Here is a 53,491-nt window from a genome sequence, read left to right as displayed (position 1 = left end):
CTGCAGTTCCACCGCCAGCATGGTGAGCCGGGCGTCAGCCATCTGGCTGGCCACCGTGCGCTTCCAGATCAGCTCGTAGAGGGCCAGATCGCGGCCATCGAGGCCGGTGGTGGCGGGATCGCGGAAACTCTCACCGGCGGGGCGGATCGCTTCGTGGGCCTCCTGGGCGTTGCGGGCTTTGGTGGAAAACTGGCGGGGAGACGGGCTCAGATAGTCCTTGCCGTATTTGGCGCCCACGCAGCTGCGGGCGGCGTTGATCGCCTGGTCGCTGAGGTGCACCGAATCGGTGCGCATGTAGGTGATGAAGCCGCGCTCGTACAGCCCTTGGGCGGTGCGCATGGTTTCGCGGGCCGAGAGCCGCAGCTTGCGGTTGGCCTCCTGCTGCAGGGTGCTGGTGGTGAAGGGGGGCACGGGCTTGCGCACCGTGGGCTTCTCCTCCACCTCCGCCACGGTCCAGGCGGCGCCCTGCACCTGGGCCTGAAGGGCTTTGGCCTCGGCCTCGCTCAGCAGTCGCACCTTGCTGCCGGCCTTGAGGGCTCCGGTGCTCTCATCGAAATCGGAGCCACCGGCGATCTTCACGCCGCCCAGCTGGCTCAGCTTGGCCTCAAAGCCAGCGCCGGCCTGCTCCAGCCGGGCCTTGAGGTCCCAGTAGCTGCCGCTCCTGAAGGCCCGGCGGGCCCGCTCGCGCTGCACGAGCAGGCGCACCGCCACCGACTGGACGCGGCCGGCGCTCAGCCCCCACGCCACCTTTTTCCACAGCAGCGGCGAGAGGGTGTAGCCCACCAACCGATCGAGAATGCGGCGGGTTTCCTGGGCGTGCACCAGCTCCATGTCGAGCTCGCGGGTCTGCTCCAGGGCCCGACCGATGGCTTCTTTGGTGATCTCGTGGAACACCATGCGCTTCACCGGCACCTTGGGGCTGAGCAGCTGCAGCAGGTGCCAGCTGATCGATTCGCCTTCCCGGTCTTCGTCGGTGGCTAGCAGCAGCTGGTCGGCGCCCTTGAGGGCATCCTTGAGCTCCTTCACCACTATCTTCTTGTCCTTCGGCACCACGTAGAGGGGCTCGAAGTTGTTGGCGGTGTTCACGCCGAGGTTGGCCCACTTCTCACCCTTGTGGGCCGCCGGGATCTCACTGGCGTTGTTGGGCAGGTCGCGCACGTGCCCCATCGAGGCTTCCACCTTGAAGTCCTTGGGAAGGAAGCCGCGAATGGTGCGGGCCTTCGTGGGACTTTCGACAATGACCAGGGTGTGACCCACAGACCAGCGCATAACCGCTCCCCTCTTTATCGCATCCAGGGACCGGGTTGGCTGCGAAGCGCGGCTACAGTCCCCGAGATCACAGATCCCACCTCGCCGCCGTCTCCCTGATGTTTCTGCTTGGCGCCCTCTCCACCGTGGCCGATGCCATCGGCAGTGGTGCCGGAACCGGGGCGCTGAATCTGCAGCTCAACGCCGGCGCAATCGCCCCGGAAGCAGCGGTGCTGATCGCCCTGCTCACCTGCCTGCTGGTGGACTTGGCCGGTGAAAAGGCCGCCAGCCGCTGGGTGCCACCGATCTGCTACGCCGGCCTGGGAAGTGCCCTGGTGCTGCTGGCGCTGCAGTGGAACACGCCGGATCTGCAGCCCTCCTTCGTGGGCTCCTTCCTGGCCGACAAACTCGCCATCGCCTTCCGGGCGGTGGTGGCGGCCTCCACCTTGATCTCCCTGATGCTGAGCTGGCGCTACGTGGAGCGCAGCGGCACCCCGGTGGGCGAATTCGCCGGCATCCTGCTGGCCGCCACCCTCGGGGCGATGTTCCTGTGCGGCGCCACCGACCTGGTGAGTATCTTCGTGTCGCTCGAAACCCTGTCGGTGTCGAGCTACCTGCTGGCGGGCTACATGAAGCGAGACGCCCGCAGCTCCGAGGCGGCGTTGAAATATCTCCTGGTGGGCTCGGCGGCGGCGGCGGTGTTTCTCTACGGCGCCTCCCTGCTCTACGGCCTCACCGGTGGCGCCACGGGCCTCGATGCGGTGGCGGTGGCCCTGCGCACCAGTGCCTCGCCCGTGACCGCCCTGGCCTTGGTGTTTGTGCTCGCCACGGTGGCCTTCAAGATCGCGGCGGTGCCCTTCCACCAGTGGACCCCCGACGTCTACGAGGGCTCGCCCACCCCGGTGGTGGCGTTTCTGTCGGTAGGATCCAAGGCGGCCGGCTTCGCCCTGGCCCTGCGCATCCTGGTGGGCTGCTTCGAGAGCTTCGATGCCCAGTGGAAGCTGCTGTTCACCGTGTTAGCGGTGCTGAGCATGGTGCTGGGCAACGTGGTGGCCCTGGCCCAAACCTCGATGAAGCGGATGCTGGCTTACAGCTCCATCGGCCAGGCCGGCTTCGTGATGATCGGCCTGGTGTGCGGCACCGAGGACGGCTTCGCCGCGATGGTGCTCTACATGGCGGCCTACCTGTTCATGAACCTGGGCGCCTTTGCCTGCATCATCCTGTTTTCGCTGCGCACCGGCAGCGACCGGATCGCCGACTACGCCGGCCTTTACCAGAAGGATCCACTGATCACCCTGGGGCTGAGCCTCTGCCTGCTGTCGCTCGGTGGGATTCCGCCGATGCTGGGCTTCTTCGGCAAGATCTACCTCTTCTTCGCCGGCTGGGCCGACCACCAATACCTGCTGGTGGTGGTGGGCTTGGTCACCTCGGTGGTGTCGATCTACTACTACATCTCGGTGATCAAGATGATGGTGGTGAAGGAGCCCCAGGACGCCTCCGAGGTGGTGAAGGCCTATCCGGAGATCAGCTGGAGCGTCGCCGGCCTGCCCGCCCTGCGCACCGCCCTGGTGGGCTGCGTGATCGTCACCGCCGTGGGCGGCATCCTGTCCAACCCGCTGTTCGTCTGGGCCAGCGAAGCCGTCACCGGCACGCCAATGCTGGTGCAGGCGATTGGCTGACCGGCCAAACGAAGCGGTCAAGGCTCAGTACAATGTCATTACAACCACTGGGGCGCGATGGGCAGGGATCAGGTGCTGCAGCTTCGGGCCAGCAGTGAACAGCGGCAGCTGATTGATCAGGCCGCTGCTGCCGAAGGCGTCAGTCGCACCGAGTTCATGCTGCGCTGCTGCCAGGAGCGTGCCCGTGACGTGCTGCTCGAGCGCACGGTGTTCTCTTTGGGTGATGAACAAAGCACCGCGCTGCTCAACGACCTCAACGATCCGGCCTTGAAGGCACAAGACCAGGCCGCCATCCAACAACTGCTCGCTGCCCCACGCCCCTGGCATGCAGGCTCCTGAATCCCTGGGGGATCAACATCAACTCGGAGACTTTGATTGCGGCGATGCCCCGCTCAACCGCTGGCTGACTCACCGCGCCCGCCAAAACGAGCGGGAGGGGGTGTCTCGAACGGTGGTGGTTTGCCTGGAGGACAGCAAGGTCGTGATTGCTTACAGCTGCCTTTCGGCTGGCGCGATCCTGCTCTCTGACGTACCGAACCGGCTGAGGCGCAACACGCCCAATCCTTTACCCGTGCTGGTGATGGGCAGGCTGGCGGTGGACCAGCGTTATCAAGGGAAAGGCCTGGGCAGGGCCCTGGTGGCGGATGCGCTGAGCCGAAGTCTGAAGGCGCGCCAACTGATCGGTGCCAAAGCACTGCTGGTGCACGCTCTGGATGATCGGGCTGCAGGGTTCTACCGATCGCTGGGGTTTCGCCCTTCTCCCATCGACGTCCTAACCCTGATGATCCAATTGGATCCGGTGTGAGTCTCAAGCTCACGCCATGCTGGTGTCATTGAGCCAGGCAAGGCAATGGCGCCGATAGCCTTCTCCAACTCGTTGTTTAGCCCTTGCCCAAACCGGTCGCCGAACTGATCAGCGTGGACAAGATCTATGGCAGCGGCGAGATGGCCGTCAGAGCCCTCGACCACGTGGACCTCACCGTGAACCGGGGCGACTACCTGGCCGTGATGGGAGCCTCCGGCTCGGGCAAAAGCACCGCCATGAACATCCTCGGCTGCCTCGACCGACCCACCGCTGGCAGCTACCGCCTCAATGACACCCCGGTGGATGGGCTCAGCGACGACCAGCTGGCCGACCTGCGCAACCGAGATCTGGGCTTTGTGTTTCAGCAGTTCCACCTGCTGCCCCAGCTGAGCGCCCTCGACAACGTGATGCTGCCGATGGTGTACGCAGGGGTGCCCGCCGCCGAACGGCTGCGACGGGCCCAGGCAGCGCTCGAGCGGGTGGGGCTGGCCCAACGGCTGCACAACAAACCCAACCAGCTCTCCGGGGGCCAACAGCAACGGGTGGCCATCGCCCGGGCGATCATCAACCAGCCGGCGCTGCTGCTGGCCGACGAGCCCACCGGCGCCCTCGATTCCCAGACCACCGCCGAAGTGCTGGACATCTTCGATGCCCTGCATCGCGGCGGCATGACCGTGGTGATCGTGACCCACGAAGACGACGTGGCAGCCCGGGCAGAAAAGATCGTGCGCTTCCGCGACGGGCGGATCCTCAGCTGAAGGGGCGGCCAGCAGGTGGAAGCCAACTCCAAAACCGATCTTGGGTTTGTTGCACAACGTGTTCAACAAACCTGATCCGCCCAACTGGCAGGCCGCAGCCGTCCGCCCGCCAGCCAGCCGTTGTGATCAACCCTGATTCGCCGGGTTGGCGGCGGGCCGCTCCAGGCTCTGGAGCAGCTGGCCCATCAACAGGGCGATGGCATCACTGCCGGCGGCGCCTTGGCCGGGGTCGAGATCGCCGGGATCCACGGCCATCCAGCCGCCATCGCTAGGCAGCCGCAATTCGAAGTGCAGATGCGGACCGGTGCTCAGGCCCGTGCTGCCCACCCGGCCGATCACCTCGCCCTGGCGCACCCGATCGCCCTCCTTCACGTAGAGCTCGCTGAGGTGGCCATACAACGTGCGCCGCCGCGGCCGGTCGTGCTCCACCTCAATGGCGAGGCCGTAGCCGCCGGCCAAGCCACTGCTCACCACCCGGCCGCTCAGGGCCGCCACCACCGGCGTACCTTCCGGGGCCGCCAAATCCCGGCCGGCATGCATCAGCCAGCTGCCGAGGATGGGGTGCAGCCGGTAGCCGAAATTGCTGCTGGTTACGGCCGAGCCGATCAGGGGGAACAGCAATTTCCGGTTGCCATTGCCGCCGATCGGTGCCGGCCGGGGCGTCACGCCGAACACGTCGGCTAGCCGGAAGCTGCCGCCGGACCCCGCCAGCAGGGCCGACACCGGCACGGTGAGCGGCGGCAGGGGGCGTCCATCCAGGCCGAGGCGGACTGACTCCCCAGCCCCGGCTTCGTTGTTGAGGCGCCCGCGCCAGCGCACCACCACACCACTGCTGCACTCCTGCTGGGACAGGGCACCGCTGCGGCAGGCCTGCTGGTGGGCCGGCACGTTGAAGGGGGTCATCCCGCCACCGGAGCGGATCCGAGCCCGCTCCGCCGGACTCACCACCCCATCGCGCACCAGGGCGTCGAGGGAGGCATCAAAGCGGGCAGGGGGGCGAGCAGGCGCCAACTGGCTGGCATCGGGCCGCAGCGGCAGGGCCACGGGCACCGGCGGCGGCAGCTCCGGACTGACCGGCGCCGGGGTGAGCTGGTCCTGACCCCAGGCCAACCCCACCCCCAGTAAGGGTGCCGTCACCACAGGCAGCAGCGCCAACATCGCCTTGGCGCGGGAGGATTGGCGCTGGCTGATCGGATCACTCATGGGGCCCAGTGTAAAAATCTCCGCCGATCGGCCAGATCCGGCGGCAACAGCCCCCTGAGGAATGGCGCCTCAGAAGTGGCGCTGCAGGGTCAGCTCCTGGCTGCCGCGGGCCAGGCGCAGGCGCCCATCGGTGGTCAAGCCAAGCACCTGCCAGAGCTGGCCGTCGTGCCACCAGCCCGCTGCCGGCCGCCACAGCCGGGCCTCGGCGGCACGCCGCACGGACTCGGGTTGGTGGGCGTGGGCGACGGCCCAATCGAGGCCGGCGAGCACCAGGCCCAGCAGGCGCTGCGGCCGGGCCCAAGGATGGTGGCGTCGAGAGCCGAGGGCCTGGGCCACCGAGATGGCCCCAGCTGGCACCCGGTTGCAGCCGTTGAGTCCCACCCCCACCTGGGCCCAGCGGATCTGCTGGCCCCGCAACCGCAGCCGCGGCAACAGGCCGGCGAGCTTGCGCTCCTGCACCAGCAGGTCGTTGGGCCACTTGAGCTGCACCGGCAGCCCCAGGGCCTCCAACTGCTGGGCCAGCCCCACCGCCACCGCCAGCCCCAGGGCCGCCGAGCCCGGCAGCGCCTCGGCCCAGGGGAAGGACGCACTGAGCCAGAGCCCACCAGCCGGAGACAGCCAGGGGCGGCCCTGCTGGCCATGGCCAAAACGCTGACGCCGGGCTTGCACCGCCAAGCGGGCGCCCTGGGCCTGCCGCTGCGCCAACCAACGATCCAGCTCGATCTCGGTGCTGGCACACACCGGCAGGCGCCGGAGCTGCCAGCCCAGGCCTGGCGGCACGGTCAAAGGCTGGCCAGCCAGGCGCCGATGCGGGCCGCACCGGCTTCCAGCTCCTCCACCGGGTGCACCAGCGCCAAGCGCAGCCAGCCCTCGCCACCGGGGCCAAAACCATTGCCGGGCGTGAGGGCCACACCGGTGGCCTCCAGAAGGGCCGCCGCGACAGCTTCGCTGTCCCAGCCGCGGGCCTGGGCCTGAGGCGGCAACGCCAACCACAGGTAGAGCGCCATCGACGGCCGCCGCACCGACCAGCCCACCGCCTCCAAGGCCGCAGCCATGCGATCGCGCCGCTCGCGGTACACCGCTTGGAGCTGGTGGGGCCAGTCGGGCGCCTGCTCCAGGGCGGCGATGGCACCGGCCTGCAGGGCCAGCGACTGGTTGAAATCCACCACGCCCTTGAGCTGGCGCAGGGCCGTGATCAACCACTCCGCGCCGATGGCAAAAGCCAGGCGGTAACCGCCGAGGCACCAGCTCTTCGAGAGGGAGAAAAATTCGATGCCGCACTCTCGCCAGTGGGGCGAGCGCAGCAGGGCCGGGGCTTCGCCATCGAGGGCCAGATCCACGTAGGGGTTGTCGTGGGCGAACACCAGCCCATGGCGCACAGCCCGCTCGGCAGCTTCATCGACCCAGGCCTGCTCACCGGTGGTGGCCGTGGGGTTGTGGGGAAACCCGAGCACCATCAGCTTGAGGGCATCCCACTGCTCGGTGCTGAGGGCCTCGAAATCGGGCCGCCAACTTGCCGCCGAATCCAGCGGCAGCAGCACAGGCTCGGCCGAGGCCAGGTGCAGCCCACCCATGTGGGAGGGGTAGTAGGGATCGAGCAACAGGGCCCGATCACCGGGATTGAGCACCGCCAGGGGCAGATGGGCCGTGCCCTCCTGGGATCCCACCAGCAGCAGCACCTCGGTGCCTGGATCCACGGCCACCCCGAAGCGCCGCAGGGCCCAGGCCGCTACAGCCTGACGAAACGGCAGGGTGGCTCCGTGCAGGCAATAGGCAGCGCTGGCGGGCTGGCCGAGCTGGGCGGCGATGGCCTGGATCGCCGCCGCAGGAGGTTGGAGGTCGGTGGACCCCAGCGAGAGATCGAGCAGGGGCGGCAGGCCCTGGGTGGCAGCCCGGGCCGAGTAGGCTGATTTGCGCTGGTCGTTGCGGGCGAAAACGCCGCTGCCGAGCCGCGACAGCCGCTCAGAGATGGGCATCCACAAAGGCCTTCAGCTGTGGTTTCGCCATGGCGCCCTCATGGCGAGCCAGCTCTTGACCATCCCGAAGCAGGATCAGGGCGGGCAGGCCCTGGATCTGCAGCCCATCGCGGCTGATGGGGTTGCCGTCAGCTTCCAGCTTGCCAACGGTCAAACGGCCGGCGTATTCCGCCGCCATTGCGTCCATCATCGGGGCCATCAGCCGGCAGGGGCCGCACCATTCGGCCCACACATCCACCAGCACCGGGGTGGCCGACTCATGCACTTCGGCTTGGAAGTTGGCATCGGTGAGATGAACAACAGTCACGGCAGGGCCTGAATCGACGAGTGCATAGGGCGATTGTATGGAAGGGATCCTCTGGGCGGAGCGCCCAGCCTGGACGGAACCTCCCAGACGAACCTCAGAGTTTGTCGATCGAGCGCTTGAGCTCCTCGAGCTCCGGATCCAGCTCACTCACCTTGACGGGCTCCAGTTGCGGCGCGGTCACGCCACCAGCCAGGCGGTTCTTCATCGCCGCCAGCTCGTCATCCACCTCGGGCGCCCCTTCCAGGGCCGCAAACTGGCTTTCGAGATCGGCGCCGGCCAGCTCGGCAGCCGCCTGGCTGCGGGCCTCCAGGGTCTGCACCTTTTCCTCCATGCGCTCGAAGGCGGCCATGGAGCTGTTGGTGCCGAGGTTGCCCACGGCGCTCTGCAGCTGCTCCTGGGCCTGGGCTGCCTGGGCCCGGGCCTTGAGCATGTCCTTTTTGGTTTTGGCCTCGGCGATCTTGCTTTCCAGAGCCACCAGGCTCTTCTTGAGCTGCTCCACCTGACCCGCCTGGCTCTGCAGCTGGGTGTTCAGGGCCGTGGCGGTGTCCTGGCAGGTTTTGCGACGCCCGAGGGCCTCGCGGGCCAGGTCTTCCTCGCCCTTCTGGAGAGCCAGCTCGGCCCGTTCGTACCAGGTTTTGGCCTGGGCTTCAGCCTGCTCGGCCTGATTTTGAATGCGCTTCTGGCTGGCAATGGCCGTGGCCACCGCCTGGCGCAGCTTCACCAGGTCCGACTGCATGTCGGCCACCGACTGGTCGAGGATCTTGGCGGGATCCTCCATGGCTCCGACAACCGCGTTGGCGTTGGAACGGATCAGGCGGCTGAGGCGATCGAAAAAGCCCATCGGAGTCGGCGGGGGCGAGGCTTGAGGGTAGCCAGGCCCGGCTGCAGTTCACCAGCGGGATTGCCGCACCCCGAATAACCTCGGCCCATGGCCAAGGCCTCCCGTCAGCAAACCCGCCAGATCGGCAACCTCAGCCTGCTGGTGCCGGCGCCGCGGCCGCCCGCCAGCGGCCTGGGCAGTTGCCTGCGGGAGCTGGAGCAGCGCTGGCAGCAGGGTGGCCATCTGGCGGCCCTGTGGCAGGCCTGGCCGCGCATCGCCGGCGCCCAGCTGGCGCCCCACTGCCGGCCCCTGCGGCTGCACAGCGGCCTGCTCACCGTGGGGGCAGCCCCCGGCCCCTGGCTGCAGGCCCTGCAATACAACCGCCACCAGCTGCTGGGAGCCCTGCGCGCCCAGGGCTTCACGGTGCGCGACCTGCGCCTGGAGCAGCACCACGCCAGTGCCGCCGTTGCGCCGGGCGGCCTGCAGGAAGCGGAGGTGTGGGCCGCCCACCCCAGCCGGGTGGACGTGCATGGCATGGCCACCTGCCCAAACTGCGCCAGCCCGGCACCTGCCGGCGAGATGGCCCGCTGGGGCCACTGCAGCTTCTGCCGCCAACGGGACCTGGGCCCAACCCCAACCACCTGACACCCACAAACGCCAGCTCCACAAAGAGCAGATCAGGATCAGTAGCGCTCCGGCCTGGGCTCCTCCCAGGTGGCGACCACACCCAGACGACGCAGGGCTGCGGCGCGCCGCTCCAGGCTGGAGCGCTCCAGCCGCCAGAGGGCGTAGGGGCCGCGGGCATCGAGGCGCTGGGGGTTGAGCTGCTGCCAGTAGGGCAGCTCAGCGGTGCCGTGATCGATGACCAGCAGCAGGCTGCGGCCGGCGGCGGGTGGCTGGGGATTGAGGCCGGGGCGGTGCTCGCGGGCCAGGCGATCGGCCAGGTTCACGAGATCGGCGGGCTCGGCACCCTCGTAGAGCACAACCTGGCGGCTGTAGTAGTGCAGCGAGGGCTTGAGCAAGCCCACCATCGCCAGGGGTTCGCCTGGCCTGCTGGCCGCGCGGGCCGCCGTGGCCGCTGCCGCCAGCTCGCGCACGGGCTGGGCCCGCAGCCGATCGCCCAGCCCCACCAGCGGCAACAGCACCACCGGCACAAACGCCACCAGCGGCAACTGCAACGCCAGCAGACCCACCAGAGCGCCCCGGCGCCAGCCGGCCCAGGCCCCCAGCAGCAGCGCCAGGGCCCAAAACGCAGCCCCCAACGGCACCCAGGGGGCAGCCAGCAGCTCAGCCACCAGGGAGGGCATCTCTGGAGCATCAATCAGCGGCAGCCACAGCGGCCCGGCCGCCAATCCCCCCGCCACCACTCCCGTGAGCACAAGGCTCAACCCCCAGGCCCAGCGACCGCCCCGCTGGGCGGCCAGCGCCACCAGCAGGCCCGCCGCCGGGGTGGCCGGCAGCCAGTAGCTGGGCAACTTGGTGGCCGCAGCGCTGAAAAACAGCAGCACCGCCAGCAGCCAGCAGGCGGCGAAGCGCTGCAGGGATTGCTCGGGCGCCAGGGGCTCAGCCGGCCGCCTGCGCCAGCGCAGGCGGCCGATGCCCTGGGCCAGCCCCAGCAGCAGCACGGGGGTGAGCGGCAGGCTGGCGATCACCAGCACCGGGCCAAAAAACCACCAAGGCGCCTGGTGGTTGTTCACCACCGCCGTGAAGCGCTGCAGGTTGTGGTAGCCGAAAAAGCTGCGCCAGAAGGGCTCCCCCTCCACCAGCAGCGCCGCGCCATACCAAGGCAACGCCACCAGTGCCGTGAGCGCCAGCCCCGGCAGGGGCCGCAGCCGCCGCCAGAGCCCGGCCAGATCCGCCTGCAACCAGCCAAACAAAAGGAGCGTGAGCCCCAGCAGCACCACCGCCACCGGCCCCTTGGCCAGCACCGCCAGCCCCAGCACCAGCCAGGGCTGCCACCAATGGCGCCCTCCTGTGCTCTCGCCAGCGGCGTAGCAGCGCCAGCTGAGCAGCAGGCTGAAGCCCAGGCAGCCCGCCAGCAGGGCATCGCTCACCGCGATCCGGCCCCAAACCAAGGCCAGCGGCGAGAGACCGTAGGCCAGGGCCGCCGCCAGGGCTGTGGCCGCTTGGCCTGCGGAGCGCTGGGGCCAGCGCAGCAGGGTGTGAGCCAGGCCGAGCATCAGCGCCATGCTGGCGAGGGCCGAGGGCAGCCGCGCCGCCCAGGTGCCCAGCGGGTTCCATGCCTCCTGGCCGGGCAGGGCGTAGAGGGCCCCCATCAGCCAGTACACCAGCGGCGGCTTGTCGTAGCGGGGCAGACCGTTGACGCGGGGGATCAGCCAATCGCCGGTGTCGGCCATCGCCCGGGCAGAAGCGGCAAACAGGGGCGGCGTTTCATCCACCAGGCCGGTGCTGCCCAGCTGCCACACAAACAGCACCAGGCCGATCGCCAGGGTGAGCAGCAACACCCAGCGCCGTTTAGTTGACGTTGCGCGCTGTGGCAGAGGGCGTTTCGCCGAAGTGCTCAAAGTACTGAAGGGCGGTGCGCCCGGTGGTGGGGGGGCAGGCCGGAGCTGATCCTGCATGCTGCTCAGACGGACCTGACAGCCTCGGGAACATTCAGCCCATCAGCCGCACCGGCCCCGGATAGGCCGCCAGTTGCTGATCGGCCGTAATCAACAGCAGGCCATCGGCGCTGGCCTGAGACAGCAACAGCCGATCAAAGGGATCGCGATGCAGGGGCGGCAGTGCGGCCACTGCCAGGGTGTGATGGGCCTGGATCGGCAGTTCCTGCCAGCCGCCATCAAGCAGGGCACGGCGCAGCACGGCCGGCTCCACGTGGAAATCGGGCCGCCCGAGCGCCTGTTTGATCACCAGCTCCCACAGGCTGGCCACACTGAACACCGGCGTGTTGGCAGGATCCTGCAGCATCGCCGACAGGGCCGCTGGCAGCCGTTCGGGCGAGCCCATCGCCCACACCAACAGATGCGTATCGAGCAGCAAGCGCATCTGCTGGCCTCAGGCCCCTTCAAACAGATCGGCGATCTCGGCAGCGCCCAGCTGATCAAAGTCGTCGGGCACCTGGCACTGACCGGCCAGCAAGCCCAGGCGCCGCAGCGGTGCCGCAGCAGCGCCCGCTTCGCTGAGGGGGGTGACGCGGACCATTGGACGGCCGGCCTTGCAGATCACAAACGGCTCGCCTGCTGCTGCCTCATCCACCAGCCGCGAGAGGTGCGTTTTGGCCTCGTGCATGTTCACCTGCCGCATGGCTGCGATCAACTTCACTCAGTCAACCAACTTAGTCGACCAAGCATCCAGACCGGCGTTTGAGGCTTGCACGGCCAGGGCAAGGAGGCATCAACATTTCGGCCCCAGCGTGCGTTGAACAAACCGTTTCACAAATCCAAACCCGCCAGCAACCACGCCTCCACCCGCTCAGCCAGCACCGCCCGCGAGGCATGGGCCTCCACCCACTGCCGGCAGGCGCGCCGATCGATCGCGCCCACCTCAGCCGCCGCCGCTGCCAAGGCCACCACGTTGTCGGGCTCCACCAACAGCCCATTCACCCTCGGCTGCACCAGCTCGCCGGGCCCGCCGCGTCGGTAGGCCACCACCGGCACCCCGCAGGCCATCGCCTCCACCACCACGTTGCCGTAGGCCTCGTTCCACTTGGGCGTGTTGAGCAGGGCCCGGCAGCGGCCCAGCTGCTGCTGCAACTGCACGGTGGGCAGGAAGCCCCGCCATTGCAGCGTGCCGGCCGGCACCGAGGCCTCCACCGCCGCCGCATAGGCCTGGTCTTCCACCAGGCCCCACACCGCCAGGGGCAAGCCCAGCTGCGCCGCCGCCGCCGCCGCATCCTCCAAGCCCTTCTCCGGCGCCACGCGCCCAGCCCAGCCCAGCAGCGGCTCGGGCTCGGCGCAAAACCCATAGGCACTGAGATCGAAACCATTGCCCACCAGCACCGGCGGGGCAGGCAGGGCGAAATCGGCGGCCTGTGCAGCGGTGTGGAAGGCCAGGCGGCGCTGATCCCAGGCGGCGATCTCGGCGATCACCGCATCCATCGCGTCGTTCACCGAGCCCATGCTCACCAGGTGAAAGATCGGCAGCTCCGCCAGCGGCGTCAGCCAGAAGGGCAACCAGTCGTAGGCCAGGTTGAGCACCGCATCGAATCCCGCCGCCGGCGCCTCGGCCAGAACCCGGCGCCAGAAGCGGGGCAGCAGGCCGTCGGCCGGCATCGTGATCGGCGCGGCCCGTTCTTGATGCTGGGCACTGGGCTGGGAGCTGCCGCTGCAGGTCCACAGCGCGGCGGCGGCACAGGCAGGGGGCAACACCGAGCCCTCCGCCGCCAGCACCGTGAGCCGGTGGCCCAGCTCCAGCAGCCCTGCCACCAGGCTGGCCAGGGTGAGCTCCACGCCGCCACCACGGCCACTGCCCAGGGCCCCCACCGGGGTGCTCACCACCAGGAGCCGCATCAGGACTGCTCCAAAAGGGGCGTGCCCTGCCAGAGCTGCTGGCGCCGGTTGATCAACAGCACCGAGGCCAGGGCCAGCACCGCCCCCAGCCACTGCAGCGGCCGCAACTGCTCATCCAGCAGCAGCACGCCACAGAGCAGGGCAAACACCGGCGTTAAAAAGGTGAGGGCCGTGAAGCCGGTGAGATCGCCGCTGCTGGCAAACCAGAAAAACAACCCGTATGCCAAAGCACTGCCCAACACGGTGGCGTAGGCCATCAGAGCCCAGTCAGTCGGGCTCCAGGCCGGCAGCAGCGGCCCCTGCAGGGCAACCCCGCCTAGCAGCGGCAGGCCGCCCAGCAGCAAATGCCAACCGGTGATCGCCACCGGATCACTCTCGCGGCTGGCATAGCGGCTCAGCACCGTGCCGAGGGCCATGGCCGCCGCCGCCGCCAGCATCCACAACTCCCCATGGCTCCAGGCCCGCTCCCCCAGGGCGGCTGGGCCATCCAGCCACCAGTGGCGCAGCACCGGCGCTGGCAGGCCAAGGCAACAAATCCCCAGCAGGCCCACCAGCAGGCCCACCCAGCCCACCGGGTTGATCGCCTCGCCAAACAGGCTGCGGGCCAGCAGAGCCACCAGCAGGGGCTGGGAATCGATCAGCACCGACCCCAAACCCGCTCCGGTCTGACCGAGCCCCTGAGCCAACAAGGCCTGAAACAAGCTGCCGTCCACCAGGGCGAAGGCGAGCAGCCAGGGCCAGTCGGCGGCGGCAATGCGCAGGGGCCGCCCCAGCAGCACCGCGGCCAGCAGCACCAGGGCACCGGCGGGCAGCAGGCGCAAGCTGGCCACCTGCAGGGGAGTGCCGCCCTCCAGCAGGGGCCGCATCGCTGCCATGGCCGTGCCCCAGAGCGCAAAGGGCAGCAGCATCAGGGGCCAACGCAGGGCCTGGGGCATGGTGCTTCCGGGCCGGTGAAGGCTTTCTTTTTAAGATCCAACCACTTCACACCGCCGAAATGCCCTGGCCCTGGCGCCGTAAGACCCGTCGCACCCTGGCGCGCATCGCCATCGAAGGCCCGATTGCCGGCCCCACCCGCCAGCGGGTGCTCAAGGCCCTGCGTCAGGTGGAGCAGCGGGAGTGCCCCGCCCTGCTGCTGCGCATCGACAGCCCCGGTGGCACCGTGGGCGACAGCCAGGAAATCCACAGCGCCCTGTTGCGCCTGCGGGAGAAGGGCTGCCGGGTGGTGGCCAGCTTCGGCAACATCTCCGCCTCGGGCGGGGTGTACATCGGCGTGGCCGCCGAACAAATCGTGGCCAACCCCGGCACGATCACCGGCTCCATCGGCGTGATCCTGCGGGGCAACAACCTCTCCAAGCTGCTGGAGCGGGTGGGGGTGAGCTTCGAAACCGTCAAGAGCGGCCTCTACAAAGACATCCTCTCCCCCGATCGCGCCCTCACCGACGGCGAACGGGAGCTGCTGCAAAGCCTGATTGATTCCAGCTACGACCAGTTTGTGGATGCGGTGGCCACCGGACGGGGGCTCAGCCAGGAGGCGGTGCGCGGCTTTGCCGATGGCCGTGTGTTCAGTGGTGTCCAGGGCAAGGAGCTGGGCCTGGTGGATGTGCTTGGCGACGAGGAGGCAGCACGGCGGCTGGCCGCTGAGCTGGCGGAGCTCGACCCGGAGAAAACCCGCCCGATCACCTTCGGCAGCCCGCCGAAGCGCTTCGGCGGCCTGATTCCCGGGCGCAGCCAGCTGCGGGGCCTGCTGGCGGCCCTCAGCCTGGAGCTGGCCTGGAGCGGCCAACCCCTGTGGCTCTACCGGCCATGAGTCAGGGGTTTGTCCTACGGGCCCTGCGCGGGGCCACCACTGCCGACGCCAACTCCGCCGAGGCGATCGAGGTGGCGGTGGCCGAACTGGTGGATGCGCTGGTGGCACGCAACGGCCTGGCAGGAGCGCAGGTGGTGTCGGTCACCTTTTCGGTGACCCGCGACCTCGATGCCTGCTTCCCGGCCGCCATCGCCCGACGCCAGGCCGGCTGGGAGCAGGTGGCCCTGCTCGATTGCCAGCAGATGGTGGTGGCGGGCGATCTGCCCCGCTGCATCCGGCTGCTGGCCCATGCCTGGCTGCACCCGGAGCGGACGCCCGTGCACCCCTACCTGCGGGAGGCCGCCCGCCTGCGCCCCGACCGGGTCCAACACTGACCCCGCCACCTGTGGGTCCGGCCACCACGGCCACCTGGGTCGCTGCCAGCTGACGAGAATTGTGGTCTTGATCGGTATCGCCCTGATGGGTTTCCCTTCCCTGCGCCCCCTGCTGAGCCTTGCCGCCCTGGCCGGAGCCGGCGCCGTCGCCCTCAGCACCCAGCCCGCAGGAGTGCTGGCCCAGGGCACACCGAGCTTGATGGAGTTCCGCTGGGACAACACCAAGGACTACCGCAAGCTCTACTACTTCATGACCGATACCCAGCGCCTCAAGCGCTCGGAGTACTACCTGATCCTCAAACCGAAGGATCGCAAAACCGCCATCCTCAAGCTGAGCATCACCATCCCCAGCTACTTCGACGCCAAAATCGATCCCAAGCGGGTCAAGCTTTGCAAGATGAGTGAAGGCGGCATGATGTCGCGCACCAGGTGCCAGGAAACGATCCCGGCCACCATTGAGATCGCCGAGAACGGCAGGGCTATCGAGATCTTCCCCGACACCCCCGTGCCCGACACCGGCACGATCGGGGTGTACATGAACATCTTCAACCCGTTCAACATCGGCATGTATCAGTTCAATGCCCTGGCCCAGGCCCCTGGCGACGTGCCGATGGCCGGCTACCTGGGCAGCTGGCTGATCCAGATCGATCCGCCCAACAACTGAGCCTGCCTCCCGCTTAGTCCGCCAACCCCGCCTGATAGGTTGGCCCCAACGCCCACTACCGACGCGACGAGCGCAGCGAGCAGCCAGTCATGACCAAGCGCACCCTGGAAGGAACAAGCCGTAAGCGCAAGCGTGTGTCTGGCTTCCGCGTGCGCATGCGCACCCACACCGGCCGTCGCGTGATCCGCACCCGCCGTCGCCGCGGCCGGGCCCGCCTCGCCGTTTAAGGCCCTTGGCCCTGCCCCAGTGCCACCGGTTGAAGGGGCAAAGGGTGTTTGACCGGATGTATCAAAAGGGCCGTCGCTTCCACGGCCCTTTTGTGCTGCTCCGGATTCTGGAGGCCCAGCCCCAGTTGCTTCCCGTCGAGCAGCAAACCTGCCCGCCCAGTCCCTGGCGTTGTGGTGTGGTGGTCAGCAGCAAGGTGCACAAGCGGGCCGTGCGCCGCAACCGCCTGCGCCGTCTGCTCCACGCCCACCTGCTGGCCCAGCCACCCGCTGTCTCCGAACGCTGCCTGTGGCTGCTGCTGAGCCTCAAACCGGGCAGCGCCGATCTCACCCCAGAGGCCCTGCTGGGAGAATGCAGCCAACTCCTCCAGCAAGCAGGTCTGACGCCATGAGCACAGGCACCGGCGCCACCATCCAGGAAACCGTGTTCTACGAGGGCGGGCCCGCCAAGGGAGATCTGGTGTTCAACCTGCTCCTGGGGCTCACGCTGATCGGCATCCCCTTCGCCGTGGGCGCGATTGTGCGGGCCCTGTGGCTGCGTTTCCGGATCACCAGCCGCCGCATCGAAGTGAATGGCGGCTGGCTGGGCCGCGACCGCACCCAGGTGGTGTACAGCCAGATCCGCGAGGTGCGCAGTGTGCCGCGGGGCTTCGGCCTCTGGGGCGACATGGTGCTGGTGCTCACCGACGGCTCCAAGCTGGAGATGCGGGCGGTGCCGCGGTTCCGCGAGCTGGAGACCTACATCGAGGAGCGCCGCCAGGCCAAGGCCTCCACACCCAAGGGCATGGCCGCCTAGACCATCAGTCAAACTGAGCCCATGCTCCCTCCCCCTACCCCCAGAGCCCCTCTGCCGTGATCGGCTACATCTCCGACAACCTGCTGCTCCCGATCCTCGATTTCTTCTATGGATTGGTGCCCAGCTACGGGCTGGCGATCATTGCGCTCACGGTGGTGATCCGCCTGGCGCTGTTTCCCTTGAGCGCCGGTTCAATCCGCAACGCCCGTCGGATGCGGATTGCCCAGCCCGCCATGCAGAAGCGGCAAGCCGAGATCAAGGCCAAATACGCCAACAACCCCCAGAAGCAGCAGGAGGAACTGGGGCAGTTGATGAAGGAGTTCGGCAGCCCCCTGGCGGGCTGCCTGCCCCTGCTGGTGCAGATGCCGATCCTGTTCGCCCTGTTCGCCACCCTGCGGGGCTCACCGTTTGCCGATGTGCCTTACACCCTCAACCTCAAGGTGCTGCCGGCCGAGCAGATCGCGGCGGTGGAACCCAAGCCGTTCAACAGCGCCAGCCATTCCATCTTCATCACCGAAACCAGCCATGTGCCGGTGATCGCCAGCCTTGAGGGCGGCACCAAGCTCGGCGTGGGTGATGCGGCCCAGGTGAAGCTGCACACCAAAGACGGTGAGAGCTTCGCTGCGGTGTTGGGCGACGTCGACAACGGCGATGCCTTCACCCCCACCTGGAGCGTCACCAAGGGTGAGGGCGTGGTGAGCGTGGCCGCCGATGGCACCATCACCGCCCTGACCACCGGCGACGCCACTGTGGAGGCCAAGATCCCCGGCCTGGCGGCCCGCAGCGGCTTCCTGTTCATCAAGGCCCTGGGCCAGGTGGGCTTCTACACCGACGGCGCGGTCAACTGGGACATCGCCATCCTGGTGGCGGGCTTCGGCGCCAGCCTGTTCGCCTCCCAGATCCTCTCGGGCATGGGCATGCCGGCCAACCCCCAGCAGTCCACGGCCAACAAGATCACCCCGGTGATGATCACCGGCATGTTCCTGTTCTTCCCCCTGCCGGCCGGGGTGCTGCTCTACATGGTGGTGGCCAACATCTTCCAGGCCTTGCAGACCTTCCTGCTCAGCCGTGAGGCCCTGCCCGACAACCTGCAGGCCATCCTTGATCAACAGATGGCCCAACAGACGGTCACCGTCAGTGCCAGTGGCGGCCGCCTGCCCTTCGAACCGAAGGGCAAGAAGTAACCCGCAGCACCCCGATTGCCGTGTCCAGCGTGCCCGACCTGCCCCTGCATCCCGTTCCCCTGCAGGAGCTCAAGCACCTCGACGCCGGACGCCACTGGTTGGTCAACCAGCCGATTGCCGGCCTGGACAGCCTCACCCCGGTGCGCGGCCAGCTGCACGCCACCCATCGCGGCACCGTGCTGGAGGTGGAAGGCGAAGTGGACACGATCGTGACCCTCTGCTGCGACCGCTGCCTGCAGCACTTCAACCGGCCGCTGCGGGCCTCCGGTAAGGAGCTGCTCTGGATCGGCGAACCTGCCACCAGCGATCCGGTGGCCTTGGAGGGCGAGGGCGATGACGGCGGCCTGATGGAGCAGCTCGATCCCCGTGGCAGCTTCGATCCAGAGCACTGGATCTTTGAGCAGCTCAACCTGCAGCTGCCGATCGTCAACCACTGCGGCAGCGACTGCCCCGGGCCGGCCACCTGGACCAGCGACAGCTCCGGCATCGATCCCCGCTGGCAGGCCCTGCAGGGCCTGCGCTCCTAGGCCTGCCGCCGTGAACGAAAGCTGGGCCGACCAACTCGATCTGCTGATCCGCGCCCGCACGCCGATCCTGTGGATCCGCAGCCTTGAAGAGGAACGGGTCGACAGCCTGCTGGAGCAGGCCGCCCAGAGGCTGGGGGGCCGCACCCTGCTGCGCTGGGACTTCATCGACGGCCTCAGCGGCGCCCCCAACCGCAGCGGGGAAGGGGCCCGCAACCCGATGGCGGCGCTGGCCTGCCTCGATCCCCTGCCTCCAGAGCAGGGCGCCCTGCTGGTGCTACGCGATTTCCATCGCTACTGCGACGACGCTGGCGTCTGCCGCCGGCTGCGCAACCTCGCCTCCAGCCTGCGCCAGGCCCCCCGCACCCTGGTGATCACGGCCCCCGACTGGGCGGTGCCGCGGGAGCTGGAAGACAGCATCACCCTGCTGGATCTGCCCTTGCCGGATGCCGAGGAGATCCGCCAACTGCTGAGCACGATCGCCCGCGCCAGTGGCCTGCCCCTCGATCCGGTTGTGGCGGCCCAACTCACCGCCGCCTGCCATGGCCTCAGCGAACAGCGGGTGCGGCAGCTGGCCGCCCGGGCCCTGGCGCGCCGTGGCCAGCTCGGGGAGGAGGATCTGGCGGAGGTGCTGGAGGAAAAGCGTCAGGCGATCGCCAAGAGCGAACTGCTGGAGTACTGCCCCAGCGAGGCCACCCCTGCCGACATCGGCGGCCTTGATGCCCTCAAGCACTGGTTGGAGCAGCGTCACATGGCCTTCAGCGAGGAGGCGATGCGCTACGGCCTGCCGTTACCCCGAGGCGTGCTGCTGGTGGGGCCCCAGGGCACGGGCAAATCGCTCACGGCCAAGGCGATCGCCCACAGCTGGAGCATGCCGCTGTTGCGCCTCGATGTGGGCCGCCTGTTCGCCGGCCTGGTGGGGGCGTCGGAGGCCCGCACCCGCGACATGATCCAGCGCGCTGAGGCGATGGCCCCCTGCGTGCTCTGGATCGATGAGATCGACAAGGGCTTTGGCGGCGATTCGCGCAGCGACGGCGGCACCAGCCAACGGGTGCTGGGCACAGTGCTCACCTGGATGGCGGAGAAAACCAGCGCCGTGTTCGTGGTGGCCACCGCCAACGGCGTCGACAAACTGCCGGCCGAGCTGCTGCGCAAGGGCCGCTTTGACGAGATCTTTCTGCTGGATCTGCCCAGCCCCGCCGAGCGCCGCGCCATCCTGGATCTGCAGTTGCGCCGGCGCCGGCCCGCCCACGCCATTCCCTTGGATGTGCTGGTGGACCGCACTGTGGGCTTCTCGGGCGCCGAACTGGAGCAGACGGTGATCGAGGCCATGCACCTGGCCTTCGCGCAGCAGCGGGAGTTTGGCGAAGCCGACCTGATCGCCGCCGCCAGCCAGGTGGTGCCCCTCTCGCGCACCGCGCGGGAGCAACTCGAGGCCCTGCAGATCTGGGCCAGCAGCGGCCGTGCCCGTCCGGCGAGCCTGGCTCAAGCCGCTGCAGATTGCGGCCCGTAACGAACTCCGACGCCAGGTAACAAGGCGTGGGCCCAACCGGGTCGAGCCGAAACGATCGGCCTACGGTCGCCAACAGCCGAGATCCCTGCCGTGCTGCCCAATCCCGCCCCCCGCGATCGCGGCGAACTCACCAGCCAGCTGGCCGTGGCCTGCATCGGTGCTGGCCTGATCACCAGCCTGGCGGTAGCCCAGGGCCAGAACCCCCTCACCGCCCTCGGCATCACCCTGTTTTCGGCCGTGGCGGCCGTGATGGTGGGCCAGGTGCTCTGATCCATTGATAACCCAACCGGATTGACGGCCCAACCGATCGGCCTGGCCTTGCGGGCGCTCATGCCTGCCCTGGCCAACAAGACCTACTTCAATTACGGCGGCCAGGGCCCCCTGCCAACCCCATCGCTGCAGGCGATCACCGCCAGTTGGCAGACGATTCAGGAGTTGGGCCCCTTCACCACGGCCGTGTGGCCTGCGATCGAAGCCACCACTGCCGGCTTGCGCCAGCGGCTCGCCCAGTGGCTAAGGGTACCGGCCCAGCGGCTGGCCTTCACCGAAAACGTCACCTCCGGGTGCGTGCTGCCGCTCTGGGGCCTGCCCTGGCAGGCGGGCGAAAGCCTGCTGATCAGTGACTGCGAGCATCCCGGGGTGGTGGCCGCCTGCCGGGAGCTGGCCCGGCGGCACCAGCTGACGATCGAGTCGTTGCCGGTGAGCGATCTCACCGGCAGCCCCGAGCAAGCGGCTATCGCCGTGCAGGAACGCCTGGCGGCGGCCCTCACGCCCCGCACCCGGCTGGTGGTGCTGTCGCACCTGCTCTGGAACACCGGCCAGCGGATGCCGATTGCGGCAGTCGCCGCCCAGCTCAACCGCCACACCAACCAGCCCTGGCTGCTCGTTGACGCTGCGCAGAGCCTGGGGGCGATCCCGGTGGCGGAAGCGGCGGCCGCCGCCGACATCTACGCCTGCACCGGCCACAAGTGGTGTTGCGGCCCCGAGGGTCTCGGCGTCACGGCCCTCTCGGCGCGGCTACTGGCGCAGAGCCAGCCCACCCTGATCGGCTGGCGCAGCCTCAGCCACGAAGGCGATGGCTCCAGCGGCTTCCACGCCGATGCCCGCCGCTTTGAGGTGGCCACCTCCTGCATCCCCCTGTTTGCAGGGTTGGATCAGTCCCTTCAACTGCTGGAAGCCGAAGGCACGGAGGGGCAACGCCTTGAGCGGATTCGCGAGCTGGCTGGCCTGCTCTGGCGAGGATTGCAGCAGCTGCCAGAGGTGGAAACCCTGCTGCAGGAGCCCCCGCCAGCCGGCCTGGTGAGCTTCCGGCTGCGCCGAGGGGGTGGTGCTGGCCGCACCGTGCAGCACCTGGGTGAGCAGGGGCTGTGGATTCGCAGCCTCGACGCTCCACCTTGCCTGCGGGCGTGCACCCACATCACCACCACCGCAGCCGAGATCGATCAGTTGCTGGCCGCCTTGGCCCTGGTGTAGCCGATCAAGCCCCGCGCCAGACAAGCGCACAAAAAAAGGGGCTTACGCCCCTTCTGATCTTGCCTTAATGCTCCACCCATCAAAGTGGAGCCCGCGGCTTAGGAAACCTCCTCGCTGAAGACGTTGCGGTAGACCCAGCCGGCCAGAAGCGCGCCCACAATCGGGGCCAACCAGAACAGCCACAGCTGACCAACCGCCTCACCGCCAACCCACAGGGCCACTCCGGTGCTGCGGGCGGGGTTCACTGAGGTATTGGTAACAGGGATGCTGATCATGTGGATCAGGGCCAGGGTGAGGCCGATGGCGGCACCCGCGAAACCGACAGGAGCCAGTCGATCGGTGGCCCCAATAATCACCAGCAGGAAGAAGAAGGTAAGCACCAGCTCCACAATCAGGGCAGCCCAGAAGCCGTAGCCACCGGGGGAGTGGGCGCCCCAGCCGTTGGTGGCCAGCGGGTTGCTGCCCGCCATCACCAGATCAAAGGCCGGGCCACCGGCCACCACCAACTTGATGAACCCGCCAGCCAGGACACCGCCGATCACCTGGGCCACGATGTAAGGCAGCAGTTCAGCGCCCTTCATGCGACCACTGGCCCAGAGGCCGAAGCTCACCGCGGGATTCAAATGGCATCCGGAGATGTGGCCGATCGCGTAGGCCATCGTCACCACCGTGAGGCCGAAGGCCAGCGACACACCCAGAAAGCCCAGGCCAAAGGGGTTTCCTGGAGCGATATCCGCACCGGTCAAATAGGGAAAATTGGCAGCGATTGCAGCGCTACCGCAACCACCAAGCACCAGCCAAAACGTACCAAAAGCTTCCGCGAGAAGCTTTTTACCCATGGGGACTGAAGACGCCACAGAGTCTCAATAAACAGCCCTCGAAAGCTATCTCCATCTGCCAGACAAGCCAGGATTCGCAACGGTTTCGACGCACTGTTCAACACAGGATGTCCGATCTACGCAGAGGTGTGCAATAAGCGCTGCAGCCTGCGGCGGATCGAGCGGATCTAACCGTTTCGCCGCGCCCTCAGGGCCTTTTCGGCCTCCTCCCGGTCGTCAAAGTGCACCTTGGTGGTGCCGAGGATCTGGTAGTCCTCGTGGCCCTTGCCGGCGATCAGCACCAGGTCTCCCGCTGTAGCGCCGGCAATGGCGGCCGCGATCGCGGTGGCCCGATCCCCTTCGACGTCGTGGGGGCTGCCGGCAGGAATGCCGGCCACCACATCGGCCAGGATCTGCGAGGGGTCTTCGGTGCGGGGGTTGTCGGAGGTGACCACCACCTGATCGGCCAGCCGCGCCGCGATCGCGCCCATCTGGGGGCGCTTGCTGCGGTCGCGGTCGCCGCCGCAGCCAAACACGCAGATCAACCGGCCGCGGGTGAAGGGGCGGCAGGCCGCCAGGGCATTGTCCAGGCCGTCGGGGGTGTGGGCGTAATCCACCAGCACCGCCGGGGAGCCATCACCATCACCCACCACCACCCGCTCCATGCGACCGGGCACGCCGCGGAAGCTGGCCAGGCCCTGGAGCAGCAACTCCAGCGGCAGCTGCTGCTGGAGTAACACCCCCACGGCCTGCAACAGGTTCATCAGGTTGAAGCGGCCCACCAGGGGCGAGTGAAAGGCCCCTTCCCCGGCCGGGCTCACCAGCAGCCCGCGCACGCCATCGGCCCCCAGCTCCAGATCCCGAATCGTGAGCTCGGCGCCGCTGTCTTGCAGGGAACTGCGCCAGCAACGCTCACCCAGCCGGCCGCGAAGGCGCTGGGCCAGCTGGACGCCCCAGGGATCATCGCCATTCACCACCGCCCCGCCCGCCAGCAGCGGCTCGGCAAACAGCTGCGCCTTGGCCTCGAAGTAGGCCTGCATCGAGGGGTGGTAATCGAGGTGGTCCTGGGTGAGGTTGGTGAACACCGCCCCGGCGAAGCGGCAGCCCGCCACCCGCTGCTGGTCGAGGGCATGGGAACTCACCTCCATCGCCCCGATCTGGGCACCGGCCTCCACCGCCTGGGCCAGCTGGGCCTGTAGCAGATCGGCAAAGGCGGTGGTGTGCTGGGCGGTCACGCTCTGACCGGGCCAGCGGTTCACCAGGGTGCCGAACAGGGCCGCCGGCCGGCCGGCATGGGCGGCCAGATGCTCGATCAGGTGGGTGGTGGTGGTTTTGCCGTTGGTGCCGGTGACTCCGATCAAGGCCAGGCGCCGACTCGGTTGAGCCCAGAACGCCGCCGCCAGCAAGCCAGCCCAGCGCGCCAACGGCTCCGGGGCGATCAGCACCGCGTCGTCGGGCCCCGGGGGCTGGGCCGCCGCCGCCGCTGCGCTGATCACAGCCGCCGCCGCCCCCGCCTGCAGCGCCTGGGGCCAAAAACAGCCCCCATCCACCTGGGTGCCCGGCAGCCCCACAAACAGGGTGCCCCGGCCCACGCGGCGGGAATCACAACTGATGCCGCTCACCTCCCGATTGGGCACCCCCGCTGGCAGCTCCAAACCCACCTCCCGCAGGACCGGATGGAGCAGCTGGGTCATGGCACCGGATCAGCGAATGGCGCCTTTCTAAGCGTCCTGATCCGAAAAGCCGTGCTTCTGCAACCAAACCCGCAGGCTGGTGCCGGCCAGCCGTGGTGGCACCCGCGGCAGCACCTGCTCCCCGTCGGGCAAGCGCAGCAGCAACAGCGGCACCTCCAGGCCAAAGCGGGCCTGCAAAGCGGGATCGCCATCGACATCGATCAGCTCGATCGCCAGGGGCGGCTCGAGGGCCCGCAACTTCTCGGCCAGGCCCTCACACAGGCAGCAGCCCTGACGGGTCATCAACACCAGAGCGGGCATCAGTCGGGAACGGGATCGCAGCCGCAGGGGGTGAAGGGGTGGCAGCGCAGCAACCTGCGCAGGGTAAGCCAGCTGCCCCGCCAGGGGCCATGGCGGCTGATGGCCTCGAGGCCATAGGCGCTGCAGCTGGGGATGAAGCGGCAGCGGGGGCCCAGCAGCGGCGAGATCCACTGGCGATACACGCCGATCAGAGCCAGCAACAGCATCGCCAGCCATCGCTCCAACGGCCCAGCCGCGCCGGCACCAACCGAGGCGAGACCCGGCTCGGGCTGCAAGCCGAGCTGGTGCGGCCCAACCGATAAGATCGACCGTTGGCGCGGCAAAGCTCAGGCCTGCGGGACTCTCCCAGCATGCTCGATGCCGCAGCACCATGGGGCCATCCCGGCTCCCTCCGTCCTTCGAACTCGTTTCATGTCTCGCTACCGCGGCCCTCGCCTGAGGATTACGCGGCGCTTGGGAGACCTTCCCGGTCTCACCCGTAAGTCCGCCAAGCGGTCTTATCCCCCCGGTCAGCACGGCCAAGCCCGTCGCAAGCGCTCCGAATACGCCATCCGCCTCGAAGAGAAGCAGAAGCTTCGCTTCAACTACGGCATCTCCGAGCGACAGCTCGTGCGCTACGTGAAGAAAGCGCGCGCCCAGGAGGGTTCCACCGGAACCAACCTGCTGAAACTGCTCGAGAACCGCCTCGACAACATTTGCTTCCGCCTGGGTTTCGGCCCCACCGTGCCCGGCGCCCGCCAGCTGGTGAACCATGGCCACGTGACCGTGAACGGCCGCGTTGTGGACATCCCCAGCTTCCAGTGCAAGGCCGGCGACGTCGTCGCCATCCGCGAGCGCAAGCAGAGCAAGAAATTGGCTGAAGGCAACCTGGAATTCCCAGGTTTGGCCAACATCCCGCCCCACCTCGAGCTCGACAAGAACAAGCAGGTGGCCAAGGTGATCAGCAAGTGCGAACGCGAGTGGGTCGCCCTCGAGATCAACGAACTGCTGGTGGTGGAATTTTACTCCCGCAAGGTCTGATCGCGCCGGCCATCGCGCCACGTCCATCAACCGATTCAGCCCGGCCCCAAAAGCCGGGCTTTTTCATGGGGTGCTGCGGGTCCAGACCCAGCGGCAATCCCGCTGCAGAGCCGAGGCCATGGCGGCCTTCGCTGAATCTTCGCAAGCAGAAGAGGCCAGCAACTGCTCCAGCTCCGCAGTGGTGAGCACCAGGGCATCGCAGCTCAGGGGCAACTGCTCAAAGGGCCACTGGCGGTAGCGCAGCGTCTGCGGGCCCGTAGCCGCTTGATCCACCAGCAGCAGATCCAGGTCGCTGCCCACGCCGGCATCACCCCGCCCATAGCTGCCGTACACGCCCACCTTCTGCTGGGTCGGATTGCTGCAGGCCTGCTGAGCTGCCCAACGCTCCACTGCCTCGAGCACAACCCGGGGCTCAGGCCATCTGAGCAGCGATTGCGTCAACGAGCGCACGGGCATGGCTGAGGGCATCGCGACTTTGCAGGTGGCCGAAGTGATCACTCGGGGCCCCATCGGGAAGACTATCGGGATAGCGCGTGGGGATGTAGAGCGCATCGAGAATGCGCAGCCGCTCCACCAACTCGGGTAGACCCGCTACCGGCCCAGGCCATGGCCCCAGGCCTGCTGACCATGCGAGAGATGCAGACCCTTCAGGGCTTTCTCAACAGCCTGATGGGCGGCAAAACAGGCCCACTCATGGTGCCCATGACCGGCACTCACCAGCGCCATGGCCAGGTCCTGGTTCGCCTGGCTCAGCCAGTCAGCAGCGCGATTAGCCACCGTCCTACCCCCCAATCAGTGCCTCAAGAGCAGCCGTCACATCGGCCTGGCGCATCAGGGATTCGCCCACCAGCACCGCATCGGCGCCGGCGCCCTGCACCCGATCGAGGTCGTCACGCGTGACCAGCCCCGACTCGCTCACCAGCAGGCAGCCCTTGGCACAGATCTGCTCGCCGTAGGTGGCGGTGAGCCGCTCGGTGGTGGCCAGATCGGTGTGGAAGGTGGCCAGATCGCGGTTGTTGATGCCAATCAGCTGCACCCCATCGAGGGCTAGCACCCGCTCCAGCTCCTCGGCATCGTGCACCTCCACCAGCACCGTCAGACCCAGGGCCTTGGCCACCTTGAGCAGGTAGGCCATGTCCACATCGGTGAGGATCGCCGCGATCAGCAGGGCGGCATCGGCGCCGGCGGCCCGGGCCTGATACAGCTGATAGGGGCTGAGGATGAAGTCCTTGCAGAGCAGGGGCAACTCCACCACCTGGCGCACCTGCACCAGCACCTCAAAGCCCCCCTGAAAAAACTGTTTATCGGTGAGCACCGACAGGCAGCTGGCACCACCGGCGGCATAGCCCCTGGCGATGGCCTCCGGATCAAAATCCTCGCGGATCACCCCCTTGCTGGGGCTGGCCTTCTTCACCTCGGCGATCACCGCCGGCTTGCGGCAGCTGGCCCGCAGGGCCGCCAGAAAATCGCGGGGCGCTGGCAGCTCGGCCACCTGCTGCTTGAGCTTCTCCAGGGGCACCCGCTCGCGGGCGGAGGCCACTTCCCGGTCCTTCTCCCAAACGATCTTCTCAAGAATGTGGCGCGGTTCACCCTCCTCATGGCGGATGGCGTATTCGAGGAAGGCCACCTTCACCTTGGGATTCGGGGGCCGGCGACGGAACTCCATCTCAGCCACCCACCGCGACGGGAGCCAGTGCAGCAGCGGCCTGCTTGTAGGCCACTTCCACCACCTCACTGAGGGTGGGGTGGGTGTGCACTTCATTGGCGAGCTGGGTGACGCTCTGGCGGCGCGCCACGGCGTTGGCGATCTCCTGGATCAGATCCGCCGCATGCAGGCCGTAGATGTGGGCGCCGAGCACCTCACCGGTGCTCTTGTTGAACAGCAGCTTCATCAGGCCATCGCTCTCCAGCTCGGCCAGGGCCTTGGAATTGGCCTTGAAGTAGCTGCGCACCACCCCCAGCTCAAAGCCGTCCTTGGCCGCCAGCGCTTTGGCATCGGCCTCGCTCAGGCCCACCGAGCTGATCTCCGGATGGGTGAAGGTGGCCGCCGGAATCGAGCGGTAGTCGATCGGGCGGGGGTGACCCAGGATGTTGTCGATCGCCACGGTGCCCTGGGCCGCAGCGGTGTGGGCCAGCATCATCTTGCCGGTCACATCACCCACGGCCCACAGGTGCGGCACGGGCTCGCCGCCCGCCAGCACCCGCATGTGATCGTCCACCGGGATGAAGCCGCGCTCGGTGTCCACCCCCACCGCCGCCAGGTTGAGCGCGGCGCTGCTCGGCACCCGGCCGGTGGCCACCAGCACCGCATCCACCTCCAGGGTTTCCACCAGCTCCTTGGTGGCCATGTCGGCCAGCTCGATTTTCACCGGGCAGCCCGGCGTCACCTTGCGGGCCAGCAGGCCAGCGCGGGCATCGATGTCGCGGCCATCGATCAGCTTGCGGGCGGCCAATTTGGCGATGTCGGGATCGAAGGTGGGCATCACCCGATCCAGGGCCTCGATCATCGTCACTTCACAGCCCAGGGCCGTGTACACATCGGCAAATTCCAGGCCGATGTAGCCGCTGCCGATGATCGCCAGCCAACGGGGCAGCCACTCCAGGCTCACGGCCTCGTCGCTGGTGAACACGGTGCGGCCGTCGGTTTCAATGCCGCGGGGCACGAAGGGCTCCGAGCCGGTGGCGAGGATCACGTCGCGGGCGCTGTAGGTGCGCTCCACGCCACTGCCACTCTCACGCACGGTCACCTGCTGGTGGCCCGCCAGCCGGCCGCTGCCCCGCAGGATCGTGGCGCCGGCGCGCTCGAGAGTTTTGGTGAGGTTGGTGCGGATCGTGGCCACCAGCTGGTTGGCATGGTCAGCGATCTTCTGGCGCTCAAAGCGCACCGGGGCGGCGTGGATGCCGAAGCCGGCCAGGTGCTCGGCGTCGGCCAGCTCCCGCACCCGGCCGCTGGCGGCCAGCAGGGCCTTGGAGGGCACGCAGCCGCGGTTCACGCAGGTGCCGCCCATATCGCGCGATTCCACGATCGCCACCTTCAGCCCGTGCTCCGCGGCGTGCTTGGCCGCGTCAAAGCCGCCGTAACCGGCGCCGACAACAATTACGTCGTAATCGAAGCTCGAGCCATCAAAACGCGATCCGTGGAGGGGGGCGTCGCTCACCGGGCAGCCGTGCAGTTGTTGGCAGGCATTCTCCCCCGTCAGGCTCCGACGCGCTGCCGCAGGCGCTCGAGCAGCAGGGGGGCCGCCGCCACCGCCACATTCAGCGACTCCACCACCGCGCTGTGGGGGATCGTGACCCGCTGGTTGGCCAGGGCTTCCAGCTGGGGCGACACGCCGCCCCCCTCGCTGCCGAGCAACAACACCGTGGGGCGAGTCCAGTCGAGCTGCCAGTAGGGCAGCGGCGCCACCGGCCCGGCCCCCGGCCGAACGGCCACCACCACCTGGGATCCCGCCGCCGCGGCCGCCGCCAGCCGCCCCGCCAGATCCGCCCGGCTCTCGCGCCACAGCGGCAGGGCCAGGGCTGCACCGGCCGAGGCACGCAGCACCTTGGGCTGGAAAGGGTCGGCCCCATCGGCCATCCACAAGCTCTCCACCCCAGCCGCCAGGGCGGTGCGCATCAACGTGCCGAGGTTGCCCGGATCCTGCAAGCCATCGAGGGCCAGCACGAAGGGAGCTGGAGCCGCAGCCGCCGGCGCGGGAGCGGGCGGAGCCACGGTCAACACAACGCCATCGGGATGCTGGGTGGTGGCCACCGCCTCCAGCACCTCCTGGCTCACCTCGCGGCAGATGCAGCCGGGCGGCAGGGCCGCCACCTGGGCACCGTGGTCGGCGAGCCAGGCAGCCGTGGCCAGCAGATCGCACGGCTGGAGCTGCAACCGCAGCACCTCCTGCAGCAGGTGGGTGCCCTCCAGCAGCAACAACCCCTCCTGACGCCGACCGCGGGCGTCGTGGAGCAACCGCAGCCGCTTGACCAGTGGATTGCGGCGGCTGGTGATCGTCTCAGCGAGGCACAGCCCAGGGCTGGGAACCACGTCAGAAGGTGTGGTGGCGCCGGACGCGCAGGCCATCGTGCATCACCAGCTCCTTCTCCTCCATCTCGAGACCTCGCACCGAAGCCACCTCGCCTTTGAGACCTTCGGCCTGGAGGTTTTCAACCAGCTTTTTCAAAACAATGTCCTCGATGGTCGACTGATCGAGAGCATCGGGAGTGAGACTCTCAAGAAACTTGCCGAGCTTCGAGGCCATCACCTCAGAGGCATTGGTGATCTTGAGGACAATCATAAAAAAGTGCGGATGGGGAGACTTGAACTCCCACGACATTGCTGCCACTAGTACCTGAAACTAGCGCGTCTACCAATTCCGCCACATCCGCGTGGCCGCCGCCGCAGCGACTGGGAAAACATACGCCATCGAGGGTCCTCCCCGGCCGTTCAAGCCAGTTTGGTCGGCGGCTGTCTAGACGGTCTCATCATTTGTTGTCAAGATGCGTCGGCAAGAGCTGGGCAGTCGCTCCATGGGTTTGATCGCTGTCCAGTCCAACTTTCAGTCTCAGGTGGTTTTCAGCCCCCAGCTGGAAATCTCTGGTGGCCGCAAGCTGTCTGGGGAGCTGCAGGTGAGTGGTGCCAAGAACTCAGCCCTGGTGCTGATGGCGGCCTGCCTGCTCAGCCGCGACACGATCCGGCTGCGCAATGTGCCGCCCCTCACTGACATCTCCGCCATGGCCGAGATGCTCGGCAGCCTCGGGGGCCAGGTGTTGCGCCAGAGCGACTGCCTCGAGCTCAATGGCGACGCCATCAACAACTCCACGGCGCCCTACGAGCTGGTGAATAGCCTGCGGGCCAGCTTCTTCTGCATCGGGCCGCTGCTGGCCCGGATGGGCATGGCCAAGGTGCCCCTGCCCGGTGGCTGCCAGATCGGCACCCGGCCCGTGGTGGAGCATGTCAAGGGGCTGAAGGCCCTCGGTGCTCAGGTGACGATTGAGCACGGGGTGGTCACCGCCGTCGTGCCAGGTCGTGGGCATCGCCTCACCGGCGGCCGCATCCACATGGACTGCCCCAGCGTCGGCGCGACCGAGACGTTGATGATGGCCGCCGTGCTCGCCGATGGCGAGACGGTGATCGACAACGCCGCCCTGGAGCCGGAGGTGGTGGATCTGGCCGGGCTGCTGATCGCCATGGGCGCCAAGGTGCGCGGCGCTGGCACGCCCACCATCACGATCGTGGGCGTCGAGCGTCTCCACGGCGCCGACTACGCCGTGATCCCCGATCGCATCGAAGCCGGCACCTTCCTGCTGGCCGCCGCCATCACCCGCTCCCACCTGCGGATCGCCCCCATCATCCCCGACCACCTCGGCGCGGTGCTCACCAAGCTGGAGGAGGCGGGCTGCACCCTGGAGCACGACGGCATCGGCCTCACCCTCAAAGCCGATCACATCAATGCTGTTGACCTGCGCACCCAACCCTTCCCCGGCTTTCCCACCGACCTGCAGGCGCCATTCATGAGCCTGCTGGCCACGGCCCAGGGCACCAGCGTGATCACCGAGAACATCTTCGAAAACCGCCTGCAGCACGTGGCGGAGCTGCAGCGCATGGGGGCCGCCATTCGCATGCAGGGCAACACCGCCTTCGTTGAAGGAGTGGCCCGGCTCAGCGGTGCGCCGGTGCAGGGCACCGATCTGCGGGCCTCCGCCGCCATGGTGCTGGCGGGCCTGGCCGCCGAAGGCATCACCACGGTGCGGGGGCTGGAGTTCCTCGACCGCGGCTACGCCAACCTCGAAGCCAAACTCAATGCGGCCGGCGCCTGCATCCAGCGCGTCAGCGGTGCGCCAAGCAGCACCGGCATCGCCGCGTAAACTCTCACCTGCGGGAGCGTGCCGGAATTGGTAGACGGACTCGACTCAAAATCGAGCGCCTTCGGGCATGTGGGTTCGAGTCCCACCGCTCCCATCTCGCCGGTGTCCACATCAGCAGTGATGGACACCTATGCCCGCTTCCCGATCAGCCTCACCCGGGGCCGGGGTGTGTGGGTGTGGGACAGCAGCGGCAAGCGCTACCTCGACTGCGTGGCCGGCATCGCGGTCTGCACCCTCGGCCACAGCGACGGGCGGATGAAGCGGGCCCTGAGCCGGCAGCTGGGCAAGCTCCAGCATGTGTCCAATCTGTACCGCATTCCTGAGCAGGAGGAGCTGGCGGCGGCGATCACCGACAGCAGCTGCATGGATCGGGTGTTCTTCTGCAACTCAGGCGCTGAGGCCAATGAGGCCGCCATCAAATTGGCGCGCAAGCACGGCAACACGGTCCGCGGCATCAACACCGCGGGCGGCATTCCCGGCGGCGAGCACAGCCCCCTGATCCTTACCGCCCAGGCCAGTTTCCACGGCCGCACCCTGGCGGCCGTCACCGCCACCGGCCAGCCCAAATACCACCAGGGCTTTGAGCCGATGGTGCAGGGCTTCCGCTACTTCCCCTACAACGACACCGCCGCCTTTGAAACCCTGCTGGCCAGCAGCGAGGCGCAGGGTCCGCGGGTGGCGGCCGTGCTGCTGGAGCCGATCCAGGGCGAGGGCGGTGTGCACCCGGGCAACCGCGCCTTCTTCCAGCGGGTGCGGGAGCTCTGCGACGCCCACAACATCCTGCTGATCTTCGACGAGGTGCAGATCGGCGTCGGCCGCAGCGGCCAGCTCTGGGGCTACGAGCAGCTGGGCGTGGAGCCCGATGCGATCACCCTGGCCAAGGGGCTGGGCGGCGGCATCCCGATCGGCGCCCTAGCGGTGAAGGCGAAGGCAGATCACTTCCGCCCCGGCGAGCACGCCAGCACCTTCGGCGGCAACCCCTTCGCCTGCCGGGCCGGCCTCACGGTGCTGGCTGAACTCGAGCGCCGCAAGCTGGTCAGCCACGTGCAGCGGATGGGAGAACTGCTGCAGGAGCTGCTGGCCGAGCTGGTAAGCCGCCACCCCACCCTGCTGGAGGGGGTGCGCGGCTGGGGGCTGCTGCAGGGCCTGGTGCTGCGTGCCGAGGCCCCGAGCGCCCCCGAAATCGTCATGGCCGCGATGGAGCAGGGCCTGCTGCTGGTCCCCGCCGGACCCCAAGTGGTGCGCTTCGTGCCGCCGCTGGTGATCCAGCCCCGCCACCTGCGCCTGGCGGTGGATCGCCTCGAGCGGGCCCTCACCAGCCTTGGTTGCTAAAACAGCCTTGGCCGCTGAGCCCGACAGCTTCGCCGACCTGATCGAGCCCTTCAGCCGCCGCGGCGTCGACCTGGGGCTCGATCGCCTGCAGGCCGCCCTGGCCGAGCTGGGCCATCCCGAGCGTCGCTTCGCCGCCGTGCAGGTGGCCGGCACCAACGGCAAGGGCTCGATCTGCACCCTCGTGCACCAGGCGCTGCTGGCCGCCGGCATCCGCGCCGGCCTCTACACCTCGCCCCACCTGGTGAGCTGGACCGAGCGCATCCGGCTGGGCGACACCCCGATCGCCACGCCAGCCCTGCGCCGCCACCTGCAAACCGCCACGCCGGTCGCCCAACGCCACCAGCTCACGCCGTTTGAGCTGGTCACCGCCGCGGCCTTTCTGGCCTTCGCGGAAGCTGAGCTGGAGCTGGTGGTGCTGGAGGTGGGACTGGGGGGCCGGCTCGATGCCACCACCTGCCATCCCCACCGGCCCGTGATCGGCTTTGCCTCGGTGGGGCTCGACCACGCCGAGATTCTGGGGCCGGATTCAGCCAACATTGCCGCCGAAAAAGCGGGCGTGCTCCAGCCGGGTGCCGTGGCCGTCAGCGCGCCCCAGAGCCCGGAGGTGGCCGCGGTGTTGAACGCCCGGGCCGAGGCGGTGGGGGCCGAGCTGCGCTGGCTGGAGCCACTCGATCTGGAGCGTTGGCCCCTCGGGCTGCCAGGGGCCGTGCAGGCGAGCAACGGTGCCGTAGCCCTGGGGATGCTGCGGGCCCTGGTGGAGCGGGGCTGGCCGATCAGCGAGTCCGATATCCGTCAGGGGTTTGCGGCGGCCCGCTGGCCCGGCCGGCTGCAACAGCTGATTTGGCGAGGCCAGCCCCTGCTGCTCGACGGAGCCCACAACCTGCCCGCCGCCCGCGCCCTGCGCAGCGAGCTGGATGCCCACCCGCAGCGCCACGGCCTGGCCGCCGGCCCCCGCCACTGGGTGCTGGGGATGCTGGCCAACAAGCAGGGGCCGGCCATCGTCGAGGCGCTGCTGGCCCCCCACGACCGCGCCTGGATTGTGCCGGTGCCGGGCCACGCCAGCTGGAGCGCCACCAGCCTCAGCAGCGCCCTCGCCGCCCACACCGACCGAGGAGCGGCGCTGGTGGATCAGCTGGAGACGGCGCCGGATCTCACCAGCGCCCTAACAGCCGCAGCGACAGCCGCAGCAGCCCCGCGGCTGATCGTGGCGGGCTCCCTCTATTTGGTAGGCCATCTGCTGGGGAGTGACCCTCCGGCGCAGAACGGTCCAGAGTGAAGCTCCCGGCTCCCTTCGCCTTGGCCCACCCACTGCAGCGCCTGTTGCTCGACCCGTTGGGGCGCCTGTTTCACATCCTGTTTCACAAAGCCCTCGCACTTGGCCTCGTAGTGGGCCTCGCCCTGGCCCTGGCCCTGGCCCTGCCGGAGCCGGCCGCTGCCGAGTTTTCCGGGGTGGACTACACGCTCACCAACCAGAACGAGCAGGATTTCAGCGGCCAGAACCTGGCCAACACCTCCTTCGCCGGTGCCACCGGACGGCACGCCAACTTCAGCGGCGCCAACCTGCACGGCGCGATCCTCACCCAGGCCGCCTTCCCCGAGGCCAATTTCGCCGGGGCCGACCTCAGCGGCACCCTGATGGACAAGGTCGACCTGTCCGGCGCCGACCTCACCGGGGCCGTGCTGAGCGGCGCTATTGCCTCGGGCAGCAGCTTCCGCGGCGCCACCGTCACCGATGCCGACTTCAGCGACGCCCTGATCGATCGCGTCGACCAACGCTCCCTCTGCCGCGATGCCGAAGGCACCAACCCGACCACCGGTGTCGACACCCGCCTCAGCCTGGGCTGCTGAGCCAACCGCGCAGCTTGCCCGGATTGAGCAACCCGGCCGGGTCGTAGGCGGCCTTGGCCGCCACCTGGTCGGCATCGATCACGCCCAGGCCGCCGTCCTCGACGGTGAGCACATGGGGGTTGAACAGCACCGCCCCTGCGTCGCGGCAGTCGGCCATCAGCCGCTGCAGAGCCTCCTCCCCCCGCCAGCGCACCAGCGGCAAGGCCGCCAGCCGGGCCGCCCCCTGCTGCTTCACCGCTTCCAGGTGCCAGAGCAGATCGTCACCCCACTGGCCCCGCAGGCGCTCCAAACAGGGGCCCTCCGGCTGGGGTAGCAGCATCTGCAGGTAGGTCCAGCCCTTGTGCTGGGTGCGCCAGTGCAGGGTGGTGTGGTTCCAGCTGAGCTCCCGCAGCGGCAGGCCCCGGCTCTGGCCCTGGGGGGCCTGCCAGCGCAGCGCACCACCGCGGGCCGCCAACCAATCGGGCAGCACCGCCAGGGCATCGGGGGCAGCCAGCAGCAGCAGGCGATGCTCCTCCCCATCTGGCGCCGGACAGCCCGCCGGCCAGGGCAGCGGCTGAGCCAACGGCGCCTCCAGCAGCGTGATGGCGTTGAGCTGCAGCGCCGTAGCGGGCAGGGCCTGGGCCGCCGCCAGGGCCCGATCCCACTGCGCAAACCCCACCACGAGCTGCTGCCAGGCCACGGCTTCGGTGGTGGGCAGGCGCAGGGCCGTGAGGATGCCGTTGGTGCCGTAGGCGTGGTTGAGCGGGGCGCTGGCGGCGGCATCGAGCTGGAGCAGCCGCGGCTCGGGCTCCAGGGTCACCACCTCCAGGCCCAGCAGGTTGCCGGCATCCCGCAGGAAGCCCCAGCGCAGGGAGCCGATGCCGCCGGAGCCCCCGGCAATGAAGCCGCCGATGGTGGCGCTGCGCACCGTGCTGGGCACCAGCCGCAGGGCCCGGCCCCGGGGCGCCAGCTGCTGCTCAATCGCGCCCATCAGGGCGCCCGCCTCCACCTCGATCACCCCGGTGGCCTCGTCCAGTTGCCGCAGGCGCTGGAGGCCGGTGAGATCCAGCACCAACCCGCCCTGCAGCGGCACGCACTGGCCGTAGTTGCCGGTGCCGGCCCCCCGCACCGTCAGGGGCACGCCGTGGCGGGCACAGGCACCGGCCACCAGCCGTACCTGCTCCACCGTGACGGCGAAAGCCACCAGCTGGGCGCGGCAGCCCTGCAGCTGCGGCACCAGCACCGGCGAGTAGTCGAAGTAGTCGCGGGAGAGGCGCTCCAGCTCGGCCGGTGCCTCCGGGCCCAGCAGCGCCAACGCCGGATCGAGCCGCTGCAGCTCTGCCGCCAGGGCGGCGACCCGGGAGCAGGGGTTCAACTCCATGGAAGCAGCAGGGGAGAGGGCTGCTCCTGCCCAGGCAGCGGCAGCCACTGGCCGGCGCGCAGCACCCGCCGCTGGGGCGGCCGGGCCAGCAGCTCGCCCCACGAGCCCGCACCGAGCAGCACCAGATCGGCAGGCCCGCCAACGCGCAGCACCCCATCCCAGGCCAGCCCCAGCACGGCGGCGGCGGCGGTGCTGAAGGGGGCCAGGCCGAGGCGCTGCCACGGCATCAACTGGCAGAGCGGCGCCGCCCAGCGCAGCAGCTCAACTGGATCGAAATCGCCGCCCGGATACCAGGGATCCTGCACGTTGTCGCCGCCGAGGGCCAGCCGCACCCCTGCCCGCTGCAGGCTGCGGATCGGCGCCAGCGGTCGGCGCCAGGGGGTGCGGCCGGGCCTGCGGCCCAGCAGCCAGAAATTGGTGGTGGGCAGGGCAACCACGGCGATCTCCGCCGCGGCCAGGCGCTCGGCTAGCTGGTCGCAGGCCCGCGGCGGCAGCAGGCCCATGCTGCTGGCGTGGCTGCAGGTGATCGCCACGGCACGGCGCTGCGCCAAAGCCACCCGGGCCACCAGATCGACGCCCACTCCCGGGTCGCGATCGGATTCATCCACGTGCAGATCGACGCCGCAACCCAAGCGCTCGGCCAGATCGAGCAGGGCCAGCAGGGCCTCCCGGTCGGCGGCGCGGCGGGCCGGTCCCTGCCCGTAGGGCGGCCCGATCACCCCCCCCAGCAGCCCCTGGCCATCGGCCACCGCGCGGGCGAGGGCTTCCCCTTCCGGACTGAGCCAGTGGGCCAGCGGTGCCAGGGCCACCAGCTGCAGCTCCAGCCGCCCCCGCCAGCGCTCGCGGGCCTCCAGCAGGGCGTCCCAGCTGGCGCGAGCCGCCGGCCCAACGCTGTCGATGTGGCTGCGGATAGCCCGCACCCCGTTGCGCCAGGCCCGATCGAGGGCCAGCTCGGCCCGCGCCGCCACCTGCTCGCCGGTGCGCACGCCGTACTCGCGTTGGTTGGCCGCCAGGGCCGCAGCCATGGTGCCCTCCCGGTTGGGGAAAGCATCGGCCGTGAAAGCCTTGTCGAGATGGGCGTGGGGCTCCACCAGGGGCGTGAGCGCCAAAGGCAGGGCGGCCAGCGCGGCCTGATCCATACTCCACAATGGCTCGATCGCCGTGACCAGTGCTCCGGCCACCCGGATCTGCAGCGCCACCAGCCCGTCGGCATCGGCCTCAAAACCCCTGGCCAGACGCGGATCCAGCAGCCCGCGGGGTAGGCGCAGCGCCAGAGGATGCATCACGGAGCGTCCTGGGAGGGGTCGGCGACAGCCTTGTCGATCGCGGCACCGATCAGCACAAACTGTCCCGCCACCCCAACCACGGTGGAGCGAAAGCGCGGCACCCGCCAACCCAACAACTTGTGGCCACCGATGTCACTGCGATACAGGCTCAACACCCCGAGATTGTGGCGGCGGGTATGGCCTGCCACCAGCGCCGCCAAGGGCGTCCGCTGGGCCAGCACCAGCTCCTCACAATTCTGAATCGCTAGCCGCATCAGCAGCGGTAGACCGCCATCAGTGCAAACTTCCTCGCTGATTTCATCGACCAACCGCTCGGCGGCATAGGCCTGGAAATCGGCGGCGGAGGGATTGGTGATGGCCAGCCCGGCCCCGGCCAGGGCCGCCAGGATCAGGCCGAATGCCCAGGGGGGACAGGCGAAGTGATCTGAACGGCCGGGCAAACGGGACGTCATTCAAGGGCTCCCACGTTGGCACCAATCCCTGTCGGTGGCTTGGTACATTGTTGGCAATCACGGCGGGCGTCGCCAAGTGGTTAAGGCAGCGGCTTGTGGCGCCGCCATTCGGGGGTTCAAGTCCCCTCGCTCGCCCTTGATGCCCTAGCCGTCTCCGCTTCTGGTGGAGGCGGCTTTTTTGTGCCGCCCTGCTGCAACGCGCCCTGCGGCAAGAGGGCCTGCAGCAGCAGACCCGCCCCCTGCCGCACCGGATCGGCGCAGGGCAAACCCGTCTCGGCGGCCGTGGCCACGAGAGCGGCATCGGCTTCTGCGCTGCTGAGCCGGGCGGTGTTGAGCGCCACGGCCCGCACCCGGGGCCGCAGGCCATCGGGCCGGCCCAAGGCCGCCAGGGCCTCCAGCGCCGCGATCAGCTCCGGCAGCGGTGGAATCGCCACCGGCGCCGCCCCAGGCCGGCTGCGCACGAAGCGCTGGCCGGCGCGGTGCACCAGCAGCAGGTCGGTGGGCTGGCTGCCGCGCAGCAGCGGCAGGGTGGCGGTGGAGCCCGGGTGGCAGAGCGACCCCTGCCCCTCCACCAGCACCAGGGCCTCGGGCCCGGCCCCGGCGGCCACCTGAAGCACCGCCGCCTCCACGGCCCCGGCGGCGTAATCCACCCGCACCGCATCGAGGGCCACTCCGCATCCGGCGATCAGGATCCCCGCCTGGCCGGTGCCCACAAAGCGGGCATCGAGGCCCCGGTGCCTAGCCTCGGCCTGCAGCTCCAGGCAGGCGCTCATCTTGCCCACGGCCATGTCGGATCCCACCGCCAGCAGCCGCCGGCAAGGAAGAGCCGCCGCCCGCGCCGTGGCCACCTCCAGCGCCTCGGGCTCCTGGCGCAGGTCCCAGATCCACTGGCCGGGGCGGGTGCAGGCCGCCGCCAGGGCCGGATCATCCCCCAACCGGCTGTGCAGGCCACTGGCCAGGTGCAGCCCGGCCTGGAGCCCCGCCAGCAGATCGGCGCGCATGGCGGCGGGCAAGCGGCCACCGGAGGGGGCCAGCCCCACCACCGCCACCTCGGGCCCGTAGGCCAGGGCCGCCGCCATGTCGGCCACCACCGGCACGGCCCGGTCGATGCCCGTGATCGCCTCCAGCGAGGCGCCAGCGAAGGCCGGATCGATCACCGCCACGATCGGTCCGGAGCGGTAGCGCAGCATCGCCAGGCCGGTCTTGCCGGAGAGGTCATCGAGGCCGCCATGCTGCAGCAGCACGACCGGGGCGCTGGCGCTCAACATGCCTGATCGCCTCGGAGGCCAATGCCCAGGCCGGGGCCGGGGGGCGGCACCAACACGTCGCCGCGAAGCGCCAACCCGGTAAAGGGGTCATCCACCAGGTTGAGGTGGCTGTCGAGATCGGGCCAGGTCACCAGGGGCAGCAGCTGGGCGGCGGCGCCATTGAGCAGGGCGGCGTCGGAGTAGCAGCCGACCATCACCCCCAGCCCCAGCCGCCGGGCCGCCTGGGCCATCAGCAAAGCCTCGGAGAGACCTCCACTTTTGAGCAGTTTGATGTTGATGCCGTCCACGTAGGGGGCCAGCCGCACCAGATCGGCCAGGTCCCAACAGCTCTCATCCGCCACCAAGGGCATCGGACAGTCGAGCTCCAGGGCCTCGAAGCCAGCCGTGTCGAGCTCCGCATCCAGCAGCGGCGCCAGGGGCTGCTCCAGCAGCACCACCCCAGCCCGCTCGAGGGGCACGAGCATGGCCCGGGCCGTGCCCAGATCCCAACCGCCGTTGGCATCCACCTGCAGCTCGCAGGCCACGCCGGTGCTCTGGCGCCGCTGCTCGAGGGCAGCAGCCACGGCCTCCAGCAGCACCAGGTCGTGGGCCACCCCCTCGGGGCTGCCGAGCTTGAGCTTGATGCGGGTGGCGGGAAGCTGCAGCCACCAGCACTCGAGCCGCGCCAGCACAGCCTCGGGGGGGCCTAAGCCGAGGGTCACGCTGGTGGCGACACGGGCTCCCGGATCCAGGCCCCAGAGCCGCCACAGCGGTTGCCCCAGCCGTTGGCCCCACCAGTCGTGCAGGGCCAGATCGAGGCCGCAGCGCGCCGGCGGGCTGAGGCCAGCCAGCAGTGGTTCCAGGGCCTGGAGCGGCTCCGGCGCCAGGGCTCCCAGCTGGGGGGCCAGGGCTTCGAGCTCCGCCGCAACGGCGTCGGTGGCGTAGTGGCGATGGCCGGTGTCGAAGCCGCCGGTCTCACCGATGCCTGTGAGCCCGTCGTGCTCGAGGCTCACCAGCAGGTGCTCCACAGCCGCTGTGGTGCCGCGGCTGATGGCCAGGGGCACAGCCTTGGTGAGCGGAAACCGGCGCAGGCTCAGGCGCATGGGGATGGAGCGCTGCCATCAAGCTGGCACAACCAGGACGGCACGCGTCTGACATGCCTCCTGAAATCCGTGCAACCCGTACAGATTTCGGAACACCAGCCAGCGCCATTCCCTAGCCCTTGCCCACGACCTACCACCAGCAACCCAAGTGCGGAACCCGATGGCCGAAACTGATCGGATGACGGCCACCACGCTCAGCACCCGCGGCAGCTACTGGATCACCACCTTCGGCTGCCAGATGAACAAGGCGGATTCCGAGCGCATGGCCGGGATCCTCGAATCCATGGGCTACCGCGAGGCTCCAGCCGAGCTGGAGGCTGATCTCGTTCTCTACAACACCTGCACGATCCGCGACAACGCCGAACAGAAGGTGTACAGCTATCTGGGTCGCCAGGCCCAGCGCAAGCGCACCAACCCCCACCTCACCCTGGTGGTGGCCGGCTGCGTGGCCCAGCAGGAGGGCGAATCGCTGCTGCGGCGCGTGCCCGAGCTGGATCTGGTGATGGGGCCCCAGCACGCCAACCGCCTCGATGTGCTGCTGGCCCAGGTGGAGCAGGGCCAACAGGTGGTGGCCACAGGCGAGCACCACATCCTCGAAGACATCACCACCGCCCGCCGCGACAGCACGATCTGCGGTTGGGTGAACGTGATCTACGGCTGCAACGAGCGCTGCACCTATTGCGTGGTGCCGTCGGTGCGGGGCCAGGAGCAATCGCGTCTGCCTGAGGCGATCAAGCTGGAGATGGAGGGGCTGGCCGCACGGGGGTTCAAGGAGATCACCCTGCTGGGCCAGAACATCGATGCCTACGGCCGCGACCTGCCCGGCATCACCGCCGAAGGCCGGCGCGCCCACACCCTCACCGACTTGCTCCACCACGTGCACGACGTGGCGGGCATCGAGCGGATCCGCTTCGCCACCAGCCATCCGCGCTATTTCACCGAGCGGCTGATCGACGCCTGCGCCGACCTGCCCAAGCTGTGCGAGCACTTCCACGTGCCCTTCCAGAGCGGCGATGACGACGTGCTCAAGGCCATGGCCCGCGGCTACACGGTGGACCGCTACCGCCGCATTGTCGAGCGCATCCGCGAGCGCATGCCCGATGCCGCGATCAGCGCCGATGTGATCGTGGCCTTCCCGGGCGAAACCGACGCCCAATACCGCCGCACCCTCGATCTGATCGAGGAGATCGGCTTCGATGCGGTGAACACTGCCGCCTACTCGCCGCGGCCCAACACCCCCGCCGCCGTCTGGCCCAACCAGCTCAGCGAGGCGGTGAAGGTGGAGCGGCTGCAGGAGCTCAATGCCCTGGTGGAGCGCACCGCCCGGGAACGCAGCGCCCGCTACGCCGGCCGCCGCGAGCAGATCCTGGTGGAGGGCACCAACCCCAAGAATCCCGAGCAGATGATGGGCCGCACCCGCACCAACCGCCTCACCTTCTTCCCGGCCCAGCGCTCCGATGGCCGCACCATCGCCCCCGGCGAGCTGGTGACGGTGCAAATCGAAGACGTGCGGGCCTTCTCCCTCAGCGGCAAACTGGCCTGAGTTTTGGGCCCCTGGCTCACCCTGCAGACGGCATGACACCCACCCCCCTTGCCGTTGGCCTGATCTTTGGGGGGGCTTCCGGCGAACACGCCGTTTCGATCCGCTCAGCGGCCACCGTGGCCGCCGCCGTGCGCCATCCCGACAACGCCGCGCGCTATGCCCTGCGCTGCTTCTACATCGATCCCGAAGGCCGCTGGTGGGGCCCTGATGTGGCCGAGGCCGTGCTGGCCCAGGGCGTGCCCGCACCCCCCGACCAGCTGCCCCAACCCCTGCCTGAGCCTGGATTCCGCGGTTTTCCCGCCGGCGCCCTGGAGGTGGCGGTGTGGCTGCCGGTGCTGCATGGCCCCAATGGCGAAGACGGCACGATCCAGGGCCTGTTCACGTTGATGCAGGTGCCCTACGTGGGCTCAGGGGTTCTCGGCTCGGCCGTGGGCATGGACAAGCAAGCGATGAAAGCCGCCTTTGCCGCCGCCGGGCTGCCCCAGGTGCCCTATGCCTGCGTCAGTGCCAGCCAGCTTGCCCAGGATCCCGACGGCCTGGTTGCGAAGCTCGAAGCTGATCTCGGCTATCCCTGCTTTGTGAAACCCGCCAACCTGGGCTCCTCAGTGGGCATCAGCAAGGCCACCGACCGGGCCAGCCTGCTGGCCGGGCTGCGCACGGCCGCCGCCCTCGATCCGCGCCTGGTGGTGGAGCAGGGCGTCACGGCCCGGGAGCTGGAGTGCGCCGTGCGCGGCGGTGGCCACCAGCCCCTGCAGGCCTCGGTGCTGGGCGAAATCTGCTTCGACGCCGACTGGTACGACTACGACACCAAATACAGCGAGGGCAAAAGCCACACCGTGATCCCCGCCGTGGTGCCCGAGCCGATCGCCGCGCGCGCCCGGGCCATGGCCATTCAGGCCTGTGAGGCGGTGGGGGCGATGGGTCTGTCGCGCGTCGATTTCTTCTACGGCGAAACCAGCGCCAATGAAGCCAACCCCGGCGAGCCCAGTGGCACGCTGTGGCTCAACGAAATCAACACCTTGCCCGGCTTCACCAGCCAGAGCATGTACCCGATGCTCTGGGCCGCCAGCGGTGTGCCCTTGCCGCAATTGGTGGGCGAGTTGCTGGAAGGGGCCCGAGAATGGCACCAGGCAACACCTCTGGGAGGCCCCTTGGCATGACGCACGGACTGCTGTGGCTTCCACTGCTACTGGTGTTTGTACTGCTCACCGCCCTGGGCTGGCTGGAGCGGCGGCGGCAGCGGCTGTTCCGCGAGTGGGCCGAAGGCTCCGAGCTGGCCAAGCTCGACAGCTGTGGCGCCGCCCGGCTGGTGGATGGGGTGCTCACCTGGTGCACCTTCGAGGCTGGTCAACTGAAGGAGGAGGGCTCCTTCGTGATCAAGCAGCTCGAGCTGGTCGAACTGCTGTCGCTGGGCTCCGGCGAGGCGCCGCTGACCGAGGAAAGCCAGGGGGCCTGCCGGCTGCGGCTGGTGGGCGGAAGCGAGCAGAAGGATCTGCCCTTCGCCGATGCGGAGCGGGCCCGGCGCTGGATCGCCGAGCTGATGTCCCGCTCCCGCTGCGAACTGTGAGCCCCGCTCCAGGTCGACGGGTGAGCCTGCGGTGGTGAAGGGCAACCCTGCGCCGCCCGGGTCGGAACGCCGCCGCCAACTGCGCCAGCAACGGCAGCGCGAGCGGCTGCGCAACCTCTGGCGGCTGGTGGTGCTGCTCAGCCTGGCGGGCGGCCTGGGCTACGGCCTGCTGCGTCAGGGTTGGGTGTTGACCGGCCCCAGCCAGGTGGAGGTGGTGGGCAGCGCGCAGGTGGGGCCAGACCAGGTGGTGCAGGCAGCCCAACTCAGCTTTCCCCAGCCGCTGCTGGCCCTGCAGCCCAAACGCATCGCCGAGGCCATCGCCGGCGCCCTGCCGGTGGAGCAGGTGCAGGTGAGCCGGCTGATGGCGCCGCCGCGGCTGCGGATCGAACTGGTTGATCGCCAGGCGGTGGCCCGGGCCCAGCGGCGCACCAGCACGGGCCTCGAGCAGGGCTTTGTTGACCGATTCGGCCACTGGATGAGCAACCGCCAGGGGCAGGGCGTTGCCGCCAAGGCCAGCGCAGGCCTGACGGTGGTGGGCTGGCAGCCGCGCTACCGCCCCGCCCTGGCCCAGGTGCTGGAGCAACGCGACCGGCTCGGAGCCGACCTGCACCAGATCCGCTTTGAGCCCGGCGGCAGCCTCTGGCTGGAGAGCACCAGCCTCGGCCAGGTGCGGCTGGGGCCAGCCGACGCCCAACTGGGGCGGCGTCTCGAGGTGCTCGGCCACCTGCAACAGGAATTGCCAGCGCGAATCAAGGGCCGGCGGCTTCAATCGATCGACCTCAGCGATCCGGAACAGCCGGAACTGGGGCTGCCCTTGCCCGCCCAGCCAGCCAAACCCCCCGGATGAGCATTCCGGCAACGGCCATGCCAGGAAACCCGCAAAGGTGGGAGACTCCCTGAATCCAAGGTGCCAAAGGCCGACATAATGCAGCGGCAGATGTACAGCACTGCCGCCGCCCCCAATGCCGCTATGACCCACAGCTCCCCCCAATTCGGGTCCCCCCAATCCAACGGTGTCCAGCCCGGGAGCGAGGGGTTGCTTGGCAGTTCGACCGCAGGCGGAATTGTGCCCAGCCAGTCGGCACGCATCGAAGTGATCGGGGTTGGTGGTGGTGGTAGCAACGCGGTCAACCGGATGATCGCCTCCGATCTCCAGGGTGTGGGTTATCGGGTGCTCAACACCGATGCCCAGGCCCTGCTGCAGTCGGCCTCCCAGAAGCGCATCCAACTGGGCCAGAAACTCACCCGCGGCCTGGGGGCCGGCGGCAACCCCGTGATCGGCCAGAAGGCGGCTGAAGAATCCCGGGCTGAACTGCAGGAATCGCTGCAGGGCGCAGATCTGGTGTTCATCGCGGCGGGCATGGGCGGCGGCACCGGCACCGGCGCTGCGCCGATCCTGGCGGAGGTGGCCAAAGAGGTGGGTGCCCTCACCGTGGGCATCGTCACCAAGCCCTTCGGGTTCGAAGGTCGCAAGCGGCTGCGTCAGGCCGAGGAGGGCATTGCCCGCCTGGCCGAAAGCGTTGACACCCTGATCGTCATCCCCAACGACCGCCTGCGGGATGCCATTGCCGGGGCTCCCCTCAATGAGGCCTTCCGCGCCGCCGACGACGTGCTGCGCATGGGCGTCAAGGGCATCAGCGACATCATCACCAAGCCCGGCCTGGTGAATGTCGACTTCGCTGACGTGCGCTCGGTGATGGCCGATGCCGGCACCGCCCTGCTGGGCATCGGCGTGGGCTCCGGTCGCTCCCGGGCCAGCGAGGCGGCCCAGGCGGCGATGAGCAGCCCCCTGCTGGAGTCGGCCCGGATCGACGGCGCCAAGGGTTGCGTGATCAACATCAGCGGTGGCAAAGACATGACCCTCGAGGACATGACCACCGCCTCGGAGGTGATCTACGAGGTGGTGGATCCCGATGCCAACATCATTGTGGGGGCCGTCGTGGACGAGCGCCTCGAGGGTGAGATCCACGTGACCGTGATCGCCACCGGCTTCGAAAGCGGCGCTCCATACCGCCGCGAGCGCACCACGGTGGGCTTTGCTGGCACCAACCTGTTCAGAGGCAATCAGGAAGAGCGTGGCGCCAAGATTCCGCCGTTCCTGCTCAATCGCCAGGGTCAGGCCAATTCATAAGCCCTGACCCTGGCAATTTGGTCCTGAAAACGCCCTGGGGTCTGGCCTGAAGGTGGCGACCCCCTGAAAGTGGTGACCCGGAGTCCACGCCTGCCCTGAGCATCCCGTGTGGCTGCTCCCTTCCGGTCCTGACCAGATTTGGGCGTCGGAGCCGCATGGGTCCGAGTCGATTGGATGCTAGCAATGGCATCCTCCGCACCGACGTCCGTGCCCCTGCGCCCCGCAAATCTGGCGAGTCGCAAGCAGGCCGGGCTGCCGATCACGGTTCTCACCGCCTGGGATGCCCTCTCCGGAGCGCTGGTGGCCGAGGCCGGCGCCGATGCGGTGTTGGTGGGTGACTCCCTGGCGATGACGGTGCTGGGCCACGCCACCACCCTGCCGGTGACCCTCGAGGAGATGCTGCACCACACCCGGGCCACGGCGCGCGGCCTGGCCAGCAGCTGTTCCCCCGGGCAGGAGCCGCTGTTGATCTGCGATCTCCCCTTCCTCAGCTACCAATGCAGCGCCGATGAGGCCGTGGCCGCCGCCGGGCGGGTGCTGAAGGAAACCCCCGCTGCCGCCGTGAAGCTCGAAGGCGCCGAACCGGAAACCCTGGCCGTGATCGACCGGCTGGTGCGCAGCGGCATCCCGGTGATGGGCCACATCGGCCTGACGCCCCAGTCGGTGCACCGCCTGGGCTACCGCCGCCAGGGCAGCGATGCGCCCAGCCAGGAGCGGCTGCGGCGCCAGGCCCTCGCCCTGCAGGAGGCCGGCTGCTTCGCCCTGGTGCTGGAGCACGTGCCCGATGCCCTTGGTGCCGCCCTGCAACGCGAGCTGACCCTGCCGGTGATCGGCATCGGCGCCGGCGAGAGCTGCGACGGCCAGGTGCGTGTCACGGCCGATCTGCTGGGGCTCACCAGCCAACAACCACCCTTCAGCCCACCGCTGCTGCAGGGCCGGACCCTGGGGGTGGAAGCGCTGCGGCGCTGGATTGCCGCCCAGCACCATCCAGCCCAGGAGCATCCAACTGCTCCTGCCACCAGGCCAGCAACTCCCGCAGCACCCCATTGCTGAGGGCCAGGCCGGCCGGATCACTGAGCCGCCAGCGGGGGCCCTCGATCTGCAGCAGCCCCTGGCGCCACCATGGCTCGAGCCGTTCACGCAGCTGAGCGCAGCCGGCCTCGCCCAGCAGCTGGGGCAGGTGCACCCCCTCCCGGCGGCGCAGACCCACCAGCAACCGCTCATCGATCGGCATTCCCGCCCCGCTCTGCGGCTGCGGCTGGGCCAGCCAGGCGGCATAGCCCTCGCGGGTGCGGGGCCGAGCCAACCGCTCGCCCCAGGGCGCCGAGGTCGCCCCCATGCCGAAGCCCCACCAACCGGCACCGCTCCAGTAGACGCGGTTGTGGCGAGAGGCGTGGCCGGGCAGGGCGTAGTTGGAGATTTCGTAGTGGCCATAGCCGGCGGCGCTGAGCTCGGTCCAGGTGAGCTCCATCAGGTCGGCGCCCAGGTCGGCATCGGGCAGCTCCAGCTGACCGCGCTGGTGGCGACGCGCAAACACGGTGCCGGGCTCCAGGCTGAGGTCATAGACGGAGAGATGGGGCGGGGCCAGCGCGATCGCCTCACCCAGCTGCTGGCGCCAGGCGGCCAGGGCTGCTGCGGAGGACGCCTGACCCGGCAGCCCCTGGATCAGATCCAGGCTCCAGCTCGCCAGGGCCCCGCGGCGCTGGGCCTCACTCAGCCAGCCGGCGGCCTGCCGCAGGTCGGCACCGCGGTGGCGGCGCCCCAGGCTGGCCAGCACGGCATCATCGAAGCTCTGGCCGCCCAAGCTCACCCGATTCACCCCGGCCTGCAGGTAGCCCGCCAGCCGCGCCTGATCGAAGCTGGCCGGATCGAGCTCCAGGGTGATCTCGGCGGCGGGAGCCAGGCCAAAACCCCGCCGCAACGCCCCCATCAAGCCCCCCACCTGGGCCGGGGTGAGCAGCGAGGGGGTGCCGCCTCCGAAATACACCGTGCTCAGGGGCGGGCCCGGCGGAGCCAGACCAATCTCCTGGTGCAGCAGCTGGAGATAAGCCTCAATGGACGCCGAACCCGGCGCCCCCGGCTCGCCGCCGGCCCGGTCACCCAGGGGCACCACCGGGAAATCGCAGTAGAAGCAGCGGCGGTGGCAGAAGGGGATGTGCAGATAGGCACTGCGGGGCGGCCAGGGGGGGGCGGGGATTTGGGCAGTCACAACAGCAAGTGCGGGAACCCCTTCAGGCCAATGGCGCGGAAATCAGGCATGCTGCAACCTTGAACGGAAGGGCAGCCACGCAAGACGGGAATGGTGGACTCCCTCATCCTGATCCTGTTTGTGATCTCCGGGGCCGCCGCTGGCTGGCTCGGGGTCGACCTGCTGCCAGCGCCCCTGCTGCTGCAGGTGGACAACCCCGAGGGGCTGCGCACGGTGCTGGGCGGGTTCGGAGCCTTTTTCGGGCTGCTGGCGGGCTTTTTCTTCGGTCAGCTGCGCCGCAAGCTGATGGCCCAGGTGCGCACCATGCCCACCGACCTGCTGATCAGCCGCGCCGTCGGCCTGATCCTGGGCCTGCTGGTGGCCAACCTGCTGCTGGCCCCGATCCTGCTGCTGCCGCTTCCTTGGGAGGTGGTGTTCGTCAAACCGCTGGCGGCAGTGCTCAGCAATGTGTTTTTCGGGGTGTCGGGCTACAACCTCGCCGAGGTGCATGGCCGCACCCTGCTGCGTCTGTTCAACCCCACCAATACCGAAGCCATGCTGGTGGCCGATGGGGTGCTGCAGCCCGCCAGCGCCAAGATCCTCGACACCAGCGTGATCATCGACGGCCGCATCCGCGGCCTGCTTGCCTCGGGGCTGCTGGAGGGCCAGGTGATCGTGGCTCAGAGCGTAATCGATGAGCTGCAGGCCCTGGCGGATTCAGGCAACGCCGAGAAGCGTGGCCGCGGGCGCCGCGGTCTCAAGCTGCTCAGCGAGCTGCGCGAGCAATACGGCCGGCGGCTGGTGGTGAACAGCACCCGCTACGAGGGCAACGGCGTCGACGACAAGCTGCTGCTACTCACCGCCGATACCGGCGGCACATTGTTAACCGCCGACTACAACCTGGCCAAGGTGGCGGAGGTGAAGGCGCTGCGGGTGCTCAACCTCAGCGAGCTGGTGATCGCCCTGCGGCCAGAGGTGCAGCCCGGCGACGAGTTGCTGCTCAAGATCGCCCGCGATGGCAAGGAGGCCGACCAGGGCGTGGGCTACCTCGACGACGGCACGATGGTGGTGGTGGAAGGGGCCCGGGGCCGCATCGGCGAACGGCTGCCGGTGGTGATCACCGGTGCCCTGCAAAACCCCACCGGACGCATCGTGTTTGCCCGCAGTGAACCTTTGGCGCCGGCCTCCAGCCCCGATCCGGCCCCGAAGCGCAAACCCCGCTCTGAGCGCAATTCCGAGCGCAACGCCGAGCGCAGCAAGACCAATTCGGCCCAGACGAATCCGGAGACCGATGGCCCCCGCTAGGCTCCACAAACGTGTTTTCCATTAACCGCGCATGTCGGTGTCAGCCCCCTACTACGGCGATTCCGCGGTCATGCGCACCCCGCCGCCCGATCTGCCGAGCCTGCTGCTGAAAGAACGGATCGTGTACTTGGGCTTGCCCCTATTCAGCGACGACGATGCCAAGCGCCAGATGGGCATCGACGTGACCGAGCTGATCATTGCCCAGCTGCTCTATCTGGAGTTTGACAACCCCGAGAAGCCGATCTTTTTCTACATCAACTCCACCGGCACCAGCTGGTACACCGGCGACGCCGTTGGCTTTGAAACCGAAGCCTTCGCCATCGCAGACACCCTCCGCTATGTGAAGCCGCCGGTGCACACCATCTGCATCGGCCAGGCGATGGGCACCGCCGCGATGATCCTCAGCGCCGGCACCAAGGGGCACCGGGCCGCCCTGCCCCACGCCTCGATCGTGCTGCACCAGCCCCGCAGCGGCGCCCGCGGCCAGGCCACCGATATCCAGATCCGGGCCCAGGAGGTGTTGCACAACAAGCGCACCCTGCTGGGGATGCTGTCGGCCAACACCGGCAAGTCGGTGGAGCAGCTGTCGCGCGATTCCGACCGGATGACCTACTTCACCGCCGAAGAGGCCATGGAGTATGGCCTGATCGACCGGGTGCTCACCAGCCAGAAAGACCTGCCCACCGCGCCACCCACGGCCGCCGGCCTGGGCTGAACCCCCGTCTGGCAGCCCGCCACACTCCAGGCACTCCAAACCCGCGATTCACCGACCACCCCAACCAAACCCATGCCCATCGGCACCCCCAGCGTTCCCTACCGCCTCCCCGGCAGCCAGTACGAGCGCTGGGTTGACATCTACACCCGTCTGGGAGTGGAGCGAATCCTGTTTCTGGGCTCGGAGGTGAACGACGCCGTTGCCAATGCCCTGGTGGCCCAGATGCTCTACCTGGACTCGGAGGACAACTCCAAGCCGATCTACCTCTACATCAACTCCCCGGGGGGCTCGGTGACCGCCGGCCTGGCGATCTACGACACGATGCAGTATGTCAAGAGTGACGTGGTGACGATCTGCGTGGGCCTGGCCGCCTCGATGGGCGCCTTCCTGCTGGGCGCCGGCACCAAGGGCAAGCGGTTGGCCCTGCCCCACAGCCGGATCATGATCCACCAGCCCCTGGGCGGCACCAGCCAGCGCCAGGCCAGCGACATCGAGATCGAGGCGAAGGAGATCCTGCGCCTCAAGGACATGCTTAACCACAGCATGGCCGACATGACCGGTCAGAGCTTCGAGAAGATCGAGAAGGACACGGACCGCGACTACTTCCTCAGCGCCGCCGAAGCCAAGGACTACGGCCTGATCGACCGCGTCATCTCCCACCCCAGCGAAGCCTGAAGGGCGCTTGCGTAAGCTCGGCTCTTGCCCTGCCCAGACCCGAAGCCTCGATGGCCAAGCTCTACTACGACACCGACGCCGACCTTGCGCTGCTGAACGGAAAGACGGTGGCCATCATTGGCTATGGCAGCCAGGGCCACGCCCACGCCCTCAACCTCAAGGACAGCGGCGTGAACGTGGTGGTGGGCCTCTACGAAGGCAGCCGCTCGGCTGACAAAGCCAAAGCCGATGGCCTCGACGTGCTGAGCGTGGCCGATGCTTGCGCCAAGGCCGACTGGATCATGGTGCTGCTGCCCGATGAATTCCAGAAGTCTGTTTACGACAAGGAAATTGCGCCCCACCTGAGCGCCGGCAAGGTGCTCAGCTTCGCCCACGGCTTCAACATCCGCTTCGAGCTGATCAAGCCCCCGGCCGATGTGGACGTTGTGATGATCGCCCCCAAGGGCCCCGGCCACACCGTGCGCTGGGAATACCAGAACGGCATGGGTGTGCCGGCGCTGTTCGCCATCCACCAGGACGCCAGCGGCAAGGCCCGTGAGCTGGCCATGGCCTACGCCAAGGGCATCGGCGGCACCCGCGCCGGCATCCTCGAAACCAACTTCAAGGAAGAAACCGAAACCGACCTGTTCGGTGAGCAGGCCGTGCTGTGTGGCGGTCTGTCTGAGCTGGTGAAGGCTGGCTTCGAAACCCTGGTGGAAGCCGGTTATCAGCCCGAGCTGGCCTATTTCGAATGCCTGCACGAGGTGAAGCTGATCGTGGACCTGATGGTGAAGGGCGGCCTCACCGCCATGCGCGATTCGATCTCCAACACCGCCGAGTACGGCGACTACGTGAGCGGCCCGCGCCTGATCACCGCAGACACCAAGGCCGAGATGAAGCGGATCCTGGCCGACATCCAGGACGGCACCTTCGCCCGCAACTTCGTGGCCGAGTGCGACGCCGGCAAGCCGGAGATGGCGAAGATCCGTGAGCGCGATGCCCAGCACCCGATCGAGCAGGTGGGCAAGGGCCTGCGCTCGATGTTCAGCTGGCTGAAGGCGACCTGAGCCCCTGGCCCTGGCTGCTGGTGCTGGCCGCCTGCGGCCTCGATCGCCTGGTAGGGGACCCGCGTTGGTGCCTCCACCCGGTGGTGGTGATGGGCTGGTGGATCACGGGCCTGCGCCGGCTGGCTGAGGCCTGGGCGGGTGATGCCCCCGGGAAGCTGCGCCTCGCCGGCGCCCTGATCACGCTGCTCCTGGTGGGCGGCAGTGGCCTGGCGGGCTGGTGCCTGGAGCAACTGGTGCGGGAACTGGCGACGCGCGGCCCGGTGGCCGCTGGCCTCAGCCTCGCCACCTTGACGTTCGCCCTGGCCAGTGCCCTGGCCGGGCGGAGCCTGGAGCAGGCGGTGCAACAGGTGCTGAACAGGCTCCCACCGGATTCCGTACAGCGTGTACAGAATCCCGAAGCGCAGAACACGAGTTCCCCCGAAAGCCTGATGGCCGCCCGACAAGCCCTGGCTTGGATCGTGGGTCGCGACACCAACGGGCTGGATCGGGCCGAGATCCTGCGAGCCACCGCCGAAACCGCCAGCGAAAATGCGGTGGATGGTCTGTTTGCGCCGCTGTTCTGGATGCTGGTGGGGGCTGGGATCTGCAGCCTGAACCCCGCCCTGCCCGGCCCGTTGGCCCTGGCCTGGGGCTTCAAGGCGGCCAGCACCCTGGATTCGATGCTGGGCTATCGCCGCGGCCGCTTGCGCTGGCTGGGCACCGCCGGCGCCCGCCTCGACGACCTGCTGGTGTGGCTGCCCTGCCGGTTGGCGGCCCTGAGCCTGGCGGTGGCGGCGGGGCACCCTGGCCACTGCGGGGCGCTGCTGGCGGCAGCCCTAAGGGAGGGGGCCGCCGACCCCTCCCCCAATGCCGGCGTCTCCCAGGCGGCCTATGCCCACGCCGCGGGGGTGCAGCTGGGCGGCAGCAACCGCTACGGCGGCCAGATCCGCAGCAAACCTTTGCTGGCCAAGGGCCTGCCGCCGGCCGATGCAGATGCGGTGCAGCGCATCCTTGCGCTGAACCGTCGGTTGGAAACGCTGTGGCTCGCCATCGCCGGAACCATGGCGGCCGCGGTGTCGTTCATCACGAAAACTCTCAGCTGATTGCCCCGACACCAGGAGCTACCGAAGCTGCAGGGACGTTCCTGGGCCCATGCCAATTCGCGACCTGCTCGAAGACGCTCTGCGAGAGCCGAATATCGGCCTTACCCCTTGCTTCCGCTGGCACGCCACGCCAGTGGGCATCGCAGCCCTCTGGCAGGCCGGCTCACCTCCCAGCTCCCCTCCGTTCGAAGACGCCCTCAAAGAAGGCCTGCAGGTGGGGCTTGACCTGCGCCGCGAAGAGCGGGAATTTCACCAGCTCAACTCAGGCTTGGTCCTGCTGTTTCACAGCTAGCCAGGTGCGGGCGCGGGAAGACCACCGCCCATTCGTGCAGCGTCCAGTCGACACAGCCCTCAAGGATCAGCGGGTCGCTCAGCACCAGCAACTCGGCTTCAGCCCAGTCGCGGGCACGAAACACCAACATGCCACCGGCTCCGTCCCCAGTGCGGCCAAGCCGATCAGCCCAGTAGCCACTGCGGGGCGCGTGGCCGTTGCGCTCCAGATCAGCCAGCCAGGCCAAATGGGCTGGGATCACTGCATCGAATTGCTGCTTGGGCACCAGGCCCGCCTCCAGCTTCACAAACCAGGGCATGGGATCAGGCCAATGCGAGCCGACGGTACCGCTGCGTTAACCAGGGCTCCACAACGCTGCAGCGTGCTTGGGGGCTGCTGCAGATCAGCCCCAATCCCTCTTGAGGCCAGCCAGCGCCTATACGTTCACGCACGTGTTCCACAAGCCAAGGCAGATGAATTGCCTGCACCCCTCCATCAGCCAACGCCTGACACCATTGGTGATTGGTATCACGCCGGAGCGGCGCCGTGCCGTGCTGAGCATCGCCCAACAAGCCTCCTGCTGGCAGGACTTTCTGGATGCGCTGAAACAAGGAGACTTCCCCCTTCCCCCTCTGCCAGGAAAGTTGACGCCTCTCCAACCCGACCACTTTTTTCACCAGGGGGCTTGATGGAGCAGGGCAATGCGTCGTTACAGCGAGGCCTTTAAGGCTGATGTGAGGAGGCGTATGACTCCGCCGAACCGCCAGAGCGTTTCCCAGATTTCAGCAGAGCTGGGCATTCACGTGGCCAGCCTCTACAACTGGAGAAAGGCCT

62 protein-coding genes, 3 tRNA genes, 1 other RNA gene and 1 pseudogene (1 of these 67 cut by a window edge) are annotated in these 53,491 nt (G+C 68.6%); 36 read left to right on the top strand and 31 right to left on the bottom strand.

The genetic code is table 11. From position 1 onward, the window contains the following. Positions 1-1,257: the beginning of a type I DNA topoisomerase gene (topA, locus tag CJZ78_RS04535; RefSeq protein WP_094559828.1), read on the bottom strand. It extends 1,482 nt beyond the left edge of the window; only the first 1,257 of its 2,739 coding nucleotides appear in the window; it begins with the start codon at positions 1,255-1,257; its stop codon lies beyond the left edge, outside the window. 110 nt (positions 1,258-1,367) lie between these two features. Here topA and CJZ78_RS04530 point away from each other — a divergent pair, with 110 nt between their 5' ends. From CJZ78_RS04530 to CJZ78_RS04515, 4 genes are all read left to right on the top strand, one after another. Continuing rightward, the gene (locus CJZ78_RS04530; RefSeq protein WP_094559709.1) at positions 1,368-2,927 is read left to right on the top strand and encodes an NAD(P)H-quinone oxidoreductase subunit N; all 1,560 of its coding nucleotides are present in this window, start codon (positions 1,368-1,370) and stop codon (positions 2,925-2,927) included. Positions 2,928-2,984: 57 nt separating this feature from the next. Beyond that, complete coding sequence (locus CJZ78_RS04525; protein ID WP_094559708.1) at positions 2,985-3,266, top strand: DUF1778 domain-containing protein; 282 nt, start codon at positions 2,985-2,987, stop codon at positions 3,264-3,266. Between the two features lie 112 nt (positions 3,267-3,378). After that, positions 3,379-3,732 carry a GNAT family N-acetyltransferase gene (locus tag CJZ78_RS04520; RefSeq protein WP_198953842.1) on the top strand — a complete coding sequence of 118 codons (354 nt, stop codon included), beginning with the start codon at positions 3,379-3,381 and terminating at the stop codon, positions 3,730-3,732. A 140-nt stretch (positions 3,733-3,872) separates the two neighbouring features. Continuing rightward, positions 3,873-4,490: an ABC transporter ATP-binding protein gene (locus CJZ78_RS04515; protein ID WP_094559827.1), complete on the top strand. Its 618-nt coding sequence runs from the start codon at positions 3,873-3,875 to the stop codon at positions 4,488-4,490. Positions 4,491-4,616: 126 nt separating this feature from the next. Here CJZ78_RS04515 and CJZ78_RS04510 read toward each other — a convergent pair whose 3' ends face one another. From CJZ78_RS04510 to CJZ78_RS04490, 5 genes are all read right to left on the bottom strand, one after another. Then, positions 4,617-5,693, bottom strand: a complete 1,077-nt coding sequence (locus CJZ78_RS04510) for a M23 family metallopeptidase (protein WP_233128488.1) — start codon at positions 5,691-5,693, stop codon at positions 4,617-4,619. Positions 5,694-5,762: 69 nt separating this feature from the next. Then, positions 5,763-6,473 carry a biotin--[acetyl-CoA-carboxylase] ligase gene (locus CJZ78_RS04505; protein WP_233128508.1) on the bottom strand — a complete coding sequence of 237 codons (711 nt, stop codon included), beginning with the start codon at positions 6,471-6,473 and terminating at the stop codon, positions 5,763-5,765. 2 nt (positions 6,474-6,475) lie between these two features. Then, positions 6,476-7,669, bottom strand: a complete 1,194-nt coding sequence (locus tag CJZ78_RS04500; protein ID WP_094559706.1) for an aminotransferase class I/II-fold pyridoxal phosphate-dependent enzyme — start codon at positions 7,667-7,669, stop codon at positions 6,476-6,478. Continuing rightward, positions 7,656-7,976, bottom strand: a complete 321-nt coding sequence (locus tag CJZ78_RS04495) for a co-chaperone YbbN (protein WP_094559705.1) — start codon at positions 7,974-7,976, stop codon at positions 7,656-7,658. Before CJZ78_RS04495 ends, CJZ78_RS04500 begins: the two co-directional genes overlap by 14 nt. Positions 7,977-8,070: 94 nt before the next feature. After that, on the bottom strand, positions 8,071-8,817 hold the full coding sequence (locus CJZ78_RS04490; RefSeq protein WP_094559704.1) for a PspA/IM30 family protein: 747 nt from the start codon (positions 8,815-8,817) through the stop codon (positions 8,071-8,073). 87 nt (positions 8,818-8,904) lie between these two features. Here CJZ78_RS04490 and CJZ78_RS04485 point away from each other — a divergent pair, with 87 nt between their 5' ends. After that, entirely contained in the window at positions 8,905-9,441 is a 537-nt protein-coding gene (locus CJZ78_RS04485; RefSeq protein ID WP_094559703.1) for a DUF721 domain-containing protein, read from the top strand. A gap of 38 nt (positions 9,442-9,479) precedes the next feature. Here CJZ78_RS04485 and CJZ78_RS04480 read toward each other — a convergent pair whose 3' ends face one another. The 5 genes from CJZ78_RS04480 to CJZ78_RS04460 form a co-directional block, all read right to left on the bottom strand. Next, positions 9,480-11,261, bottom strand: coding sequence for a glycosyltransferase family 39 protein (locus CJZ78_RS04480; protein WP_233128487.1), 1,782 nt, complete (start codon positions 11,259-11,261; stop codon positions 9,480-9,482). A 151-nt stretch (positions 11,262-11,412) separates the two neighbouring features. Further along, positions 11,413-11,802 carry a type II toxin-antitoxin system VapC family toxin gene (locus tag CJZ78_RS04475; RefSeq protein WP_094559701.1) on the bottom strand — a complete coding sequence of 130 codons (390 nt, stop codon included), beginning with the start codon at positions 11,800-11,802 and terminating at the stop codon, positions 11,413-11,415. Positions 11,803-11,811: 9 nt separating this feature from the next. Next, the gene (locus CJZ78_RS04470) at positions 11,812-12,078 is read right to left on the bottom strand and encodes a type II toxin-antitoxin system Phd/YefM family antitoxin (RefSeq protein WP_233128486.1); all 267 of its coding nucleotides are present in this window, start codon (positions 12,076-12,078) and stop codon (positions 11,812-11,814) included. Between the two features lie 110 nt (positions 12,079-12,188). Further along, the gene (locus CJZ78_RS04465) at positions 12,189-13,265 is read right to left on the bottom strand and encodes a glycosyltransferase (RefSeq protein ID WP_094559699.1); all 1,077 of its coding nucleotides are present in this window, start codon (positions 13,263-13,265) and stop codon (positions 12,189-12,191) included. Then, positions 13,265-14,200: a DMT family transporter gene (locus CJZ78_RS04460; RefSeq protein ID WP_094559698.1), complete on the bottom strand. Its 936-nt coding sequence runs from the start codon at positions 14,198-14,200 to the stop codon at positions 13,265-13,267. Before CJZ78_RS04460 ends, CJZ78_RS04465 begins: the two co-directional genes overlap by 1 nt. A 59-nt stretch (positions 14,201-14,259) precedes the next feature. Here CJZ78_RS04460 and sppA point away from each other — a divergent pair, with 59 nt between their 5' ends. The 11 genes from sppA to CJZ78_RS04405 all read left to right on the top strand — a co-directional run bounded on the left by sppA (position 14,260) and on the right by CJZ78_RS04405 (position 21,824). Next, on the top strand, positions 14,260-15,072 hold the full coding sequence (sppA, locus tag CJZ78_RS04455; RefSeq protein ID WP_094559697.1) for a signal peptide peptidase SppA: 813 nt from the start codon (positions 14,260-14,262) through the stop codon (positions 15,070-15,072). After that, on the top strand, positions 15,069-15,446 hold the full coding sequence (aroH, locus tag CJZ78_RS04450) for a chorismate mutase (protein WP_094559696.1): 378 nt from the start codon (positions 15,069-15,071) through the stop codon (positions 15,444-15,446). The genes sppA and aroH overlap by 4 nt, the downstream gene beginning before the upstream one ends. Before the next feature lie 85 nt (positions 15,447-15,531). Beyond that, positions 15,532-16,110, top strand: a complete 579-nt coding sequence (locus CJZ78_RS04445) for a DUF2808 domain-containing protein (protein ID WP_094559824.1) — start codon at positions 15,532-15,534, stop codon at positions 16,108-16,110. 89 nt (positions 16,111-16,199) lie between these two features. Beyond that, a complete protein-coding gene (gene rpmH, locus CJZ78_RS04440) occupies positions 16,200-16,337 on the top strand; it encodes a 50S ribosomal protein L34 (RefSeq protein ID WP_015108935.1) in 138 nt (45 codons plus the stop codon). Positions 16,338-16,342: 5 nt separating this feature from the next. Continuing rightward, the gene (gene rnpA, locus CJZ78_RS04435; RefSeq protein ID WP_094559695.1) at positions 16,343-16,726 is read left to right on the top strand and encodes a ribonuclease P protein component; all 384 of its coding nucleotides are present in this window, start codon (positions 16,343-16,345) and stop codon (positions 16,724-16,726) included. Next, positions 16,723-17,130 carry a PH domain-containing protein gene (locus CJZ78_RS04430; RefSeq protein WP_094559694.1) on the top strand — a complete coding sequence of 136 codons (408 nt, stop codon included), beginning with the start codon at positions 16,723-16,725 and terminating at the stop codon, positions 17,128-17,130. Before rnpA ends, CJZ78_RS04430 begins: the two co-directional genes overlap by 4 nt. A 56-nt stretch (positions 17,131-17,186) precedes the next feature. Beyond that, complete coding sequence (gene yidC / locus CJZ78_RS04425; RefSeq protein ID WP_094559693.1) at positions 17,187-18,314, top strand: membrane protein insertase YidC; 1,128 nt, start codon at positions 17,187-17,189, stop codon at positions 18,312-18,314. A gap of 20 nt (positions 18,315-18,334) precedes the next feature. Next, on the top strand, positions 18,335-18,841 hold the full coding sequence (locus tag CJZ78_RS04420) for a DUF177 domain-containing protein (protein WP_233128485.1): 507 nt from the start codon (positions 18,335-18,337) through the stop codon (positions 18,839-18,841). A gap of 10 nt (positions 18,842-18,851) precedes the next feature. Beyond that, entirely contained in the window at positions 18,852-20,351 is a 1,500-nt protein-coding gene (locus CJZ78_RS04415; RefSeq protein ID WP_094559692.1) for an AAA family ATPase, read from the top strand. A gap of 90 nt (positions 20,352-20,441) precedes the next feature. Beyond that, positions 20,442-20,621 (top strand): hypothetical protein, encoded by a 180-nt coding sequence (locus CJZ78_RS04410; RefSeq protein ID WP_094559691.1) that lies wholly within the window; start codon positions 20,442-20,444, stop codon positions 20,619-20,621. Between the two features lie 60 nt (positions 20,622-20,681). Then, positions 20,682-21,824, top strand: a complete 1,143-nt coding sequence (locus CJZ78_RS04405) for an aminotransferase class V-fold PLP-dependent enzyme (RefSeq protein WP_094559822.1) — start codon at positions 20,682-20,684, stop codon at positions 21,822-21,824. A 98-nt stretch (positions 21,825-21,922) separates the two neighbouring features. Here CJZ78_RS04405 and aqpZ read toward each other — a convergent pair whose 3' ends face one another. The 4 genes from aqpZ to yidD form a co-directional block, all read right to left on the bottom strand. Continuing rightward, positions 21,923-22,663 carry an aquaporin Z gene (gene aqpZ, locus CJZ78_RS04400; protein WP_094559690.1) on the bottom strand — a complete coding sequence of 247 codons (741 nt, stop codon included), beginning with the start codon at positions 22,661-22,663 and terminating at the stop codon, positions 21,923-21,925. 167 nt (positions 22,664-22,830) lie between these two features. Beyond that, the gene (locus CJZ78_RS04395; protein ID WP_094559689.1) at positions 22,831-24,336 is read right to left on the bottom strand and encodes a UDP-N-acetylmuramoyl-L-alanyl-D-glutamate--2,6-diaminopimelate ligase; all 1,506 of its coding nucleotides are present in this window, start codon (positions 24,334-24,336) and stop codon (positions 22,831-22,833) included. 27 nt (positions 24,337-24,363) lie between these two features. Further along, a complete protein-coding gene (locus CJZ78_RS04390) occupies positions 24,364-24,636 on the bottom strand; it encodes a glutaredoxin family protein (protein ID WP_094559688.1) in 273 nt (90 codons plus the stop codon). After that, positions 24,636-24,860, bottom strand: coding sequence for a membrane protein insertion efficiency factor YidD (gene yidD, locus CJZ78_RS04385; RefSeq protein WP_369802016.1), 225 nt, complete (start codon positions 24,858-24,860; stop codon positions 24,636-24,638). Before yidD ends, CJZ78_RS04390 begins: the two co-directional genes overlap by 1 nt. Before the next feature lie 187 nt (positions 24,861-25,047). On the opposite strand from yidD, the gene rpsD reads away from it, so the two are divergent. After that, the gene (rpsD, locus tag CJZ78_RS04380; RefSeq protein WP_094559687.1) at positions 25,048-25,656 is read left to right on the top strand and encodes a 30S ribosomal protein S4; all 609 of its coding nucleotides are present in this window, start codon (positions 25,048-25,050) and stop codon (positions 25,654-25,656) included. A gap of 63 nt (positions 25,657-25,719) precedes the next feature. Here the strand turns inward: rpsD and CJZ78_RS04375 are convergent, their stop codons facing one another. The 8 genes from CJZ78_RS04375 to CJZ78_RS04345 all read right to left on the bottom strand — a co-directional run bounded on the left by CJZ78_RS04375 (position 25,720) and on the right by CJZ78_RS04345 (position 30,027). After that, positions 25,720-26,058 carry a nucleotidyltransferase domain-containing protein gene (locus CJZ78_RS04375; protein ID WP_233128484.1) on the bottom strand — a complete coding sequence of 113 codons (339 nt, stop codon included), beginning with the start codon at positions 26,056-26,058 and terminating at the stop codon, positions 25,720-25,722. Positions 26,059-26,068: 10 nt separating this feature from the next. Beyond that, complete coding sequence (locus CJZ78_RS14360) at positions 26,069-26,230, bottom strand: hypothetical protein (RefSeq protein ID WP_233128483.1); 162 nt, start codon at positions 26,228-26,230, stop codon at positions 26,069-26,071. A gap of 17 nt (positions 26,231-26,247) precedes the next feature. Beyond that, positions 26,248-26,433, bottom strand: coding sequence for a HEPN domain-containing protein (locus CJZ78_RS14355; RefSeq protein WP_233128482.1), 186 nt, complete (start codon positions 26,431-26,433; stop codon positions 26,248-26,250). Positions 26,434-26,437: 4 nt separating this feature from the next. Further along, the gene (gene trpC / locus CJZ78_RS04365; RefSeq protein ID WP_094559686.1) at positions 26,438-27,322 is read right to left on the bottom strand and encodes an indole-3-glycerol phosphate synthase TrpC; all 885 of its coding nucleotides are present in this window, start codon (positions 27,320-27,322) and stop codon (positions 26,438-26,440) included. A 1-nt stretch (position 27,323) separates the two neighbouring features. Further along, entirely contained in the window at positions 27,324-28,814 is a 1,491-nt protein-coding gene (gene lpdA / locus CJZ78_RS04360) for a dihydrolipoyl dehydrogenase (RefSeq protein WP_094559685.1), read from the bottom strand. Between the two features lie 38 nt (positions 28,815-28,852). Continuing rightward, positions 28,853-29,686, bottom strand: coding sequence for an RNA methyltransferase (locus tag CJZ78_RS04355; RefSeq protein WP_233128481.1), 834 nt, complete (start codon positions 29,684-29,686; stop codon positions 28,853-28,855). A gap of 1 nt (position 29,687) precedes the next feature. Further along, complete coding sequence (locus CJZ78_RS04350) at positions 29,688-29,936, bottom strand: hypothetical protein (RefSeq protein ID WP_094559683.1); 249 nt, start codon at positions 29,934-29,936, stop codon at positions 29,688-29,690. A 7-nt stretch (positions 29,937-29,943) separates the two neighbouring features. Continuing rightward, a tRNA-Leu gene (locus tag CJZ78_RS04345) sits at positions 29,944-30,027 on the bottom strand. Between the two features lie 141 nt (positions 30,028-30,168). On the opposite strand from CJZ78_RS04345, the gene murA reads away from it, so the two are divergent. The 5 genes from murA to CJZ78_RS04320 all read left to right on the top strand — a co-directional run bounded on the left by murA (position 30,169) and on the right by CJZ78_RS04320 (position 34,686). Next, complete coding sequence (gene murA / locus CJZ78_RS04340; RefSeq protein WP_094559819.1) at positions 30,169-31,506, top strand: UDP-N-acetylglucosamine 1-carboxyvinyltransferase; 1,338 nt, start codon at positions 30,169-30,171, stop codon at positions 31,504-31,506. Positions 31,507-31,518: 12 nt separating this feature from the next. Then, positions 31,519-31,600: transfer RNA gene (locus CJZ78_RS04335), tRNA-Leu, on the top strand. Further along, positions 31,576-32,838, top strand: coding sequence for an aspartate aminotransferase family protein (locus CJZ78_RS04330; protein WP_369802015.1), 1,263 nt, complete (start codon positions 31,576-31,578; stop codon positions 32,836-32,838). The genes CJZ78_RS04335 and CJZ78_RS04330 overlap by 25 nt, the downstream gene beginning before the upstream one ends. A gap of 7 nt (positions 32,839-32,845) precedes the next feature. Continuing rightward, positions 32,846-34,114, top strand: coding sequence for a folylpolyglutamate synthase/dihydrofolate synthase family protein (locus CJZ78_RS04325; protein ID WP_094559681.1), 1,269 nt, complete (start codon positions 32,846-32,848; stop codon positions 34,112-34,114). Positions 34,115-34,236: 122 nt separating this feature from the next. Continuing rightward, a complete protein-coding gene (locus CJZ78_RS04320) occupies positions 34,237-34,686 on the top strand; it encodes a pentapeptide repeat-containing protein (protein WP_233128506.1) in 450 nt (149 codons plus the stop codon). Here the strand turns inward: CJZ78_RS04320 and CJZ78_RS04315 are convergent. Genes CJZ78_RS04315 through CJZ78_RS04305 form a run of 3 tightly spaced genes read right to left on the bottom strand, consistent with a single transcriptional unit; the run spans position 34,670 to position 37,784 of the window. After that, positions 34,670-36,046, bottom strand: a complete 1,377-nt coding sequence (locus CJZ78_RS04315) for an FAD-binding oxidoreductase (protein WP_094559680.1) — start codon at positions 36,044-36,046, stop codon at positions 34,670-34,672. The genes CJZ78_RS04320 and CJZ78_RS04315 overlap by 17 nt on opposite strands. Continuing rightward, on the bottom strand, positions 36,037-37,329 hold the full coding sequence (locus CJZ78_RS04310; RefSeq protein WP_094559679.1) for an amidohydrolase family protein: 1,293 nt from the start codon (positions 37,327-37,329) through the stop codon (positions 36,037-36,039). Before CJZ78_RS04310 ends, CJZ78_RS04315 begins: the two co-directional genes overlap by 10 nt. After that, a complete protein-coding gene (locus CJZ78_RS04305) occupies positions 37,329-37,784 on the bottom strand; it encodes a DUF4359 domain-containing protein (RefSeq protein ID WP_094559678.1) in 456 nt (151 codons plus the stop codon). The genes CJZ78_RS04310 and CJZ78_RS04305 overlap by 1 nt, the downstream gene beginning before the upstream one ends. Positions 37,785-37,846: 62 nt before the next feature. Between CJZ78_RS04305 and CJZ78_RS04300 the strand changes: the two genes are divergently transcribed. Next, positions 37,847-37,919: transfer RNA gene (locus tag CJZ78_RS04300), tRNA-His, on the top strand. On the opposite strand, the gene CJZ78_RS04295 is transcribed toward CJZ78_RS04300, so the two are convergent. Next, positions 37,901-39,052: a DUF1611 domain-containing protein gene (locus CJZ78_RS04295; RefSeq protein WP_094559677.1), complete on the bottom strand. Its 1,152-nt coding sequence runs from the start codon at positions 39,050-39,052 to the stop codon at positions 37,901-37,903. The two genes, CJZ78_RS04300 and CJZ78_RS04295, sit on opposite strands and share 19 nt — an antisense overlap. Further along, on the bottom strand, positions 39,046-40,134 hold the full coding sequence (locus CJZ78_RS04290; protein WP_094559676.1) for an enolase C-terminal domain-like protein: 1,089 nt from the start codon (positions 40,132-40,134) through the stop codon (positions 39,046-39,048). Before CJZ78_RS04290 ends, CJZ78_RS04295 begins: the two co-directional genes overlap by 7 nt. A 160-nt stretch (positions 40,135-40,294) precedes the next feature. Here CJZ78_RS04290 and miaB point away from each other — a divergent pair, with 160 nt between their 5' ends. The 5 genes from miaB to ftsZ all read left to right on the top strand — a co-directional run bounded on the left by miaB (position 40,295) and on the right by ftsZ (position 45,375). Next, positions 40,295-41,677, top strand: a complete 1,383-nt coding sequence (miaB, locus tag CJZ78_RS04285) for a tRNA (N6-isopentenyl adenosine(37)-C2)-methylthiotransferase MiaB (RefSeq protein ID WP_233128479.1) — start codon at positions 40,295-40,297, stop codon at positions 41,675-41,677. Positions 41,678-41,709: 32 nt separating this feature from the next. Next, positions 41,710-42,837 (top strand): D-alanine--D-alanine ligase family protein, encoded by a 1,128-nt coding sequence (locus CJZ78_RS04280; RefSeq protein ID WP_094559675.1) that lies wholly within the window; start codon positions 41,710-41,712, stop codon positions 42,835-42,837. Beyond that, positions 42,834-43,244 (top strand): hypothetical protein, encoded by a 411-nt coding sequence (locus CJZ78_RS04275; protein WP_094559674.1) that lies wholly within the window; start codon positions 42,834-42,836, stop codon positions 43,242-43,244. The genes CJZ78_RS04280 and CJZ78_RS04275 overlap by 4 nt, the downstream gene beginning before the upstream one ends. Before the next feature lie 31 nt (positions 43,245-43,275). After that, positions 43,276-44,091 carry a cell division protein FtsQ/DivIB gene (locus CJZ78_RS04270; protein ID WP_233128478.1) on the top strand — a complete coding sequence of 272 codons (816 nt, stop codon included), beginning with the start codon at positions 43,276-43,278 and terminating at the stop codon, positions 44,089-44,091. Between the two features lie 123 nt (positions 44,092-44,214). Further along, positions 44,215-45,375 (top strand): cell division protein FtsZ, encoded by a 1,161-nt coding sequence (ftsZ, locus tag CJZ78_RS04265; protein ID WP_369802014.1) that lies wholly within the window; start codon positions 44,215-44,217, stop codon positions 45,373-45,375. Between the two features lie 71 nt (positions 45,376-45,446). Here the strand turns inward: ftsZ and ffs are convergent. Further along, positions 45,447-45,543, bottom strand: an RNA gene (gene ffs, locus CJZ78_RS04260) — signal recognition particle sRNA small type. 45 nt (positions 45,544-45,588) lie between these two features. Here ffs and panB point away from each other — a divergent pair. Beyond that, on the top strand, positions 45,589-46,428 hold the full coding sequence (panB, locus tag CJZ78_RS04255; RefSeq protein WP_094559814.1) for a 3-methyl-2-oxobutanoate hydroxymethyltransferase: 840 nt from the start codon (positions 45,589-45,591) through the stop codon (positions 46,426-46,428). Here panB and CJZ78_RS04250 read toward each other — a convergent pair. Next, a pseudogene (locus tag CJZ78_RS04250) lies at positions 46,376-47,584 on the bottom strand (coproporphyrinogen-III oxidase family protein); the annotation flags it as partial. The gene panB and the pseudogene CJZ78_RS04250 sit on opposite strands and share 53 nt — an antisense overlap. Before the next feature lie 90 nt (positions 47,585-47,674). Here CJZ78_RS04250 and CJZ78_RS04245 point away from each other — a divergent pair. From CJZ78_RS04245 to CJZ78_RS04220, 6 genes are all read left to right on the top strand, one after another. Further along, positions 47,675-48,868, top strand: coding sequence for a PIN/TRAM domain-containing protein (locus tag CJZ78_RS04245; protein ID WP_094559673.1), 1,194 nt, complete (start codon positions 47,675-47,677; stop codon positions 48,866-48,868). 31 nt (positions 48,869-48,899) lie between these two features. Beyond that, entirely contained in the window at positions 48,900-49,583 is a 684-nt protein-coding gene (locus CJZ78_RS04240) for an ATP-dependent Clp protease proteolytic subunit (RefSeq protein WP_094559672.1), read from the top strand. Positions 49,584-49,655: 72 nt separating this feature from the next. Further along, positions 49,656-50,258 (top strand): ATP-dependent Clp protease proteolytic subunit, encoded by a 603-nt coding sequence (locus CJZ78_RS04235; protein ID WP_094559671.1) that lies wholly within the window; start codon positions 49,656-49,658, stop codon positions 50,256-50,258. Between the two features lie 50 nt (positions 50,259-50,308). Continuing rightward, a complete protein-coding gene (gene ilvC / locus CJZ78_RS04230; RefSeq protein ID WP_094559670.1) occupies positions 50,309-51,304 on the top strand; it encodes a ketol-acid reductoisomerase in 996 nt (331 codons plus the stop codon). A 20-nt stretch (positions 51,305-51,324) separates the two neighbouring features. Continuing rightward, positions 51,325-52,386, top strand: coding sequence for an adenosylcobinamide-phosphate synthase CbiB (gene cbiB / locus CJZ78_RS04225; protein WP_094559669.1), 1,062 nt, complete (start codon positions 51,325-51,327; stop codon positions 52,384-52,386). 49 nt (positions 52,387-52,435) lie between these two features. Next, positions 52,436-52,678, top strand: coding sequence for a hypothetical protein (locus CJZ78_RS04220; protein WP_094559668.1), 243 nt, complete (start codon positions 52,436-52,438; stop codon positions 52,676-52,678). Here the strand turns inward: CJZ78_RS04220 and CJZ78_RS04215 are convergent. Continuing rightward, complete coding sequence (locus CJZ78_RS04215) at positions 52,644-52,976, bottom strand: YciI family protein (protein ID WP_094559667.1); 333 nt, start codon at positions 52,974-52,976, stop codon at positions 52,644-52,646. The genes CJZ78_RS04220 and CJZ78_RS04215 overlap by 35 nt on opposite strands. A gap of 382 nt (positions 52,977-53,358) precedes the next feature. Here CJZ78_RS04215 and CJZ78_RS04205 point away from each other — a divergent pair. Further along, a partial coding sequence (locus tag CJZ78_RS04205) for a transposase (protein WP_143592842.1) occupies positions 53,359-53,491 on the top strand: 133 nt, incomplete at its 3' end.

This window comes from Synechococcus sp. 8F6 (assembly GCF_002252665.1).
Lineage (GTDB): Bacteria > Cyanobacteriota > Cyanobacteriia > PCC-6307 > Cyanobiaceae > Cyanobium_A.
This window is presented reverse-complemented; position numbering and strand designations above follow the sequence as displayed.

What these genes read in the sequence shown, in the direction of transcription:
- CJZ78_RS04530 (WP_094559709.1), top strand. Translation starts at nt 1,368, where the DNA reads ATGTTTCTGCTTGGCGCCCTCTCCACCGTGGCCGATGCCATCGGCAGT.
- CJZ78_RS04525 (WP_094559708.1), top strand. Translation starts at nt 2,985, where the DNA reads ATGGGCAGGGATCAGGTGCTGCAGCTTCGGGCCAGCAGTGAACAGCGG.
- CJZ78_RS04515 (WP_094559827.1), top strand. Translation starts at nt 3,873, where the DNA reads ATGGCCGTCAGAGCCCTCGACCACGTGGACCTCACCGTGAACCGGGGC.
- CJZ78_RS04510 (WP_233128488.1), bottom strand. Translation starts at nt 5,693, where the DNA reads ATGAGTGATCCGATCAGCCAGCGCCAATCCTCCCGCGCCAAGGCGATG.
- CJZ78_RS04500 (WP_094559706.1), bottom strand. Translation starts at nt 7,669, where the DNA reads ATGCCCATCTCTGAGCGGCTGTCGCGGCTCGGCAGCGGCGTTTTCGCC.
- CJZ78_RS04490 (WP_094559704.1), bottom strand. Translation starts at nt 8,817, where the DNA reads ATGGGCTTTTTCGATCGCCTCAGCCGCCTGATCCGTTCCAACGCCAAC.
- CJZ78_RS04485 (WP_094559703.1), top strand. Translation starts at nt 8,905, where the DNA reads ATGGCCAAGGCCTCCCGTCAGCAAACCCGCCAGATCGGCAACCTCAGC.
- CJZ78_RS04475 (WP_094559701.1), bottom strand. Translation starts at nt 11,802, where the DNA reads ATGCGCTTGCTGCTCGATACGCATCTGTTGGTGTGGGCGATGGGCTCG.
- CJZ78_RS04465 (WP_094559699.1), bottom strand. Translation starts at nt 13,265, where the DNA reads ATGCGGCTCCTGGTGGTGAGCACCCCGGTGGGGGCCCTGGGCAGTGGC.
- CJZ78_RS04460 (WP_094559698.1), bottom strand. Translation starts at nt 14,200, where the DNA reads ATGCCCCAGGCCCTGCGTTGGCCCCTGATGCTGCTGCCCTTTGCGCTC.
- sppA (WP_094559697.1), top strand. Translation starts at nt 14,260, where the DNA reads ATGCCCTGGCCCTGGCGCCGTAAGACCCGTCGCACCCTGGCGCGCATC.
- aroH (WP_094559696.1), top strand. Translation starts at nt 15,069, where the DNA reads ATGAGTCAGGGGTTTGTCCTACGGGCCCTGCGCGGGGCCACCACTGCC.
- CJZ78_RS04445 (WP_094559824.1), top strand. Translation starts at nt 15,532, where the DNA reads ATGGGTTTCCCTTCCCTGCGCCCCCTGCTGAGCCTTGCCGCCCTGGCC.
- rpmH (WP_015108935.1), top strand. Translation starts at nt 16,200, where the DNA reads ATGACCAAGCGCACCCTGGAAGGAACAAGCCGTAAGCGCAAGCGTGTG.
- CJZ78_RS04430 (WP_094559694.1), top strand. Translation starts at nt 16,723, where the DNA reads ATGAGCACAGGCACCGGCGCCACCATCCAGGAAACCGTGTTCTACGAG.
- CJZ78_RS04405 (WP_094559822.1), top strand. Translation starts at nt 20,682, where the DNA reads ATGCCTGCCCTGGCCAACAAGACCTACTTCAATTACGGCGGCCAGGGC.
- aqpZ (WP_094559690.1), bottom strand. Translation starts at nt 22,663, where the DNA reads ATGGGTAAAAAGCTTCTCGCGGAAGCTTTTGGTACGTTTTGGCTGGTG.
- CJZ78_RS04395 (WP_094559689.1), bottom strand. Translation starts at nt 24,336, where the DNA reads ATGACCCAGCTGCTCCATCCGGTCCTGCGGGAGGTGGGTTTGGAGCTG.
- CJZ78_RS04390 (WP_094559688.1), bottom strand. Translation starts at nt 24,636, where the DNA reads ATGCCCGCTCTGGTGTTGATGACCCGTCAGGGCTGCTGCCTGTGTGAG.
- rpsD (WP_094559687.1), top strand. Translation starts at nt 25,048, where the DNA reads ATGTCTCGCTACCGCGGCCCTCGCCTGAGGATTACGCGGCGCTTGGGA.
- trpC (WP_094559686.1), bottom strand. Translation starts at nt 27,322, where the DNA reads ATGGAGTTCCGTCGCCGGCCCCCGAATCCCAAGGTGAAGGTGGCCTTC.
- CJZ78_RS04350 (WP_094559683.1), bottom strand. Translation starts at nt 29,936, where the DNA reads ATGATTGTCCTCAAGATCACCAATGCCTCTGAGGTGATGGCCTCGAAG.
- murA (WP_094559819.1), top strand. Translation starts at nt 30,169, where the DNA reads ATGGGTTTGATCGCTGTCCAGTCCAACTTTCAGTCTCAGGTGGTTTTC.
- CJZ78_RS04315 (WP_094559680.1), bottom strand. Translation starts at nt 36,046, where the DNA reads ATGGAGTTGAACCCCTGCTCCCGGGTCGCCGCCCTGGCGGCAGAGCTG.
- CJZ78_RS04310 (WP_094559679.1), bottom strand. Translation starts at nt 37,329, where the DNA reads ATGCATCCTCTGGCGCTGCGCCTACCCCGCGGGCTGCTGGATCCGCGT.
- CJZ78_RS04305 (WP_094559678.1), bottom strand. Translation starts at nt 37,784, where the DNA reads ATGACGTCCCGTTTGCCCGGCCGTTCAGATCACTTCGCCTGTCCCCCC.
- CJZ78_RS04295 (WP_094559677.1), bottom strand. Translation starts at nt 39,052, where the DNA reads ATGTTGAGCGCCAGCGCCCCGGTCGTGCTGCTGCAGCATGGCGGCCTC.
- CJZ78_RS04290 (WP_094559676.1), bottom strand. Translation starts at nt 40,134, where the DNA reads ATGCGCCTGAGCCTGCGCCGGTTTCCGCTCACCAAGGCTGTGCCCCTG.
- miaB (WP_233128479.1), top strand. Translation starts at nt 40,295, where the DNA reads ATGGCCGAAACTGATCGGATGACGGCCACCACGCTCAGCACCCGCGGC.
- CJZ78_RS04280 (WP_094559675.1), top strand. Translation starts at nt 41,710, where the DNA reads ATGACACCCACCCCCCTTGCCGTTGGCCTGATCTTTGGGGGGGCTTCC.
- CJZ78_RS04275 (WP_094559674.1), top strand. Translation starts at nt 42,834, where the DNA reads ATGACGCACGGACTGCTGTGGCTTCCACTGCTACTGGTGTTTGTACTG.
- ftsZ (WP_369802014.1), top strand. Translation starts at nt 44,215, where the DNA reads ATGACCCACAGCTCCCCCCAATTCGGGTCCCCCCAATCCAACGGTGTC.
- CJZ78_RS04245 (WP_094559673.1), top strand. Translation starts at nt 47,675, where the DNA reads ATGGTGGACTCCCTCATCCTGATCCTGTTTGTGATCTCCGGGGCCGCC.
- CJZ78_RS04240 (WP_094559672.1), top strand. Translation starts at nt 48,900, where the DNA reads ATGTCGGTGTCAGCCCCCTACTACGGCGATTCCGCGGTCATGCGCACC.
- CJZ78_RS04235 (WP_094559671.1), top strand. Translation starts at nt 49,656, where the DNA reads ATGCCCATCGGCACCCCCAGCGTTCCCTACCGCCTCCCCGGCAGCCAG.
- ilvC (WP_094559670.1), top strand. Translation starts at nt 50,309, where the DNA reads ATGGCCAAGCTCTACTACGACACCGACGCCGACCTTGCGCTGCTGAAC.
- CJZ78_RS04220 (WP_094559668.1), top strand. Translation starts at nt 52,436, where the DNA reads ATGCCAATTCGCGACCTGCTCGAAGACGCTCTGCGAGAGCCGAATATC.
- CJZ78_RS04215 (WP_094559667.1), bottom strand. Translation starts at nt 52,976, where the DNA reads ATGCCCTGGTTTGTGAAGCTGGAGGCGGGCCTGGTGCCCAAGCAGCAA.